General features: G+C 48.3%; 40 protein-coding genes and 2 riboswitches (1 of these 42 running past the window's edge). Of the genes, 11 read left to right on the top strand and 29 right to left on the bottom strand.

The window, feature by feature from the left end:
- Window positions 1–424 precede the first annotated feature (424 nt).
- Complete coding sequence (locus A8709_RS13440) at window positions 425–1,951, bottom strand: MDR family MFS transporter (RefSeq protein ID WP_065852904.1); 1,527 nt, start codon at window positions 1,949–1,951, stop codon at window positions 425–427.
- 94 nt (window positions 1,952–2,045) lie between these two features.
- Complete coding sequence (gene uvrA, locus A8709_RS13445; RefSeq protein ID WP_065852905.1) at window positions 2,046–4,535, bottom strand: excinuclease ABC subunit UvrA; 2,490 nt, start codon at window positions 4,533–4,535, stop codon at window positions 2,046–2,048.
- A 139-nt stretch (window positions 4,536–4,674) separates the two neighbouring features.
- Here uvrA and A8709_RS13450 point away from each other — a divergent pair, with 139 nt between their 5' ends.
- On the top strand, window positions 4,675–5,169 hold the full coding sequence (locus tag A8709_RS13450) for a MarR family winged helix-turn-helix transcriptional regulator (protein WP_065852906.1): 495 nt from the start codon (window positions 4,675–4,677) through the stop codon (window positions 5,167–5,169).
- Between the two features lie 407 nt (window positions 5,170–5,576).
- Here the strand turns inward: A8709_RS13450 and atzF are convergent, their stop codons facing one another.
- Genes atzF through A8709_RS13470 form a run of 4 tightly spaced genes read right to left on the bottom strand, consistent with a single transcriptional unit; the run spans window position 5,577 to window position 12,521 of the window.
- Window positions 5,577–7,451 (bottom strand): allophanate hydrolase, encoded by a 1,875-nt coding sequence (gene atzF, locus A8709_RS13455; protein WP_065852907.1) that lies wholly within the window; start codon window positions 7,449–7,451, stop codon window positions 5,577–5,579.
- Window positions 7,452–7,470: 19 nt separating this feature from the next.
- Complete coding sequence (gene uca / locus A8709_RS13460) at window positions 7,471–11,094, bottom strand: urea carboxylase (RefSeq protein WP_065852908.1); 3,624 nt, start codon at window positions 11,092–11,094, stop codon at window positions 7,471–7,473.
- Between the two features lie 27 nt (window positions 11,095–11,121).
- Window positions 11,122–11,772, bottom strand: coding sequence for an urea amidolyase associated protein UAAP2 (locus A8709_RS13465; protein WP_065852909.1), 651 nt, complete (start codon window positions 11,770–11,772; stop codon window positions 11,122–11,124).
- Window positions 11,773–11,801: 29 nt separating this feature from the next.
- Complete coding sequence (locus A8709_RS13470; RefSeq protein ID WP_065852910.1) at window positions 11,802–12,521, bottom strand: urea amidolyase associated protein UAAP1; 720 nt, start codon at window positions 12,519–12,521, stop codon at window positions 11,802–11,804.
- A gap of 69 nt (window positions 12,522–12,590) precedes the next feature.
- Window positions 12,591–12,697, bottom strand: a riboswitch (guanidine-I (ykkC/yxkD leader).
- Between the two features lie 190 nt (window positions 12,698–12,887).
- A riboswitch (guanidine-I (ykkC/yxkD leader) is annotated at window positions 12,888–12,993 on the top strand.
- A gap of 88 nt (window positions 12,994–13,081) precedes the next feature.
- Between A8709_RS13470 and A8709_RS13475 the strand changes: the two genes are divergently transcribed.
- A complete protein-coding gene (locus A8709_RS13475; RefSeq protein ID WP_065852911.1) occupies window positions 13,082–14,437 on the top strand; it encodes an APC family permease in 1,356 nt (451 codons plus the stop codon).
- A 745-nt stretch (window positions 14,438–15,182) separates the two neighbouring features.
- Here A8709_RS13475 and A8709_RS13480 read toward each other — a convergent pair.
- The 4 genes from A8709_RS13480 to A8709_RS13495 all read right to left on the bottom strand — a co-directional run bounded on the left by A8709_RS13480 (window position 15,183) and on the right by A8709_RS13495 (window position 19,975).
- A complete protein-coding gene (locus A8709_RS13480) occupies window positions 15,183–16,169 on the bottom strand; it encodes a Gfo/Idh/MocA family protein (RefSeq protein ID WP_065852912.1) in 987 nt (328 codons plus the stop codon).
- 108 nt (window positions 16,170–16,277) lie between these two features.
- Window positions 16,278–17,384, bottom strand: coding sequence for a Ger(x)C family spore germination protein (locus tag A8709_RS13485; protein ID WP_065852913.1), 1,107 nt, complete (start codon window positions 17,382–17,384; stop codon window positions 16,278–16,280).
- Complete coding sequence (locus A8709_RS13490) at window positions 17,377–18,456, bottom strand: GerAB/ArcD/ProY family transporter (RefSeq protein ID WP_065852914.1); 1,080 nt, start codon at window positions 18,454–18,456, stop codon at window positions 17,377–17,379. Before A8709_RS13490 ends, A8709_RS13485 begins: the two co-directional genes overlap by 8 nt.
- A 13-nt stretch (window positions 18,457–18,469) precedes the next feature.
- Window positions 18,470–19,975: a spore germination protein gene (locus A8709_RS13495; RefSeq protein WP_244163183.1), complete on the bottom strand. Its 1,506-nt coding sequence runs from the start codon at window positions 19,973–19,975 to the stop codon at window positions 18,470–18,472.
- A gap of 191 nt (window positions 19,976–20,166) precedes the next feature.
- On the opposite strand from A8709_RS13495, the gene A8709_RS13500 reads away from it, so the two are divergent.
- From A8709_RS13500 to A8709_RS13520, 5 genes are all read left to right on the top strand, one after another.
- Window positions 20,167–20,580 (top strand): hypothetical protein, encoded by a 414-nt coding sequence (locus A8709_RS13500; RefSeq protein WP_084224908.1) that lies wholly within the window; start codon window positions 20,167–20,169, stop codon window positions 20,578–20,580.
- 50 nt (window positions 20,581–20,630) lie between these two features.
- A complete protein-coding gene (locus A8709_RS13505; protein WP_065852916.1) occupies window positions 20,631–21,053 on the top strand; it encodes an SRPBCC family protein in 423 nt (140 codons plus the stop codon).
- 1 nt (window position 21,054) lies between these two features.
- Window positions 21,055–21,429, top strand: coding sequence for an ArsR/SmtB family transcription factor (locus tag A8709_RS13510; protein WP_065852917.1), 375 nt, complete (start codon window positions 21,055–21,057; stop codon window positions 21,427–21,429).
- A gap of 281 nt (window positions 21,430–21,710) precedes the next feature.
- On the top strand, window positions 21,711–22,478 hold the full coding sequence (locus A8709_RS13515; RefSeq protein ID WP_065852918.1) for a DODA-type extradiol aromatic ring-opening family dioxygenase: 768 nt from the start codon (window positions 21,711–21,713) through the stop codon (window positions 22,476–22,478).
- A 110-nt stretch (window positions 22,479–22,588) separates the two neighbouring features.
- Window positions 22,589–22,972: a DoxX family protein gene (locus tag A8709_RS13520; RefSeq protein ID WP_065852919.1), complete on the top strand. Its 384-nt coding sequence runs from the start codon at window positions 22,589–22,591 to the stop codon at window positions 22,970–22,972.
- 274 nt (window positions 22,973–23,246) lie between these two features.
- Here the strand turns inward: A8709_RS13520 and A8709_RS13525 are convergent, their stop codons facing one another.
- From A8709_RS13525 to A8709_RS13560, 8 genes are all read right to left on the bottom strand, one after another.
- A complete protein-coding gene (locus A8709_RS13525; RefSeq protein WP_065852920.1) occupies window positions 23,247–24,146 on the bottom strand; it encodes an AraC family transcriptional regulator in 900 nt (299 codons plus the stop codon).
- A gap of 73 nt (window positions 24,147–24,219) precedes the next feature.
- Window positions 24,220–24,930 carry a metallophosphoesterase family protein gene (locus tag A8709_RS13530; protein ID WP_065852921.1) on the bottom strand — a complete coding sequence of 237 codons (711 nt, stop codon included), beginning with the start codon at window positions 24,928–24,930 and terminating at the stop codon, window positions 24,220–24,222.
- A 157-nt stretch (window positions 24,931–25,087) separates the two neighbouring features.
- Window positions 25,088–30,259, bottom strand: coding sequence for an S-layer homology domain-containing protein (locus A8709_RS13535; protein ID WP_065852922.1), 5,172 nt, complete (start codon window positions 30,257–30,259; stop codon window positions 25,088–25,090).
- A 293-nt stretch (window positions 30,260–30,552) separates the two neighbouring features.
- The gene (locus tag A8709_RS13540; protein ID WP_065852923.1) at window positions 30,553–31,650 is read right to left on the bottom strand and encodes a glycoside hydrolase family 88/105 protein; all 1,098 of its coding nucleotides are present in this window, start codon (window positions 31,648–31,650) and stop codon (window positions 30,553–30,555) included.
- A gap of 231 nt (window positions 31,651–31,881) precedes the next feature.
- Window positions 31,882–32,757 (bottom strand): carbohydrate ABC transporter permease, encoded by an 876-nt coding sequence (locus A8709_RS13545; RefSeq protein ID WP_065852924.1) that lies wholly within the window; start codon window positions 32,755–32,757, stop codon window positions 31,882–31,884.
- Between the two features lie 36 nt (window positions 32,758–32,793).
- Window positions 32,794–33,744, bottom strand: coding sequence for an ABC transporter permease (locus tag A8709_RS13550; protein WP_065852925.1), 951 nt, complete (start codon window positions 33,742–33,744; stop codon window positions 32,794–32,796).
- 83 nt (window positions 33,745–33,827) lie between these two features.
- Window positions 33,828–35,363 (bottom strand): extracellular solute-binding protein, encoded by a 1,536-nt coding sequence (locus tag A8709_RS13555; RefSeq protein ID WP_065852926.1) that lies wholly within the window; start codon window positions 35,361–35,363, stop codon window positions 33,828–33,830.
- 387 nt (window positions 35,364–35,750) lie between these two features.
- Entirely contained in the window at window positions 35,751–37,271 is a 1,521-nt protein-coding gene (locus A8709_RS13560) for an extracellular solute-binding protein (RefSeq protein WP_065852927.1), read from the bottom strand.
- Window positions 37,272–37,444: 173 nt separating this feature from the next.
- Between A8709_RS13560 and A8709_RS13565 the strand changes: the two genes are divergently transcribed.
- A complete protein-coding gene (locus A8709_RS13565; protein WP_244163184.1) occupies window positions 37,445–39,739 on the top strand; it encodes a response regulator transcription factor in 2,295 nt (764 codons plus the stop codon).
- Between the two features lie 236 nt (window positions 39,740–39,975).
- On the opposite strand, the gene A8709_RS13570 is transcribed toward A8709_RS13565, so the two are convergent.
- The 3 genes from A8709_RS13570 to A8709_RS13580 all read right to left on the bottom strand — a co-directional run bounded on the left by A8709_RS13570 (window position 39,976) and on the right by A8709_RS13580 (window position 43,730).
- Window positions 39,976–40,272: a hypothetical protein gene (locus tag A8709_RS13570; protein ID WP_065852929.1), complete on the bottom strand. Its 297-nt coding sequence runs from the start codon at window positions 40,270–40,272 to the stop codon at window positions 39,976–39,978.
- A 1,495-nt stretch (window positions 40,273–41,767) separates the two neighbouring features.
- Complete coding sequence (locus A8709_RS13575; RefSeq protein WP_065852930.1) at window positions 41,768–42,604, bottom strand: sugar phosphate isomerase/epimerase family protein; 837 nt, start codon at window positions 42,602–42,604, stop codon at window positions 41,768–41,770.
- Between the two features lie 52 nt (window positions 42,605–42,656).
- Window positions 42,657–43,730, bottom strand: coding sequence for a Gfo/Idh/MocA family protein (locus A8709_RS13580; protein WP_141692524.1), 1,074 nt, complete (start codon window positions 43,728–43,730; stop codon window positions 42,657–42,659).
- Window positions 43,731–43,850: 120 nt separating this feature from the next.
- Between A8709_RS13580 and A8709_RS13585 the strand changes: the two genes are divergently transcribed.
- The 3 genes from A8709_RS13585 (at window position 43,851) to A8709_RS13595 (ending at window position 46,975) form a co-directional block, all read left to right on the top strand.
- Complete coding sequence (locus A8709_RS13585) at window positions 43,851–44,762, top strand: AraC family transcriptional regulator (protein WP_065852931.1); 912 nt, start codon at window positions 43,851–43,853, stop codon at window positions 44,760–44,762.
- A gap of 279 nt (window positions 44,763–45,041) precedes the next feature.
- A complete protein-coding gene (locus A8709_RS13590; protein WP_065852976.1) occupies window positions 45,042–45,947 on the top strand; it encodes a phosphodiester glycosidase family protein in 906 nt (301 codons plus the stop codon).
- A 17-nt stretch (window positions 45,948–45,964) separates the two neighbouring features.
- Window positions 45,965–46,975, top strand: a complete 1,011-nt coding sequence (locus A8709_RS13595) for a bifunctional glycosyltransferase family 2/GtrA family protein (protein ID WP_065852932.1) — start codon at window positions 45,965–45,967, stop codon at window positions 46,973–46,975.
- 596 nt (window positions 46,976–47,571) lie between these two features.
- Here A8709_RS13595 and trpB read toward each other — a convergent pair.
- The 8 genes from trpB to A8709_RS13635 all read right to left on the bottom strand — a co-directional run.
- Window positions 47,572–48,735: a tryptophan synthase subunit beta gene (gene trpB / locus A8709_RS13600; protein ID WP_065852933.1), complete on the bottom strand. Its 1,164-nt coding sequence runs from the start codon at window positions 48,733–48,735 to the stop codon at window positions 47,572–47,574.
- 194 nt (window positions 48,736–48,929) lie between these two features.
- Window positions 48,930–51,404, bottom strand: a complete 2,475-nt coding sequence (locus A8709_RS13605; protein WP_084224911.1) for a S9 family peptidase — start codon at window positions 51,402–51,404, stop codon at window positions 48,930–48,932.
- Window positions 51,405–51,566: 162 nt separating this feature from the next.
- A complete protein-coding gene (locus A8709_RS13610) occupies window positions 51,567–52,589 on the bottom strand; it encodes an aldo/keto reductase (protein WP_244163185.1) in 1,023 nt (340 codons plus the stop codon).
- Window positions 52,590–52,685: 96 nt separating this feature from the next.
- Window positions 52,686–53,999, bottom strand: a complete 1,314-nt coding sequence (locus A8709_RS13615; RefSeq protein ID WP_065852934.1) for a 6-phospho-beta-glucosidase — start codon at window positions 53,997–53,999, stop codon at window positions 52,686–52,688.
- Window positions 53,996–54,991: an N-acetylglucosamine kinase gene (locus A8709_RS13620; RefSeq protein WP_065852935.1), complete on the bottom strand. Its 996-nt coding sequence runs from the start codon at window positions 54,989–54,991 to the stop codon at window positions 53,996–53,998. Before A8709_RS13620 ends, A8709_RS13615 begins: the two co-directional genes overlap by 4 nt.
- The gene (locus tag A8709_RS13625) at window positions 54,988–55,911 is read right to left on the bottom strand and encodes a carbohydrate ABC transporter permease (protein ID WP_084224912.1); all 924 of its coding nucleotides are present in this window, start codon (window positions 55,909–55,911) and stop codon (window positions 54,988–54,990) included. The genes A8709_RS13620 and A8709_RS13625 overlap by 4 nt, the downstream gene beginning before the upstream one ends.
- A gap of 19 nt (window positions 55,912–55,930) precedes the next feature.
- Window positions 55,931–56,839 (bottom strand): carbohydrate ABC transporter permease, encoded by a 909-nt coding sequence (locus tag A8709_RS13630; RefSeq protein ID WP_084224913.1) that lies wholly within the window; start codon window positions 56,837–56,839, stop codon window positions 55,931–55,933.
- A gap of 67 nt (window positions 56,840–56,906) precedes the next feature.
- Window positions 56,907–57,671, bottom strand: partial view of an ABC transporter substrate-binding protein gene (locus A8709_RS13635; RefSeq protein WP_065852936.1) — the 3' portion only. It continues 603 nt past the right edge of the window; the window shows 765 of its 1,368 coding nt (coding positions 604–1,368); the start codon falls outside the window, past its right edge; its stop codon occupies window positions 56,907–56,909.

Genomic DNA, 57,671 nt, shown 5'->3' on the forward strand with positions numbered 1-57,671 from the left:
AGCGAGATTTTACAATCTCTTTTATAGTCGATTACTCGACTGTGCTTACTCACTCGTTGTTCAGTTTTCAAAGATCAATTCATTGCTTTCAATTCGTTTCGTTCGCCGCCGTGTTTCCGAAGCAGCGAGAGATAATATATCACGTACAGTTTTCAAAAGCAAGTGTTTTTTTAAAATTCTTTTTTCCAAGCCATTCTAGCGGTTGATGTTGATCTGAAAAATTCAGTCCCATACATGATCATACGCTCTGTTTCGAGTGATGATTTATCCCTTAAAGAACGGTGGATCAGTAATATATCACGGATCTCAACGTATTACAACCTTTTGTCCATAAAAAATGAATGGCACGTAAAAGTATGCTTATACAAACAAAAACAAGGCTACCCATCTATAGGGCAGCCTTGTCGCGTGGATCCGTTACTATTTAATGCGCAGCAGCGTACTCTTCCATTTCAGCCGCCGGATCTAGCTTCTCTTTGCTCATGGCAAAGGCCGCAATCAAAGCAATAGCCGACGGGATAATCGCCCAAGCAAATGTATGCGCAATAGAGGAAGATAATGCTGCTGTAATTTTATCTAGAACTGGCGTAGGGATGAGATCACGCGTTTCTGGGGTTAAGATTTTGCGTGGATCACTTAGATCGATGCCTTGCGGCATTTGACCATCACCACCGCCGAACACCGTTGCTAATTTATTCGTGAACATATGGCTTTGGATAATACCGAACACCGTAATCCCCAGTGTCATGCCAAGTGAGCGCATAAAGTTAAGCGTTGAGCTTGCTGAGCCGCGCTGTCTAGCGCTGAAGCCATGAATCGCTGCGTTACTCAAGACTGAGAATGAGGCACCGATACCAAGACCGACCAGAATCATAAAGATCGTAACAATAAATCGTGTAGAATCGGTGGTTAATGTGGTAAGCAATGCAATACCAACCACAAGTAGCGCAAGTGTAGGGATCATGATGGAGCGGTACCTAAACTTAGCCAGCATAGAACCGCCGCCTGCAGCCGTTACAACGGAGCCTAGCATCATCGGCAGCAGGACTAGCCCTGAATTCGTAGCCGAGCCGCCAAGAACACCTTGGATAAAGATCGGAATATAGATCGAAGCGGTAATAAACGCTGCCCCGGCAAACATCGCCATGATATTACTGGTGGCATAGAGACGATTTTTAAACATACCGAACGTGATGATCGGTTCTTGTGCGCGGCGCTCGACGAAAATAAAGCCAACTATAAGTACTGCGAAAGCAATAAACAATCCAATTATCATACTGGAATCCCAAGCATATTGCTTGCCACCAAGCTCAAGAGCAAACATCAAGGCAACAATGGAAGCCACAAGTGCAAAGGCGCCGAGGTAGTCAATTTTTTGCTTAGAATGCTGAACGGACTCTTTATAGAAGAAAGCAATCATGATAAATGCAATAAGTCCAAGTGGTAAGTTAATGTAGAAAATCCAAGACCAATGGATGTAATCGGTAATGTAAGCCCCAAGAAGAGGACCAAAAATACTGGATAAACCGAAGACAGCTCCGAATAGACCGCCCATTTTGCCGCGTTTATCTGCGGGCACTACATCAAACATGATCGTAAACGCGATAGGCATGAGAGCGCCCCCGCCGATACCTTGAATAGCACGGTAAATACTCAATTGAATGATGGAGTCCGCTGTCCCACATAAAGCAGATCCAGCCATGAACACGATAATACCAAAAATAAAGAACCGCTTTCGACCGTACATATCGGATAATTTACCGAAAATCGGCATCCCCGCCATCTCAGCCACCAAATAAGCCGATGTCACCCACATTAATTTATCAAATCCGCCTAGATCGCCAACGATTGTTCCAATTGCTGTTGCTACGATCGTGTTATCCATCGATGCCATTAGAATGGCTAGCAGCAAGCCCGCAACAACAACGCCCATTTTGTTTCCATTTGCCATCTTTTTTAGTTCCCTCCACATTTCTCTAAAATGATATTTCTAGTCTAGTCTTTTCGGTGCGAATACATGCTTAAAGCCCATTTTGTTCACAATCTCACAATCCATCGAGCAAAACTCGTTTCAAGAACATGCCCGTGTAGGATGACTTCACCTCGGCCACTTGCTCAGGAGTTCCTTCGGCTACAAGCTTACCACCTGCTGAACCACCTTCTGGCCCAATATCGATTACCCAGTCTGCTTCACGAATCAACTCTAAACTGTGCTCAACAACTACAACGGTATTTCCCGTATCGACTAGCTTATTAAGTAAATCTTGAAGCTTTTTCGTGTCTGAAGGATGGAGACCTGTCGTTGGTTCGTCCAGAAGATAGAGCGTATGGTTTTTGGAAGGCTTACTTAACTCTTTGGCTAGACGAATGCGCTGTCCCTCTCCGCCAGATAAGGTTTTAACCGATTGCCCCCATTTCAAATAGCCCAGCCCTACCTCACAGAGCATCTGGATTAACCCTGAGATTTTGGTCTCTGATTGAAGGACCGGCAGGCTTTCTTGCACCGACAAGTTCAACAGATCCGATATCGAATAGCCTTCATATTGCACAGCCAAAACCTCGTCTGTAAATCTTCTTCCTTTGCAGTCGTGACACTTTACTTCAAGATCGGGCAAGAAATTCATATCTACGGACAGCATACCTAAACCTTGGCATGTTTCGCATCGGCCTCCAGGCGTATTAAATGAGAAATGCTTCGTTGTCAGCTTTCTCTTCTTGGCTTCTAGCAGCCCTGCAAACAGTTGACGCAGATGAGTAAAAACGTCCGTATACGTCGCGACATTTGAGCGTTGCATTCTCCCCATTGGTGTTTGGTCAAAGATGACGATATTCCCTACGTGTTCCAGGCCTTTTATTTCTTTGCAACCTGCACTTTCTTGACCTTGGGCAAGAATATCAAAAACAAGCGTGGATTTACCTGAGCCTGAAACTCCAGTTACGGAAATTAGCTGACCAAGCGGAAAAGAAACCACTGGGATATCGATGTTACGAACTTGAGCATCTACGATCGTGACGTGCTTGCCGTTCCCTTTTCTGCGTGTAAATGCTGGGGTAGTTAGTCTTTCCTCTCTCAAATAAGCACCTGTAACCGAAAGCTCGCTTGCCATCAAATCCTCCAAGCTGCCTTCACCCACAACAGTCCCGCCATATAGGCCGGCGCCAGGCCCAATGTCGATAAGATGATCAGCAGCCCGCATCATTTCGATGTCGTGCTCGATCACAAGAACTGTATTGCCAAGATCCCTTAACTGCTGGAGTACGCGAATGAGGCCAGCTGTATCCCGAGGATGCAGACCTGTTGTCGGCTCGTCAAGGATGTACAGCACGCCGGTAAGACCAGAACCTAGCAGCGATGCAAGGCGCAGCCTTTGCGCTTCTCCTCCAGACAGTGAAACGGTCTGACGGTTCATAGTCAGATAGCCGAGCCCGACATCCATGATTCTTTTTAGCCGCGTAGGCATGTCATGGAGAATTGGCTCTAGCAGGAGCAGCCCTTCGGGCGGGAGTACTTCTTGCAACTTTTGCGTCCATGCATAGACGTCACCAAGTGACCATGCGGATACCTCTGTAATGGTGGCCCCAGCCACGCTCACCTGGCGAATTTCTTTCTTCAACCAAGCGCCCTGGCATTCAGGGCAAAGCTGCTCACGGAAAAACCCGCCGTCTTTCTCCCCTCCGGACTCCCCTTCTTTCTCCTTATAACGCCGCCATAAACCAGGGATAACACCTTCAAACTTCGCTCCTTGGGCCGGCTTCACATTTGGATAATGACGCTTGAAAGCTTCACTCTCAACACCGTGATACAGCAAATCGCGCTGAATTTCACCTAAATCTTTCAATGGCAGATCAGGGTCAAATTCGAAGCCATAATGCTTACCTGCCGCCACTAAAATACGGATTTGAATATCCCGGTGGACACCGTTCAGAGAAGCAACTCCCCCATCACGCACGCTAAGTTCCGGATTGAATACCGCAGGTTCATGAATGCTTACAACGCGACCAAGCCCACTGCATACTTCGCAAGCCCCCTCTGGTTTGTTAAAAGAAAAGTGTGGCATCCCCAGCTTCTCGAGTTCTGCCTGACAATGGGGACAGGTCATCGTATGACGATCCATATCTTCATCTTCTTCCGCCAAAAGACCCGCGGGCTCAAACGAAGGTGGGATGCTGCCTTGGCAGGATGGGCATATTCGTTCCCCTACTCTGGAAAAGATAAAACGAACAAATGTGTAGATCTCCGTCACGGTTCCGACCGTTGATCGCGGATTGCGATTGGTGACATGCTGACCCACACTGATTGATGGAGATAGTCCGACAATGGAGTCAACTTTGGCTTTGCCAACAGAATCGGATGCCAACCCCATAGAGTCCATGTATTGTCGCTGACACTCCCGCTGCAACGTATCCATAGCGAGCGTGGATTTGCCTGAACCAGACGGCCCGGTTAAAACAACCAACTTATATTTAGGGATCGACAGCGAGATATTCTTCAGGTTGTTCTCTCGAGCACCGTTGATGACGATGAAATCTTGCACAAAAATCCCTCCTTATTTCATATGTGGTAAAATAAATTTGATTAATACTAAGATTATCTAGTATCTTGTAACTATAATATCTCGTTAAAAAAGTATCTTGATTATCGAGATAAATTTATTTTAGAAGGAGGGGTCTCTTTTGTCAACCCATCAACCTGATCAACCCACAGATTTGCAGGAAACATTCACCCTGCGCATGCGGGGGCTCGGAACCCGAACCGTCCTATATCAACAAAGTGTAGCCGCCTCTATTGGGTTATATAATAATGACTTTTTATCCATAGACATCCTGAATGAGAAAGGTCCCATCACCGCAGGTGAGCTTTCCAAACTAACCGGACTTGCCACTGGGAGTGTCACCGCCTTAATAGATCGACTGGAGAAGAACGGGTTCGTTCGCAGGCAAAATGACCCGAATGACCGTCGCAAAGTGATCATTGTCCCTTTATATGAAAATAAAGAAGAAGTCAGCAACACTTATCTTCAGCTTCATGCCGAAATGCTTAAACTCGCTTCCTCCTATTCAGCTGATGAGCTTGCGCTTATTACAGAGTTTCTGGGCAAGGCGAGTACGGTACTTGAGGATCAGATTCAAACGTTGAGTGCAACGATTCGGGGGAAGCAATCGGATTGAGTTTTTTGGGGGAGTGAATGGGTAAGACGTTTGGCTGAAATGATACGAAAGAGTAAGACGTTTAGGCTGAAAGATGTGAAAGAGTAAGACGTAGGGTGAAATTCGTAATTCGAGTGAAAAAAGATGCATCTTTGCAGGCATGTAGCGGTAGGAAGGTAATTTGCGGGCTTAGTGATAGAGGAAGATGCATGGCGAAGGCTGTCGGCTTTCGCGATGAAAAGAGTCAACAAGACCCGTCAGCGAATATATGCTGACGGGTCTTGTTGTGAGGGAAAAGACCTCTCGGCAGCGAAGCTGCCATGAGAGGTCTGGGGATGGCGCAGTCGCCGCGAGCGTGCGACTGCGTGTGTGTTCCGGCCGCCACTTTGCACGGCCGGATATGGTTGATCGGCGCTAACCGCCGCCGATCACAAAGGCACCACGTTGCGCCAGCTGCGCAACGCTGTAACATCTTCCGCGCCTTCGGCCGCGTAAGCTTCACAAACGAAGCCCGGGACTTCCGTGCCGTCCCGGAGCTCCACCTTGCCGATCCCCAGCGGAGCTGGGATCGCTGCCGCAAAGCCGCCGAATGCCTCGAGCGGCATCTCCCAGATCTCCAGCAGGATGGCTGCGCCACCCTGCTGTTGCTTGATCATCCCCGGCTTCGCAGGGGATGTCGGCAGCTTCACAAGGCTGTATTTCGCCGCGGATTCATCCTCCCGGATGAACCGCGCTCCGCAGCCTTGCATTTGCTTCTCCAGCGGGTAGCCACGCATGTGCAGCCCGCAAACCGCAACGAGCGTCGTCGACACAGGGGAGGCGCTCTCTGCACTTGCACTTGCAACCGCACTTGCTGTTCCACTCACCATTGCACTCACACCCGCAGCAACCTCCGCCTCTGCTCCAACACCTTCACTAGCTGCATTCAACAACTCCGCAGCCCCACAAATCAACCCTTCCTCTTCCGCTAACGCGAAGAGTGTAATCCCAAAAGGCGTCTCTGGCGCTGCATCACCCGCAGGCACAGCAACCGCACAGAGATCCAGCAGGTTGCAGTGGTTCGTGTAACGGCCCATGTCGCGATTTGTGCTAATGGGATCCGCAAGTACTTGCTCCCGCGTCCATGTGCCACCGCAGGTCGGCATGACGAGAACCGCGTCCCGAAGCAGCTTACGTGCTTCTAATTTAAACTGTTGGAGCTTATGCATCGCCACGAAAACGGACGCCGCATCATACTCGGCAGCGGAACCGGAGCGGAGGATCTTCTCCGTAACCGGGTATGCAACCCCAGGATTTGCTTCAATAAATGGACCTAGATCCGCCCAGCGTTCAGCTACCCATGGTCCTTCATATAATATCGCCGCTGCTTGCGCGAATAACGTCACATCAACTTCAACTACAGGGATATTCTCGTGAAGACAGACTTCCTTCAAGCGAGCTACTTCTTCTCCCCAAGCAGCACGATACTCGTCTGCGTAAGGTCCGTAGAAGCCCAGCTCACCGTGTGGCAGAAGAACACGCGCAGGCAAGCCCGCCGGTTTGCGCGTAACGTTGCGCGACCACGGGTCTTCCGCGTGGACACCACGGACCACGCTGTCTACTGCGAGCGCATCCGCGAGGGTATGCGCAAAGACCGTGACACAGTCGAGGCTCGCACAGGCAGGCACGACCCCAAGGGTCGGCCACGCGCCTAGGCTCGGCTTGTAGCCGACTAGGCGATTCAGCGCTGCCGGCACACGGCCGGAGCCCGCTGTATCCGTGCCAAGCGAGAATACCGCTTGGCCACGAGCTACACTGACGGCCGAGCCTGAGCTCGAGCCGCCGCTGATCAATTCGGGACGGAGCGCGTTATGCGCGTCACCGTAAGGACTGCGAGCGCCGACTAGGCCCGTTGCGAACTGATCTAGATTCGTTTTGCCAATAGGAATGGCTCCTGCCGCAATTAGTCTTTCTACAACACCCGCATGCTCTCCCGGGGTAAAGGCATATTCGGCGCAGCCCGCCGTTGTCGGAACGCCAGCAAGATCGATGTTATCTTTGATTGCGAAGGGAATCCCCCACAACGGTGCATCCGCTATCGAAAGAGATGACAAACGATCCAAATACGGCTGAATCAGATCCAGCGATGGCGGTGTAATCCAAATGTTCATATCCGCATCTGCGATGGAACGATCGACAATCGTCGCCATAACCTCCTGTGGAGATAAGGTACCCGCTTCATATTTTTCACGCAAGTAAGATAGGGTTAATTCTTTTTCCAACTCATCACTACTAATCCATTCTCCGTCTGTTCGCTTTCCCATGTCCTCTTCACCTCTCCCTTTATGCAGATTGAGCAATCCCTAGAATGAGTTGACCGGCATGCACCTGATCACCCGGCTTCACACCTATCATCGAAACAAAGCCATCACATGGCGCGTGCTGAGGGAACTCCATTTTCATACTCTCAAGAATCGCAAGTTGGTCACCCTTCTTGACTTGTTCACCCTCGGCTACTAGCACCTTCCATACGCTTCCTGGCATAATACCGCGCACCGCTACGGTCCCTGCTGGCAGCTCATCTTCCGGCGCCGCATCACCTGTCTCCTGCTCGGAGACATACTCCGCTAACCCTTTCGCTTTCCAACTTTCGCGCTCTTCTCTAAATGCTTCGCGCTGCCCAGTACGGAACGTATCCGTTGTTTCTTCGATAGAACTGAGGAATTGTAGATATTCACCCAAATCAAAGGTTGTTTCTTGAATGTCAGCCTCATAACGCCCGCGAGGGAAATCCTCACGCAGTTGAAGCAATTCTTCCGCACTCACTTCATAGAATTGGATTTGATCAAAAAATCTCAACAACCAAGGCTTACCTGCTTGAAAGCTCTCCGTTGAGCGCAGGCGATTCCACATTTGAATCGTACGTCCAACGAACTGATAGCCGCCTGGACCTTCCATCCCATACACACACATGTAGGCTCCGCCGATACCGACAGCATTCTCTGGTGTCCATGTACGTGCTGGATTGTATTTCGTTGTAACTAGACGATGGCGCGGATCTACAGGCGTTGCTACTGGTGCTCCTAAATACACATCCCCCAACCCGAGTACGAGATAATTCGCCTCATAAACGATCTTCTTCACTTCATCTATCGTGTCTAAACCATTAATTCGTTGAATGAATTCAAGGTTGCTCGGGCACCATGGCGCATCTGGTCGCACGCCTTGTTGATAACGCTCGATCGCCAGTTGCGTAGCCGGGTCATCCCAAGACAAAGGCAGCCGAACAATCCGTGATGGTACGCGGAACTGCTCTAATGGAGGCAAAGCAGTGTCGATATCGATGACTTTTTGACACGCTTCCGACACCGTAATTTGCGATGGATCAATATGAATTTGCAGCGAGCGAATCCCTGGGGTTAGATCGAGCACAGGAATGGAGCCACTTTCCACGATCGCCTGCATCAACGCCTGCACTTGGAAGCGAAGCAGCAAATCTAGCTCTAGCTCACCATATTCGACGAGTAAGTTTTGATCGCCACAGCAGCGAATGGTGATCGGGAATCGACGATTCTCCACTTCATGGAAAAGCCGCGGATATTCCGGTGTAATCTCCTCATTCACAACAGGCAGCTGCACGTGCACCAATTGGTCAAAATGACCCTCGCCAATCGCACGCAGGTTGTTCTCTTGCAGTTCACGCAGTGCCTCCGCTTCTGGCAGTGTCAGCAGGTGGAAACGGATCGTATCACCCGGGTGCAGTTGACCTAGCTTCCAGAACTCGGCTGATGCCGTCGTTACTGGGCAAACAAAGCCACCAAGACTCGGCCCGTCTGGTCCAAGCAGAATCGGCATATCGCCTGTCAGATCCAGCGTGCCAATCGCATAGGCATTATCGTGAATATTGGAAGGATGAAGCCCCGCTTCCCCGCCATCTTCACGCGTCCATAACGGAGCAGGGCCCTTCAAGCGAACACCAGTTCTGGATGAGTTGAAATGTACTTCCCAGCTCGTTTCTGTCAATTGATCCAGATACTCCGTGCGCAAAAACTCACCTGTACAATGTGGTCCAGGCACGACGCCAATCGTCCACTCCCGTGTCATCCCCGGTCGATGACCTGGCGCAAGCTCAAACACGTCTTGCACGCGGTTCTCGCCGCCTTCGTTCACACCCAACACATCTCCCGTGCGAAGCGCCCGTCCGCCATGCCCCCCGAATCCACCCAGTGTAAACGTGGACGAACTGCCCAGAAGCTTCGGCATATCGAGACCGCCGCCGATCAGCAAATACGTGCGCATGCCTTCTTTGGCTTCGCCAAAGCTTAGCACCTGCCCTTTCGCTGCAAACACCGGACGGTACGTAGCAACCGTCTCTCCATCTAGCTCGGCTTGCATATCCGCACCGGTGACACAGAACCACATGTCACTGCGGAACTTGTAGGATCCGCCACGCAGCGTCATTTCTAGTCCTGGAGCGTCGTCGGCATTGCCAAGCAGCTTATTCCCAATGCGGAACGACAAAGGATCCATAGGCCCGCAAGGCGGTACCCCCACATCCCAATGGCGAATGCGGCCGGGGAAGTCTTGCACCGTCGTTTGGATACCGCCATCGACAACTTCAAGCGCTCGTTCGATAGGCTCAAATGTATTCAGCAATTGCGTATATACATGGCCGCTTAGGCAGGCTTCTTCTTGTAGAAGCGCACGCACATACTGCAAGTTCGTTGTAAGACCATACATGCGCGTTTCAGCCAGCGCATCTACTAATTTATGGATCGCATCTAAGCGGTCCTTGCCGTGAACAATGATTTTAGCCAACATCGGATCATAGAGTGTCGTTACAGTAAGACCATCGCGTACCCAAGTCTCGTTACGTGCTTCGTTAGAGAACACAGCTCGGTCTAGTTGACCCGCACTCGGGCGGAATCCTTGGAGGCAATCCTCCGCGTAAATCCGCGCCTGAATACTGTGCCCTTGCGGCTTACGAATCAAGGATTGTAGGTCATTAAGCTCTAATGCCGCTTCGCGTACCATCCACTCCACAAGGTCAACCCCCAGCACTTCCTCCGTGACACCATGCTCCACTTGAAGGCGCGTGTTCACTTCTAAGAAGTAGAACTCGCACGTCTCTGGATCATAGAGATACTCAACAGTTCCTGCACTGCGGTAACCAACCTCGGCAGCTAAGCGCTTCGCTGAAGCAAACATCGCCTCACGCACCTCATCGGACAGGTTGGGAGCAGGGCTCTCCTCAATCACTTTCTGATTACGGCGTTGGATCGAGCAATCTCGCTCACCTAGCGTTACTACCTCACCTAAGGCGTTGCCGAAAATTTGCACTTCCACGTGACGGGCTCGGGCAATATATTTTTCGAGGAACATGCCTCCGTTTTTGAAATTCGTTTCTGCTAAATGGCGCACGCCATCGTAAGCTGAACGGAGCGTCTCTTCATCTGCGCAAACGCGCATGCCGATTCCGCCGCCACCTGCGGTACTTTTTAGGATGACTGGATAGCCAATACGCGCCGCTTCCATTAAAGCTTCCTCAAGCTCCGTGATTAACGGAGTTCCTGGCAGCATCGGTACGCCGGCACGTTCCGCAATCTCACGGGCGGAATGCTTCAGTCCGAACATTTCCATTTGTTCCGGCGTAGGTCCGATGAATACAAGGCCATGTTCGCGACAAGCGCGGGCAAAATCCGCGTTCTCACTCAAGAAGCCATACCCAGGATGGATCGCCTGCGCGCCGGTTTCAAGCGCTGTTTGTAGGATTAGCTCTGTATTCAAATAACTCGACTTCGCCGGCCCCTCGCCGATCAGAACCGCTTCATCGGCTCCGTCCACATGTAAGCTATCTTGATCTGCGGCTGTATACACAGCAACGGATTGAACTCCCAGCTTGCGCAATGTACGTTCGATACGTACAGCAATCGCTCCACGATTGGCAATTAGCACTTTGGTAAACATCGTAACCACACTCCTTCGCGTTTATCTTTATTTATCCCAGATGAGCACCTGAATCGGTGTCGGGTTATAGGCATTACATGGATTGTTAAGCTGCGGGCAGTTACTGATCAGCGCCATCGTACGGCAGATAGACTGCATTTCGACATAACAGCCTGGTGCGGATACGCCATCATCGAACTTTAGGCCGCCATCCGGCGTCACAGGTACATTCATGAAGAAATTAATATTCGGCGCCAAATCCCGCTTCGTATACACACCGTCTTGCCCTGCCAATTGAAGCATGAACGTATCACGACAGTTGTGCATCGACAGCTTATCGTGCGAGTAACGTACTGTATTGCTTTGCGCTGAGCATGAGCCACCTACCGTATCGTGACGCCCACAGGTGTCAGCTACGATTCGCAGCAATTCCTTGCCTGACTCTGCTCTTAGGGTGGAACCTGTGCTCAAGTAAATGTTGCTTTGACCCGTGATCGTCGCTACCGCACTGTAGTGATCCTCTGGATTCTCTGCATCATAGAACAACGTATCCGCCGCCTGATTGCCTTCCAAATCCACGATTCGCATCACTTGTCCTGGCTTCAGAACGCGCATCCAACCATCTCCTGCTTGAATCACTTCACTATATATCGCATCCTCCACTTGACGAGGGCTCTCTACTCGATTAAAAACAGCCACTTTGCATGCCTCCTCTTCTATTCCTTCTATTAAGAACCTAGTAGTGTGTGATATTCCCATGTATTTTCAAAAGCTCGGCGATTCTCCGGCCGATAATTCAAGCAATAATCGTCTTCGTTCACAGGCGCTGCGGCTAGCACTTCGATTTTGATAGGTACTGAAGGGTAGCTCTCTCTTGGATCGAGCGGGTTCGGCGTGTTGGACAGAACTACTAATGTATCTAACTCCGTCCTGAGCGTAACTGTCGCTCCTGCTGGGCAGTGATCTAGGTTGAGGCGCATATCCCCATTTTCATCCACGACCACTTTGGAAAATACATTCACAACCGGCATCATATCCCGCATGCTCAGGCCATTGCGAACCAGTTCAACGGCAAAATTCTCTTGCCCGCTTCGCAACCAATCATTACGCAGCTCCTGATAGTTCGTCTTACCGTACTTGGCATCCGTCGTTGCACGACTCGTGTATCCGCTAAGTGGATCGTGCCAGCCGAGACTGTCTTCGACGATACTCACCATCGCCCGACCATTATCGCTCATGAGCACATGGCCTCGGGTCAAATGAGCGGTATGTTGTGCCTTCAATGTATCCGGCATATTGTAGCGCTCCGTTAGATCCTTCGCGTGGTACAGCTGGATCGATACATTCGCACCTGCTTCCAACGCGGTCAACCGAATCAATTTCCCCTGACCAATAACCCCTGACCATTTGCCTCCCGGCCCTATTTCCTTGCTCCATATCTTCCCCATGCTATCGCTCTCCTTCGCTTTTTGCTTAAACAAAAAGGGAGACATCACAAGACCCATTGTCTTGGTGATATCTCCCAGGTTTTTATCCTTCCGTGTCACTCTTTCACAAGAGTGGTTTACTCTCGGACCAGCCCGATCATCCATATCGTATCGGCGGAACCCTAGTAAACAATCGTATTCGTTTGTGTTACTAAACATAACATCGTCAATGGTAAGTGTCAATAACTTCTGATTATTTTAGTTAATTCGCTTAAAATACTTCTCACATCACCAATAATGTGTTATATTAACTTACACAAACAACAAATATCTAACATCATTAATGAAATGGTTAACCATCTTATATATAAGTGACGAAACATCACATACAAAGTTTTCTAGGGTTCCGCAGGGAGGTTTTCAACTCTGGCTGGTCCAAGAGAAGACGCACAGCTAACCCCTGTGTCCACGGAGGGATAAAAGCCCGGGAGATATCTGTTACCTAGATATCGCCTTGGCTTTTTTGCATACAACCTGCTCCTGTGTTCACAGACATCTACCGATAAGGGAGTGTTACCACTATGGCCAATGAAGTCACACTGCGCAAATCCCTAAGCCTTTACCAAGTCGTTTATATGGGTCTTGCTTGGATGACCCCGATGATTTATTTCTCCATCTATGGGATTGCCTATGAGAACGCCCATGGCATGCTGACGCAAGCCTACTTGCTCGCCTTCATTGCGATCTTCTTCACTGCGTATAGCTACGGTGTGATGTCTAAGGTTTTTCCTACTTCAGGATCTGCCTACACTTATACCAAAAAAAGCATCCATCCCTACCTAGGCTTTCTCGTCGGCTGGGCGCTGCTTCTAGACTACTTCTTCTCCCCCATCATCGCGTGCCTAACCTTCGGCATTTACCTGCATGCACAGTTTCCGTCCATTCCAGCCTATGTATGGATCATCGGACTGAACATCGTCCTCGGTATCATCAACATCATTGGGATCAAATTCTCTGCGAATATCAGTAAATTGTTCGTTTGGATTCAGATCATCTTCATCGCCGTGTTCTGCTTTTTCCTGTTCCGCAACTTATCCGGTGTTGGTGAAATCCACCCGCTTCAGCCTTTTCTGCAAACGGATGTGCCTTTCTCGACCATTTTAGCTGGCGCTTCTATTATCTGCTTCTCCTTCTTAGGTTTTGACACGGTCACAACGATGGCAGAGGAAACGGTTAACTCCGAGAAAACCATTCCGCGCGCCATCATGATTATCATCATTGCCGCAAGCATTCTCTATTTAGTGCCATCTTTTCTGACACAACTCGTATATCCACATCTGACTTTCGTCAATATCGATTCTGCCGGCTTTGAAATTGTGAAAATGGTAGGCGGCGCAGCGCTGAGCTCTGTCTTCCTCACCGTTTTGATTCTTGCGATCTTCACCCAGGGGCTTTCTTCCGTGACCAGCGTTTCCCGTCTGCTCTTCGTGCTAGGGCGAGATAATGTCCTGCCTAAGCGCGTGTTTGCTTTCCTTCATCCGAAGTTTAATACACCTGTCATCAACATCGTGATCGTTAGTGTCGTGTCTTTGCTCGCTCTCGTCATCTCGTTAGATAACGCTGTGAAATTCGTCAATTTCGGCGCTTTAACCGCCTTCTTCTTCGTTAACGTCTCGGTTATCGCGCAAAAGTATATGAAAGAACGCCAACGCTCGCCAAAGCAAACATTGTTGTACTTCGTGCTTCCGTTGCTTGGTGCCGGATTCATCGGGTATCTACTCTCTTTGTTAGATAAGGATGCGTTATGGATGGGGGTAACGTGGCTCATTATTGGCATTCTCTATCATCTCATTCAAAAGCGCTTCGCGCAGGCCAAAGGTGCCGCAGTTTCGTTGCGAGCAAACGTTAGTGCACGCCCTGCGGGCACGTCAAAATAGATAACAGGGAGCAGACTCATTCAAATAAAGAAGAACCTGCGGATATGGTGATATCCTCAGGTTCTTCTTTATTTCCTTATTCACGCCAGAAGGCGGCGAATAGTACGTGCTCGTCGCAGCAGACATTGCGCAACTACCAACGAAACCTCAAATCAAACTCCTATCGCCAACTAGCTAGTTACTTTCTTGGTGTCTGTTCCGGTCTTGGCACGCAAGCGCTACCTAGTTATAAGAAACTGGTTAGGGACTGCGCTGCAGTCACGCCGGCTTGCACTGCAGTAACCCGCGCGGTTAACCCGTGTAGTGGGCCGAAATAACTGGAGAAACTCCAGTTATTTTCCGTCATATTCACCTCCAGCCATGACTAACAGGAAAACCTCCAGCTATTTCCCGCTATTTCCCGCTATTTCCTACGGGATGGAGCAAAACAGTGAAATTACCTACCTGTTTTCCATCTAATTTCAATTTTTCGTTGAAAATCAAGAGAATAGATGTACTTTTTCCAGTTAGCCGTTGCCTTGGTGAGGAGGATGAGGGGTCAGGTTCAGCCTACCCTGGATTCGACTTCGGACTTCCATCTTAGACTTTTAGTCCGATTTCCGATCTTCAAGTTCAGCTTCTGTCTTAGGCTTCCCGTCCTTCTTCAGCTCTTCGACTTTCAGTCCCAATTTCGATTTCAGTCCCCTGCCTCAAGCCCGAGCTTTCAGGGTTTCCCTACAAACTACGAAAAATTGTCTACCCTCGACTACTTCCGGTCCGCCGGGAACACCAACCCGATCTGCCGCCGCGCCTCATCCATGATCGCCATGGCGGCGCTGGAATTCGCGTGCGAATTCGTTGCAGACTCCGTCGTACCTTCCTCAATCAGGCGGATAAATTCCTCCGCCTCATAACGCATCGTGCGCGCACTCTGCGGCACGGTCAAATCCTCCACAGAGCCGTCGCGGTAACGGATCTGTACGTTTTCCGGTTGATTGATACGATCAATCACCATGGTTGCCAACTCACCCTGAATCTCTGTGGGGAGGTACGAACTGGCGATTTTCGAATGCTGAATGACCGCATCCATACCTTCATAACTCAGCAGCAAGCTGCCTTCGCCATCGACGCCAGATTCCAGCATCACCGCATTCGCTTGCACGCGTTCCGGTGCACCGAACAGCACCACACATGGATAAATACAGTACACACCCAGATCCATCATCGAACCATTTGAAAAGATAGGGTTGAACGCATTCAGTACAGTTCCTTGCTTATAAGCATCATATCTTGAAGAATACTGGCAATAGCTTGCAAAATAACGACGAATGGGACCCAGCTTATGTAAATGGTTTTGGATTTCTTTGAAGTTCGGCATCAGCGTTGACTTCAACGCCTCCATGAACACAACGTTGTTGCTGCGCGCAGCGTCAATCATAGCTGCCAGTTCCGCGCTATTGGAAGCCGCAGGCTTTTCGCATAGGACATGCTTACCATGGTTCATGCAATGAATCGCATACTCCGCATGCAGCGAGTTCGGACTCGCGATATACACCGCATCAAAAGTGTCACTTTCTGCAAATGCGTTCAAATCTGTGAAGCGGTGGGCAACATCAAACTTCGCTGCGAATTCCGCTGCCTTCTCTTCCGTGCGGGAATAAACAGCGGTCAATTCGAACGCTCCTGTTTCACGTGCCGCATGTATGAATTCCTCGGTGATCCAGTTCGTACCAATAACAGCAAATCGTATCATTTTTCCCCATGACTCCTTCGCTCTAGCATCTCAAGACTTACCCTATCAAATCTCATCTCTGAATTCAATGTTCACAGCACAATCCTTATATCTATCTCTAGCCTACGATTACTGAAACTTCCCATAATGTTTAATATGTACGTTCGTTGTACAATGAATTTGGATATGAGGGTATACCTCTCGCCAATCCATTGCTTTCCACTCTTGATAAGGAACGATATCCTTGATCATGCTGCCTAGCCCGATACTATCGACTCCCTGTGCTTGCATCTCCTTCATCATGGTTTCGATTTCCGCGTTAAATTTATCAGCAATTTCCCCCTCCAGCTTGTGCTTATCTGCTTCCTTACTGATCTTCAGATCCCCAATATATTCCAAAATCGAACCGCTAACCGAAATCTGAAAATCGACATTAAATTCGCCAGAATCTCCACGTGTCGCTTTGGCATGCCGTTTACTGACGAGTGCATCGAATAGAACAAGCTCCTTATGGTCCTTTTCTTTATTGAGAACAATTGATAACGAACCCATCTTGAAATTCTCTCGCAGCGCGGCAAAATAAATAGCCTCCTTCGCTGGGATCTTCATTTTATACCGATCATCCTGAAACAATGCAATCCCTTCCACAATAACGTGGTCTCCAATATCTTTAATAATAGGAGCGACAGGATCAATACCATCATCATAATAATCCCTTGTAAAATCATAAAGCGTAATGTTCGGCGCAGTTTGAAACTTCGTCTCCGAATCCAGCAACCGATCAATATACGGTCCTGTTCGTAAGTAACTGCTGTAATTTTTGTTTAAAATGCTACTCGCCTCACCGTTCACAATCGTTACCCTGACACGCGGAGAAATCGAAGGATCCCGAATCAAGGTATCGATGTCATCCCAGAATCCTCTCCGTGCTAGACTCATGCCGAATAACGCATTTCGCAACTGTCCACTGACCAGAATGAGTTGTGTTTGCCTGGAAAGATCCACCTTCGCACCTTTGCTGCTATCTGAAATCGTCGTAAGCACTTCGTTCGTTCCATTCGCTTCCCCCCTCGATAGCGGGATCGAATTCGTAACTTTCAGCATGCCACTCGGCATTAAATCAAGGCCTGTCGAATGTGTTGCTCCTACCTTTTCCAGAATCCGTTGGTCTCTTCCGCAGCCCGACAATAAGAGCACGATACATACGAATAACCATCCATTTCGCCTCTTAAGCAAGTTGTTTCTGCCTCCTTTGTATAAGAAGAAGTAGAATTAAGCTAAGCGGCAAGCAAAAGGTAATCAGAACATCAGCATATCCCATTAAAAATAGCCAATGCCCCACCTCATCCAACACACTGGGTATGAAGGAAATGAGATAAGTAACAGCCATTGTGTATAGCGTAATACGTTTAGCCTTCGTGTTTTTAAATATCTGCTGCAAGCTCAAACTAGCCGCCCAGTGATACATGACAATCGTAATGAGGACTCTTAAAATAAGAAAGCTGAATAGCACATTCTCCACTCTCTCCAAAAAAGGAAATTTGATATACGCAAGGAGATCGATGAAAGGGAACATGATTAACTTCAACTGTTGTAGGCTATAAAAACCAAAGCAGATCAGCGTAATGCTCAAGTAAGTGAGAAATGTTAATCCATTGGCTAGCTGCACGCCCGTGAAAAATCTTGTTTTGGGCTGAATATAAGGGAACAACAGCAGGCAAAACTCATACCCCAAGAAAGATCCATAGAGATTCAACCCGCCTTTCCAATATTCTTTGCCCTCTTTTAACACATAATGCGTAAATCTGGATATTTTCAATTCATGAATGAAAGTAAACTCCAAGAGCATCATCCATATGATTAAAAAGAAAAATACGGTACTCGCCTTCGCAATGGTATAGATGCCTTTAACAATCAGCAGATATGCCAGAACACTTATCGCGAGCATGAATACCATCGGATTCGCTGTCGGAAACGAGTTTACTTGGAAGATGAGCACATATTCTTTGGCTACCAAACTACCCGAAAATGACCAAATAAACGCCAGAATGACATATAAGGGGTACACCATCCACTTCGGAAGACTCCTCTCAAGAATAACAAAGATGCTCGCTCCCTTGCCAAGCTTCCAGACGATATACATCAAATAGATATTCAACGCTACGACACCAGCAATGACAATCAACATGACCCAACCGTTATAACCAAAATAGTCCGCAGCAACACGAGGTAAGGAAAAGATCCCCACCCCAACTTGGATCATATGGATCAAAATGAAAATATGGAAACCATTCAGCTTCTCTTTCACGCATGGATCATCCTTATTTTCTCATTTTATTTCGTTTGGAATTCGCTGTCCGATTTTGATCAGGCCGTCTCATTAGTGTAGCAAACGGTCCTCGAAGAAAGACATCCTTCCAATCCCCCCATTTGGCAGGTGCAACAGGTGTGATATAGGAAGTGCCCAAGCTCGTTAAACCGCTAAGGTGAATCACAATCGCCGCAATCCCGAGCATCAGACCGAAGTTCCCCCATATGCCTGCCAGTAAAATTAAACCAAAGCGGATGAGACGAATCGAAGCGCTCATGACATAACTCGGGATGACGAAGGAAGAGATGGCCGAGGAAGCGACGGCAATGATGAGAATATTACTCGTCAATCCCGCTTGAACCGCCGCTTGACCGATGACAATACCGCCTACGATACCGATGGTTTGTCCGACTTTGGTCGGCAGACGCGCTCCTGCTTCCCGCAGCAGCTCAATAGTGACTTCCATCAGCATAGCTTCATACACAGGAGGGAACGGCACTTTGCTCCGCGACTCCCTGAGCGTCAGAATCAATGCTTCGGGAATCATTTCATAGTGATAGGTCGTCACCGAGACATAAAAGGCTGTGAAGGTAATGGTTATCACGAAGGCGATAAACCGAAGCAATCTCGTGGCAGTCCCGATGGACCACCGCTGATAGTAGTCATCTGCCGAGGCAAAAAAATCAAAGAAGGCCGTCGGTGCACTCACCACAGCTGGGCTGCCATCCACAATGGCCAGAATGCGTCCTGCCACTAATTTGGAAACCGCGGTATCCGGGCGCTCTGTAATTAAGAACTGCGGAAATAACGAGTTCGGGAAATCGTCGATATACTGTGAAAACATGTTACCATCGTAGACCGCATCAATCTCTATGCCCTCAATGCGACGAACAAATTCATTGACCAATTCCATGTTCACGATGTCTTTGATATATAAAACAAACACAAGGGTCTTCGTAACTTCACCGACTTCAAATTTCAGTACTTTCAAGTGTGAGCTTTTCACACGTCTTCGAACTAAGGAGAGATTGGTGCCTGCTGATTCGGTAAACGAATCGTGAGGCCCGGTGATGACCGTTTCGGTCTCGGACTGTTCAACCGCTCTAAATTCAGGCCCATATACGAAGACTAAGTACGCTTTATCCTCATGGAAAACAGCTGCTTGTCCGGAAAGAATGCCTTTGACAACTTCTTTAGCATCTCTTTCTAAGCTAAAATTGGACTGATCCAGAATGTCGCTAATATCATCCGTCTGCCCATTCGTTAGCGGCTCAATGACTTCACGTGAAAACTGCGTATGATCAATGAGATGGGTAATATACAGAATATCAATGCCTAAACTAGGTATATTCCGATGGAAGACATCGATGCAATCCTCAAATTGATGAAGAATATGGGCAAATGTTAACGTCTCGTCGGCATCGCTCGTCTCTGCGGGCAATGGTAGTTCGAACCGTTTCATTCTGTTATCCGTCTTCTTTGAAAAAGAGAACAATACACGATTCCATATCGACATAGTTGGTCCCTTCTCCCCTTGAGCTTTGCTTTTATTCTGAGCAATTGCGCTTAAAATATTCCAAATCGCCCAAATGATTCAGGCCGCACTTGCACTTGACATGAAACTAATTGGTTTCATATAATGAATTATGTAACCAAAAGGTTTCACTTCGAAACCGTGGTGGTAGTGTGACTTTACGGGGAAACTACATGATACTAAAGCATGCAGGAGGAGATGATCTGGTGCAGGAAGAGTTGCTGAAAAAGCTGCGCTATAAAGAAGGCCGAGCGCTCATTATGCAAGCACCCGAAGGGTATGTACTTGGCATCGAGGATGCTGGCGAGCCTAGTGGGACATATGATTTTATTCAACTTTTTGTGAATCATGCGGCTGACGTAAATGCTTGGATTCATAAAGCGCTCGCTTATTTGAATGAAGATGCTATGTTCTGGATCACGTATCCTAAGCAAAGCTCCAAGGTAAAAACGGATATTAACCGCGATAGCTTATTTACTTTGATAAATGATGCCACAGATTATCGAGTGGTCAGCAATGTCGCGGTGAATGATACATGGTCTGCCTTGCGTTTGAGACATAAGAGTAAGGTGAAGAGCAAAACTTAAGGATGAATCGAGAAATGAAATAAAAGACACCGTCATAGGAGGACGTTATTATGGAAAATCAACTACAATCACTGCCCGATATTAAACAAACACTCTTACTCAATGCCCCTATTCAAAAGGTTTGGAATGCTGTCGCGACTTCCGAGGGTATCGCTGTTTGGTTCATGCCAAACAATTTCATGCCGGAAATCGGCTATGAATTTCATTTGGAAGCTGGCCCTTTCGGTAATTCACCATGTAAAGTAACTGAGCTTGATCCGCCAAACCGTCTTTCTTTCTCCTGGGGCAAGGATTGGTTCCTGTCCTTTGAGTTAACGGATTTAGATGGCAAAACCGAATTCACCCTCACCCACGGCGGCTGGGATATTGACAAGGTTACGGAATTCGGTCAACCGCATGGCGCTATTCGCGAGAACATGGCACAAGGCTGGGCTGGCATGGTGCAGAAGCTCCGCGCTTACATCGAGGCTTAGGATGGCTATACCCGCGCAGAAGCATGATGTCTTTCAGGCCATTGCCGATCCAACGCGCCGCCATTTGCTTCAACTGCTCGGTGACCAGGAAATGCCTGTCACGGTCATCTCAGGCCATTTCCCTATGAGCCGCACCGCGGTATCCAAGCATCTTCGCATTCTCGCCGAGGCAGGACTTGTGAAGGAACGCAAGGTCGGCCGCGAAACCCGTTACCGATTGGAGGCCGAGCCCCTGATGGAACTGAAACGTTGGCTCTCGTATTACGAGCGTTATTGGGAAAATAAACTCAATGTACTCAAACGATTCGTTGAGCAGGACGATGAGAGCGGTGGGCTTACCTTTGCACCGTTGGGCATTGTGGAGCCAGAGAAATAGGTAGATAAGTTAGATAGATACATGATGAGTTTGTTTTGTGAATAGATTAGCGACTTAGATAAGCGACTTCGTTTAGTGAGATAATAAGTGAGAAATCGAGAGCTGTGGGCCTCCCTTTCGGGGAGGCTCATTTTGGTATTTCCTCGTGGTACAAGAGTCTAAACTTAAACTTACAAAATGTAACTAACTTACTTGACGATAAGTTGAATGAGGCGTATAATCAGTTACATTAAGTAATTAAGTATATTTAAGTAAACCAAATATAGAGGGAGATGTTCTTTATGATTTCACCTATTTTCGTAGGACACGGCTCACCCATGATGGCGATCCAAGATACGGCTTGCACGCAATTTTTGCTCGATTACGGTAAAAAGGTAGCACCAAAAGCGATCGTCATTTTCACAGCCCATTGGGAAACAGACGTGCTGACAATCTCCTCTACCAATGAGGTATATGACACGATTTATGATTTCCGCGGCTTTCCGGATGAGCTGTTTCAAATTAAATATCCTGCCAAAGGCGATGTGGCTCTAGCGCAATCTATCGCTGAGCGATTTCAAGCAAAGGGCATCCCTGTGCAATTGGACAGTACACGCGGCCTAGATCACGGCTCTTGGGTTCCCCTTTCTCGGATGTTCCCAACCCCATCCTGCCCGGTTATTCAAATCTCCGTGAATCCGTACTTGCCTCCTGCGCAGCAATACCGAATCGGCCAAGCCCTTCGTGGACTTGATCAGGAGGATATCCTGATCGTCGGCAGCGGCGCAACCGTGCATAACTTGCGCGCGCTGAATTGGAATGCGACCGAGCCGGATGCGTGGGCGCTTGAGTTTGACGATTGGCTGGCGGCGAATATGCAAGCCCAAAACCTAGAGGCGTTGTTCGACTACGCCGCGTCGGCTCCAAATGCGAAGATGGCGGTGCCTCGCCCTGAGCATTTCATCCCGCTCTTCATCGCGATGGGCAGCGGCGATCCGCAGCGGCCAGTCGAGATCATCCACCGCAGCTACGAAGTGGGCTCGCTGAGCTATTTGTCGGTCGGATTTTAAGAGGCGCAAATGAAGGAGTATATCTGGGTTGCATCGTGCGAGCCCGAATGAAATTGGTCTATTAGCACACACTAAGATCACCAATTTCAACAAACAGAGGTGCTCTGACATTGGCATGGACATGGACGACTCGTATCATTCAAACCTTGTTGGCGGCAGCGTATATCTTGTTCGGGATTTTGATATTATCGACTCACAACCTGCAGATGGAACATTTCACCTCGACGTATGGGTACAGTGTCAGCTTCATGTATCTCGTAGGCATCGTTGAACTCGCCGCGGGCATCGGACTCCTTATTGGACTGCGCCACCCACGGACTGCCCTTCTATCCGCGGGTGTCATCGCCATGATCATGGCCAGTGCAATGCTCACCCATATCCAATCCCATGAGGGGATGCGCAGCTCTGTGCTGCCCCTCATTTTCCTCCTTATGGCGATATTCGTCGTGGTGAGAAGCTCGGTTCGTATAGAGAAGAAACGAGTAGCCGTTTAAGCGCGGGGTTTGCGGTTACGAATTTCCATATAAATTAAGAATGCCTGCGAATAAGCATCTTTTCTACAGAAATTTCCGTTTCCATAGCTTTTTACCATAGAAGCCGGCTTTGCATCAATTCCACCAAACTATTAAACAAAAAGAGACCCACAGCAACGGGCTGCGGGTCTTAAGTATATATATTTAAAAGGGGGTCGAATTTCATTATAGGGGACGAACCTTAAAGCAAGATGAATCCCAGATTTCATTTCCATGACAAAAAAGTCCAAGTATATTACTTGATCGGAATGTAAATATCCATCTGAACCAGCTCATGCAAATGAGGGTCGCAGCGCTCATCATACAGCTCAAACTCCGCGTTGCCCGCATGCTCAAAGCCAGAATGAGGGAACCATTCCGAGAAAATCGACTTCCATGTACTTTGAATTGAAGCCGAGAACTGATCGATCGTCACTTTCGGTGTCGTGAACACTGCATAGCGCGCCTCCGGGAATTCGCGGCATACAAGATCCTCAGGCACGTTCTCGAAGTCCGTCGCTTCCATCCCGATGATGTAGGAGAAATTTCCACTCGTCAAATCAAAATCCGTACAGATCCCGATCTCCACCCACGATTCCGTATGAACGCGATTGGGGATACGTTTCCCCATTCCTTCTTTGAGATATTTTTGCCAAAAGACAGGAATATCCTGCAGATTTCTGCCTTCTTTAGAGGAGGTCCTCAATTCATAACCGATCAGTTTAAAGCCAGGTTTCGTTTGTATTGCGTAGTCCATACGTATTCCTCCTAGATAGGGATTAAACTTCCGATCCAGCACATTCACTCGGGGATAGATTGGCGTCCGGATACCCTGCTTGCGATAGGCAAGAGGTGTACGTTCGAACACCTTTTTGAAAGCCCGTGTGAAATTCTCTGGGGATTGGAAGCCATTGTCGAAGGCGATATCGATGACCTTCTGATCCGTGTGTGCGATTTGGTAAGCGGCTCGGGCTAGTCTTCTCTTGCGCACATACTCCATCACTGCGTCTCCCACGAGGGTCTGAAAGACCCGATGAAAATGGAAGGGAGAGAAGCACGCTACCTCAGCTAAGCACTCTACGGACAAGGGTCCAGATAGATGTTCCTCAATATGATCCAGCGTCTTCTGAATCCGCACCTCATACTCGGTGTCCATCGTGTGCCCCCTTCAGCTTCGTAACCTCAGTTTACGTCATATAGAACTACGCTTCTTGATATTTCTTGCTGTCCTATTTCCAACTTCCTTTGGAAGCGACCGAGTAGGTCTTATACTGATTCTTCCCCTTAATTTCAAGAAGATTCAGCTGCATCCCGTAAGCACAACCGCCGTCGATCCCGATTTTATCCGTATCAAACCACACATCGGCTTTGCCATGAATATCCTTCGTCGTCGTATGCCCGAACACCACAGGCTTCTTCACAACCGTTTTCTGTTGCACGAATGGCGCACGAATCCAAATAAAGTCCCGCTCCGGCTGTGTTTTCCAATCTGCATAGGCAGGGTTCAGGCCGGCATGTACAAAAATATGGGTATCCGTTTCATAATACAACGGCAACTGCTGTAAAAACGTCAAATGCTCACTGCAGTTCGCGCGGATACGTTCCTTGGCCAATCGTAAATCAAAGTCCCGAACGCCACTGAAGCTTTGAAACGTTTGAATACCGCCATGTTCAAAAAATTTCATTTCCGTCAAAGAATCCGTCTCGCCCATCACTTCAATGAAGCGTTGATCATGGTTGCCTTTGAGCGCTATCGCACCCTTTTCACGTACCAAAAACATCACATGCTCCACAGCCTCCCGGCTCGCTGGTCCCCGATCTACATAATCCCCAAGCAAAATAAGCTGATCCTCTTCCGCATTGAACTTCACTTTATCGAGTAATTCCTTAAATTCATCTGCACAGCCGTGGATATCACTGACCGCTAGTAGTCGTTTCATAGACCGTTCCCCCTGATGTTATCTTCAAACTCCCATGTATATGTAGCTTATTTTAGCATACATATATGGCTTCAAGCTTCCTTAATTACGTTAACCATCGCGCTAACAGCGAAAAAGGCGCCCTAAGCGGACGCCCTCTTCCTCACCAATCCTTATGTTATTCATTGATAAAATGTACAGCCTTCAGGAATCGTTTCAGCATAGCTGCTGCTTCCGCCCTTGTTGCATCTGCCCTAGGGTAGAGGGACGTATCTGTCACACCTCTCATAATGCCAGCATGAACAGCTTGAGCAAGCGCTTCTCGTGACCAAGCACCTGCTTGGTCGGCATCTGCAAATGCAGCCAAGTTTTGCAAATCAACAGGCACCTGCGCACCAGCAAACGCCATAGCACGCGTCATCAACACAGCCATCTGTTCACGCGTAATGCGCTCATTCGGCCTGAACGTAGCATCTTCAAAACCGTTGATGAGACCAGCTTGAACAGCCGCACTTACACTGCCTGCATACCAGCTGCCAGCAGATACATCATTGAATGTATCCGAAGCGCCAGCTTCTTTCAATCCCAACGTTCTGACTAATAGCGCAGCAAATTCAGCACGCGTAATCGAAGCGTCAGGCGAATACGTGCCCGCTGCAGTGCCTTGAATGACGCCTTTGGATGCGAGCAGCTCTACGTCGGATTGGGCCCAATGCGCTTTCATATCGTCAAAAGATTGAACAGATTGCACAACCGCGTATAGACTGTTGCCCGGACGCTTCATCGTCACAGTTGTTTGCCCAATAAGCGTGGTGAAAATGGCAGGGACAAAGGTAGCTTCCCCTGTTTCTGGATGAATCCACACGGCTGTTGACTGGTTAGGATCAAGCGCTCCATCCATGATAACACTGCGTGTTACATACGTACTTCCAAAATCCTCTACCACAACTTGCTTGCCATTAGCCTCCGCAACAACCGTAAAGGTGACTGCATGGCCCAGCAAAGTCATGCCACGCCCCTCCAAATTCGCACGAAGGGATGCCTCACTCTCCCCAGATCCTTGTTCAATCACGATGCGAAGTGTTATACCTGGGACATTTGCACCTAAGGTTTTGGCCAGATCATGCAAATCGATAGCCTTGAGCGGCAAGTTATAGGTGACCCTATTGGCTCTCATGGATAATATAGTATCTGTGGATAACTCTGCACCCTCCGTTTGTAAAACGCCAGCAGGGATTACTAGCTGTGCTACAGTAGACGCTGGGTCACTCACCTCAACAACAAGCGACTTCGCATCACCGGTCTGTTGCTTGAGCAGACTTAACGCCTGCGCCAGATCCTTGTCTGCAATCGTGACCGAAGCCATTGTCTTCCCATCTACGACTACACTTGTCGGATTACCGGTAATTTGCACACCATCCGGAACTGTTTTAACACGTTCTGCCGGAATGATGACCGCTCCGCTACCCGATGTTTCAGTTACAGACGGGATGTATCGAAGGAAACTGCCCTTGATAATTGCCCCCGTCTCATCCCGTTCATAAGGTAATACGGGCACCAAGCTGGCAAAGTTTGCAGCTGTCAGCTGCGCACCGGATTGATTAACCGATTTCGTACCGTTCCACATATAGTTCGTTGCGGAATTTAGAGCCGCTGGGTAGTTATCTTTAGCTGTGTAATCCTTCTGATAGGAGATAAATCCATCGATTCTAAAATCCGTTGTAATCCCCGTATACGTGGTGAAATTCAGATTTCCTTTGGCATTGTTGTACGCAATGTTCGTACTCTCTGCCCTTACACCCGGATTGCTATTGCTTGCGAAACCATAAGCACCATTCTCAAAAGCAAGGCTATTGCGAATAACATGTGGAACATGAATGCCTTCACCGCCGAGCTTGAAACCGTTTTTGTCGCCGGCCCCAACGCTGCCGTTGGTCAATGTTCCATTGTGATAGGCGATGCTATCTTCAATCAGAACCGAGCCAATCGCCCCCGTGCCTGCTTTCGTGTAGAGATCCCAGCCATCATCAATGTTGTTGTGCGCGATATCACCACGGAACACATTCCCCGTTCCTGCCGTCAATTTGGCCGCAAACCCATCCGCATTATTGTTCGAAGGATCGGCATTATCATAGGATTCACAATTAAGAATCAAATTGTTGGACGGCCATAGCTCCCGAGCATCGGACTCATCGGTACGGCTAATTTGCAGCCCCGTGTCACCATTGGCATAGAATCGGCTGCTCTCTACAATATTGTTGCTGCCGCCAATGGTAAAGCCCTTCGTATTGCCTGCCGTCCGTGTAAAATCAATACCGATTACATGCCAATAACTGCCGCTAAACACAACACCCTCGGTCTTTTTATCAAAATCGATGATCGGCTTGGCGCCCGGTGCCGCAACCAAGTACTTGTTGGCCGTTGATGTACCATCATTGCCTCTTGGTATGTCGATTTTGGCATTGCGTACATATCGGCCATCAAGTAATAGGACTTTCTGGCCCGGCCTTACGTAAGCCACTGCCGTATCTAGATCTAAAGGATGAGCGATGGTGCCATCTCCGCCATCGTTCTTCAGCGCCGTCGGCGAGACATAGATATCGCCCTCATCCACGTAGGTTTTCATATCTACGGTCACATTTTTGACAATCTGATCATACGAAGTTAGGTACTGCTTATCGTCAGGCACGAATGCTGCGCTGAAATTGGTGTACGTATTCGCCGTCACCGTTGTGTTCAACGTAAAGGTTGTTCCCGCTGATAAAGCCAGATTACTGGCTAACACAGTCTCCCCTTGCTTAATCGTCACCGTTCCATTCACATTGGCGTTCAGTCCTAAGGCATATGCCGTATTTGACGTTTGGGTAAGCCCCTTAAAGTTTACGTCTGGCGTTACAGGCAGTGGAGCCGGAACCTCCATCGGTTGATCCGTTTCCGCTGCGCTCACCTTCAAGTTGATATCACTGACTTCAATTGTCGCAAGGCGTGCCACATAGAAGCCCACATACATCTTATCTTGGTCTTGGACCTTCATGATATCCGGTACGAAAAAGCTTTCCGTCGTTCCGTTATTCAAGCGGCCCGAGAAGCCATTATTCGTTTTGATCAGCGTAAGCTTGTAATCCATCGCTGGGTACGTCGTGCTGACTGTCGGCTTCACCGCGTTCAGCATTTTGCTTTGAACCCCTAAGCTGCCCGCCCCGTTCGGCGTAGTCACGCCTGTTCTAACGAATAATTGCGTACCGTTCTGTTTCGTTGTTGCACCGCTATACCCGCCGATGGCCGCAATATTGGAAGCAAATACACTGGAATCACCAGGCGTCCCGATCGCATCACGAGCCATGATACCGAAAGATTCCTGGCCATCCTGCGGTTCCTTGGCGTAGGCCGACACTTTGATATTAGCCGATAGTTCAAAGTTATCCTTCGTCGGATCCAGCTCCGTATAGTAGAACGAGATGCCGTCATGATCACCCGTGATCTTGCCGCCGCCCTCTAACGCGATTAACTGAACCGTATGCGCCGCATCATTTACGATCACTTTATTCGTGCTCTCTGCCGAAGACTGCCCAAATCGAATGGACTTCCATTCGTAAGTTTTCAGTTCCCTGACCGTGACAGGCAGGGAAATAGGCGGGATCGAGATATCGACCGGCTTAATTTGAAGCGCATAGACACCTGGCTTCGTTTTATCAAATGCGGTATCGATGACTTCATATTGATTCGATGGCATGGCCACTTTATCGCCGTTATCATATTGCTTCACAATCGCCAAACTCGTCAGATCTAGATCTTGGTCTACTTCATACGTGGTTTGTGGATACTGTGCGACATGAATGCCTGTCACAACAGGCTGTTTGACCTCAATCGTGAATGATTTCGTCGCTGTGCCTTTATAGGAAGAGACCGTCAGCGTTTTGGTACCGGCTGTGCTCATATCGGAAACAGTGACACCACTGATCGTATATTCGCTTCTCAGCAACCTTTCTTCCGTGCCATCACTATATTGCGCGTACAGAACTAGCCCCGCAGGAGTGAATGTGTCCCCTACAAAATAATTCCTCTTCACTGGCATTTCTCGAATAACCAAATCCGTCATTTGCGCATCTCTGACCGTGATAGGGAAGGTTGTATAGGTAGCGTCAGTGACTGTGGAGCGTACCGTCACTACCGTCGTTCCTGGTGTGGTCAGCTTATAGGTTGCACCCGTTACCGTAGCATTCCCTGCAGGCACGGAGATCGTATACTGGTTGCTTGCCAGTTCAGCCCAGTCGCCAGCACCATTGTACTGCCCGCGCACGCTCAGCCCCTGTGGATCCAAGTACTCGCCCACATAATATTCCGTCTTCGCAGGTAGATAGGTAATGCCCATCCCTGTGACAACCAGTGGCTTGAAGTGCAGTGGAATCGAAGCCGTTTGCCCGTTAAAATGAATCGTGACCGCTCGATCACCCGCTGTACGGTTATCAAATCCTGTGACAAGGTAGTCACTGGCTGTAAGCTCGTCTTCGTGGAGATCCGGGTACACGGCCGTCACTTTTAAACCAGTAAGATCTAGCGTATCGCTAACAAAATAATCCGTTTTGACAGTTGATGTGTCCAATCTCAGCTGGCTAGGCGCCCGCGTATCCTTTTGGAAGGAGATATTGGAGAAGGTCACGGCAGTGTTTCTAGCGGCATAGAGCCCCGCATAGGCAAGGGAGCCGGTGAAGTTATCGATAATCGTCGTCTCATCCCCGATTCTAACCCTATACACATCGCCGACTTTCTTGATACTCAATATGTATTCGTTATCTTTGCTAGGTGCAGGGGAGGTGAAGGTTGTGATCTTCTTTACTGGATTGGTCGTGGCGTTAAATGCCCCTTGTTTATAAAAGGCCTCCATCTTCTGATCCAGTGCGCCTACGGCCACATAATCACCTGTATATGCACTTACATTGTCATTATCCAGTTTATTCTGGCGCAGCATAATTCCGAATGAAACTTGACTATTGGCTGTCCATTTATTTACCTTTACTTTCGCGGAAAATTCGAAATTATCCATTGGTTGAATGGTACGGAAATAGTAGGCCATCCCTTCTGAGGCACTCGTTGAAGATGAGATTTTCCCACGATCGTTCTCTGCTCGCAGGTCCACATTGCCGTTTGCGTTCTCGGTAATTCCGAAGTTCGTTGAAGTAATTTTATCTAATCCACCTACATCTCCAAATACACTTCCTTGCCAAGCACTCGTATTTGGAATGTTGATCATCCCCGCGGGTGGGTCTGCTGCCAGTGCGGCAGTCGGTAACATAGCTATCACTAAACAGACAGCCATCCATAATGCGATGAAACGTTTGTTTGTTCTCAAGTCACATATCTCCTTTAAGTTGGAATGAGCGTAGTGCTGATATGGGATAAAGTCCTGATGCTGGATCTTGGGAGGTACGTCTTGGTGTCATTTAAAGTAATGGCAGCCAGGCATTGGGAGGCTCTTCTGGGGATAACTTCAAGGATGGTTAGGCCAACCTGGCGTGTGCCGATTTTGGGCGAAGCTTGCGTGGGCAATGATATATTGTATGCGTTTACATTTAGAAGGAAGCCTTACGACTTCCCGCATCGGGATAGAAGGACGCCGAGCGGCGCCCTTTTTCTCCTAATGCCCTACTTCACTAACGGCGCCACTTCGACGCACGCCATCACGAAAGCTCCCACACCATGCAGATCATTCTCACTCGTGGGGCGCGTGACATAATTCTCATAATCCCCAGCAGAAGTTCCAATGCAGATGAGTGGCAAAATAACGCGCCCCTGCTCGTCGAATTGCAACGTGCGCAGCAAACCTTCGTAGCCTTTCACGGCTGCATCCGCGCATTCCGGACCGACCACGCCGAGGTTCAAGGCTTTGGCAATCGTGTACACGAACAGGCTTGTACACGAGCTTTCGAGCCAGTTATCTGGCTGATCGCCCTTGTCGATCACCTGATACCACAAGCCGCTTTCCGCGTCCTGATAGCGGATAATTGCATGCACGAAGTCGCGCAGCGAGCTGACCAACGCTTCCCTACCTGGCTCTTCCGCCGGCAATTCATCAAGGAATTGCGAGACGGCGAGGCCGTACCAGCCCAGCGAACGGCCCCAGAATTCCGGCGAGCAGCCGGTTTCGGGGTTCGCCCACGGCATGCGGCGGCTTTCGTCCCACGCATGGTACAACAGACCCGTGCGCTCGTCTTTCATATGTTTGCGCATAAGCTGCTCTTGCAGCAGCACGAGTTGGCGCAAGCCGGTTTCGCCGAAGGCGTTCGCGTATTTCAGCGAGAATACGCCGGCCATGTAGAGACCATCCAACCACATTTGGTTGGGGTATTTGTCTTTATGCCAGAACCCTCCTTCGGAGGTGCGGTTCAAGGTTCGGAGCAGGCCCCGCAGCTTATCCGCTGCGATGCGGTACTTGGGCTGGCCCGTGCGCTGTTCCAAGCCGAACAGCAGCAGCCCGGCCTGCATCGCGTCGAGCTCGTCGCGCGCGAAGTAGAGATTGCCGTTGTCGTCGATCAGACCATCGACATAGGCCTGGATGTAAGCATCGTAGCGATCATCTTGACCCGCTTCTTCCACGAGCATTTCCATGCCGCAGAGAAATACACCTTGATGGTAATGCCAACGCCCTGCGGGTGGAAGCTCCATCGGCGTATGTGTCGCCATGATGGAGTCGCAGGCTGCTTTCGCCCACTCTAGCGGTGTTTTGATCGTTGTTGAAGCCATTGTGTTTCCCCTTTCGAGTTGGTCATGGTTTAACTGGAAAAACACCATCTAATTTCCTCGCTTTCAGCTTGTACGACCAATCACCTGTATTTTCTACAGGTAATTCCCCTCATTTCAGCGAGCAACATTCGAGATGACCGAAATAGCTGGAGCTTTTCTATCTAATTAGCGATAACAGACTTTTTGGCCACAAATAGCTGTATGTTTTCCATTTAGCCGATATCCCGCCTCTTATCCTTTGATCGACCCAATCATGGCACCCTTCGCAAAATGCTTCTGCAAGAACGGATACACACACAGAATCGGCAGCGTAGCTACAACGATAACGGCCATTTTGATCGACTGAGCCGGTGGCGGTGCCACGCTGTCCAAGTTCGAGCTCACGTCCATGCCGCTGGCGAGGACGACGATTTGGCGGAGCAACACCTGAATCGGCCATTTGGCACTCTCATTGATATAGAGAATCGCGCTCAAATACGTGTTCCAATACGTCACCGCGTAGAATAACGAGATCGTCGCGATCGCGGGCATCGACAACGGCAAAACGATACGGAACAAGATGCCGAAGTCACTGCAGCCATCAATTTTGGCCGACTCTTCTAGGCCTTCGGGGATGTTTTGGAAGAAATTTTTCAGAATAATTAAGTTAAATGCACTGATCGCTGTCGGAAGAATTAACGCTGCATAGCTGTCGATCATCCCCAACTCCTTCACTACAAGGAACGTGGGAATGAGACCACCGTGAAACAGCATCGTAAATACAACCATGAACATGATGACTTTACGTCCATCGACGTCCCTTCGCGACAAGCCGTAGGCCATCAACGCTGTGATAAACATACTGATTATCGTACCGACAAGTGTCGTTCCAATAGAGACCCCCATGGCCTTGAATATCGTGTTCGTCGAAAAAATAAACCGATACGCCTCGATACTCCAATCCGTCGGTATAAGGACGAACTTCTTCGTCGCCATCTCCGCACTGGTCGTGAAGGAGCCCGCCACCACGTGCACAAAAGGGATAATCGTGATCAACCCTATAATCGTCAGCAATACATAGTTAATCACGCTAAACATTCGGCCTGCTAATGTTTTATCTTCTACCACGATTACAACCTCCTAGCTGCTAAGACGCTTACCCATTTAGTAAACGCCCTCTTCACCCATTTTCTTCGCAATCCGGTTCACAATCATCACCAGAAATAACCCAATGAAGGATTTGAACAAACCAATGGCTGCGCTGTAGCTGAATTGCCCTTGTTTCAGACCTGCTGTATATACGTAAGTATCAATGATCTCAGCAACTTCTCGGTTCATGGAGTTAAGAAGCAAGTACACATGTTCAAAACCGAGCTCGAGAACCGCACCTATTTTCAAAATTAATAGAACAATAATGACACTTCGGATCGCGGGCAGCGTAATATGCCACATCTGTCTCATCCGTCCTGCTCCGTCCATACGTGCCGCTTCATACAAACCAGGATCGATGGAAGCAATCGCTGCCAAATAAATGATCGTCCCCCAACCGGCCTCCCGCCAAATCACTTGCAAAATATAAATCGGCCTGAACCACTCTGGGGCCAGTAGGAAGTTAATCTTTTCGAAGCCAAAGTACGAAATCATTTCATTAATCACACCGCCATCCATGGTCAGCATGACGAAGCTGATGGAGACGATAATGACCCATGACATAAAGTGAGGTAAGTACACAATCGTTTGGAACACTTTCTTGAACATATCCCCTTTGACCTCATTCAACATCAGCGCGAGAAGGATCGGTACAGGGAAATAGAAGAGCAAATTCATGACGAATAAGATTAACGTGTTGCTTAAAATGTTCAGGAAATCCGGCTCCGTAAACAGCCGCCGAAAATGCTCCAAACCGACCCATTCACTCCCTGTCACGCCTTTGAACGGCTTGTAATCCTGAAAGGAAATGATCAGTCCATACATCGGGATATATTTGAATACGATAAAATACAAGATTCCCGGGAGCAGCATGACATAAATCCATTTGTTTTTCCAAAGACGTCTGGAGAGCTCACTGCTTTGCTTTCTAGTGGTCACGCTTTGTGCAACATTCACTTCTTGCATAGGACTTCTTCCTTTCCTTAAAAGGAGAAGACTGCCGCAGTTCCAGCAGCCTCCTCACCTTACATGTGTGAGACGCGAATGTCTTATTTTTTGTATTGCGCGTTGTATTCTTCCATAATTTTGCTGCCGCCACGAGATTTCCAATCTTCAATCGCTTTGTCGAAGCCTGCTTTATCGATTGTGCCGTAAATGTATTTGTTCGTTGCATCGACGATAACAGCTTGCAGTTGTACACCTTTTTCAAGGTTTGTTTTGGAATCCAATGCCGCTGTTGGATCTTGCACGGCGAACTTCAGGTTGGCGATTTTCAATTCATCCGCTTTGCCTTGAGCAGGAATGGATGGAATACCCAAGTAACGTCCTGAGGTATCTTCATCACCGATAGCTAGATCTGTGAATGGCTTCACTTCACGTGTCCATTTCTCATCATCGAGTTTCTTCGCTTTGTTGTCTGTTACGCTGTAGTTCACATCTTTGATACCCCAGTTTGCCATGTTCGCTACTTCTGGTGTCATCATTTTGTCGAAGAAAGCTAACACTTTGCGAAGATCTGCTTCAGTTTTGATCGCAGATTTCGGGAATAGTACGACGTTTGCGAAGCCAGGCAGTGCCCATGCAGCGAATTTGCCGTCAGGTCCCGCTACCATGCTGTGTACATCGACAACAGCGGTTGGCACGTTTTTAACCAAATCCTTATTGAGTGTCGGAACGTCCGTCATAGCTCCGATGTACATACCTGCTGTGCCGCTGGTAAACAGCTTTTGTTGATCCGTTTTACTCGTAGCTGCGAAATCTTTATTCATATAACCGCCATCACGCATCTTTTTGAAATAATCCATCGTCGTGACATATTGCGGGAACATGAATTCCGGTTGAAGCTTGCCGTCCTTCTCACCCCAGTTATTCGGTGTGCCTTCCCAAGCAGCTATCGTTTTGAATGCACCATAGATCAAATCGTTACGATCCGTAAGGCCGATGGTGTCTTTTTTGCCATTTCCGTCAGGGTCATTCTCCGTGAACGCTTTCGCCATAGCGAGCAATTCATCTAGATTGGTTGGTGCTTTCAAGCCCAGCTTATCCGCCCAATCCTTCCGGTAGATGAGACCTTGGCGAGCGATATCTACGCCTCGGTACAACGTGTACAGCTTGCCGTCGACTTTCGTATTATCATTCGTGGTTGATTTGAGCTTGCTCAAGTTCGGGAAGTCTTTCAACAACGGTCCGATTTCCCAGAACTGTCCATCGCGGATTGCTGATTTCATTTGAATGAAGGTTGCTTGGTTTTTCAAATACGTCGCTTGTGGCAGAGCGCCTGTTGCGAATGTCGTATTTAGTTTCTCTTCATACGTGTCTGCCGGGAAGAACTGATACGTCAGCTTCGTGTTGGTCAACTTCTCCAGTTCTTTAATAATGGTATCTGGTGGCGTCTGTGCCGTATTCAGCGGTGCCATGATTGTAATCGGTGTCGGTGTGTTGTCTGTCGGTTTCGGAGTTGCTGCTGCCGTCGTCTCTGTTGCCGCTGATGACGATGCAGGCGTTTCTTTATCTCCGCATGCTGCTAACGCAAAGCTGGAAACGAGTAGAACGCTAAGTGGGATCGTAACTAATTTTCTCTTCATATCGGTTTGACCTCCGCGAAAATGTGGTGTGCTACAACTCACACATTACACGGCATGGCAGAGGTACCGAAACAATCATTTGCTCATATAAGCCTTATCTGGCGCGGGATGTGAGATGATGATTATCGGGGGAGGAGATGATTATGAGGGGGAAGTTTATGCTGCGTCTCGGTGAGCAAAATGCAAAAAAGACCGCCCGCGTGCGTAGTGCACTTAGACAGTCTTATCTATTAAACGAAAGTACCCACTCAGGCTGACTACCTAACCAGTGGGTTACACCTTGCAACTACCTTGGAGGTTGCCCACCAAATGATTGTGCAGGAGACCTGTTGGTAGCACGTCTCTTTTATATTTATAATCTTATCACGCCTGATTTATACACGCAACTCACTTCTTCTTCCCATACGCCTCATTATACTCGCTAATCATCTGATTCCCACCGCCGCGCCGCCAACGCTCGATCTCTTGCCCGAATGCCGCTTTATCCAGCTTGCCCAGCATGTAATTGTACGTGGCGTCGGAGACAATTTTGTACATTTCGACGCCGCGCTCATCGTATGTCTTTGATTCAAGGCCCAATGTCGGGTCCTTGATGACGTACTTCTCATTGTCCAAGCTGAGCGTATCTGCAAGCTGGGACAGTGATTCGCTCTCCACAACGGGCATGACGTTGGGATTGTTCAGATCAGCGATCATGAGCGCATAAAGCGCATTCACTTCATTGACGCGAATCTTCGAGGTATCCTCGGATAGCTGGACCTGCCCATTTTTAGTCGTAAAATGCCGCCCTTCTAAGCCATACTTCATCAGATTCGCGACATCTTTATCCATCGATCGATCAAAAAACTGCAGCACCTGCTTTAATTCCGCCTCGGTGCGAATCGCCTTTTTAGAAAAAAGATATAAGGCACTATAATTCGGAATCGACCAAATGTGGAACCCTTGCGGCCCTTCAATACGATTGACGAGCGTAAATCGAGCATCGGGATTCACTAACTGTGCTTCATCTGAAAGCCGCTGCACATCCTGCATACTGCCAATATAGACGCCGGCATTTCCGCGGATCAGTTTATCCCGCTGCACTTCTTTGCTCGTCACTGCGAAATCCGAATTAATCAGCTTCTCATCATACAGCTTTTTCATGAAGTTCATTGTGTCCACATACGCCTGCGTATCAAATTCCGGCACGAAATTCCCAGCGGAAACCGCCCAATTATTCGGCACACCGAAGTAGGAACCAATCGTTTTAAAAGCCCCGAACACCAGATCATTGCGGTCCGTTAATCCAATGGTATCGTCTTTCCCGTTACGATCGGGATCTCCGTAGGTGAAAGCCTTGAGCACAGCATACAGCTCATCCAGGTTCGTAGGCTTGTTTAACTTGAGATTATTCAGCCAGTCCTCCCGAATAATTATTCCCTGGCGCGAGGACGGGCGCTCGGTGTATAAGCCATAGATTTTGCCATCGACAGCCGCCTGTCCCAAAATCTCTTGATTCAACTTCTTCAAATTTGGAAACGCCGACAGGTACGGCCCAATATCCCAGAACGCGCCGGAGCGGATTGAGTTTTTCATCAGCATGTAGTCGGTATATTTTACGTAGGTCGCTTTTTTGAGCGAATTCGTCGTTAAGGCTGTATTCATTTTATCCGTATAAATGCCGTCCGGTACCCAGTTTAACTCCAGCTTCGTTTGCGTCAGCTTCTCAATTTCTTGGACGAGCTCTGGAATCGGTGGGTGTGGAAAATGCAGCGGTGCCATGATAGAAATAACGGGTCGGGCATTACTTTCTTCTGCCGCTTTCGGCGAATTGCTACTCTGACAAGCACTCATCACTAAGAGACCTATCAGCCCCATGATCAGATGCCCCATCCCTATAAACCTTCGGCCATGCCTACTACTTCCCATGCTAACTCCTCCTTGCAACAGCAGTGTTTTAAGCGCCAATCTGAGATAATGATTATCCCATTTGCAGATGATTATTGATATAAAGCGCTCTCTTGACTACAATACATAGATAGTCTGACAAATGATTCTTAGATAAGGTGTTGGATGCGATGCGTTTAAGTTTTCTTAGCAAAATGACGATATTCAGCTTCGTGCTCAGCACACTGCCGGTGATCTTGATCGGCGCGTTCGCTTTCGTGACGTCCTCAAGTGAGATCCAGAAAAATGTCAACGAAGGAAAAATGCAGTTAATCACCCAAATCAATTCCAATGTAGAGCAGAAATTAACGACTGTCAACCATACACTTAATCAAGTCATCAACTCCACGGTACTCAAAAAAGCTATGGATATGCCACTTGCTGTAACCGATTTCATGATGTACGACGATCTGCGAAGCGAGATTCGGTATATGCAATCTTTTGATACGAGGCTGGAAGACGTCCTCTTGATTAATGCGAAACAGAATTGGATGATCAAAAATTCAGGTCTTTATCGTTTTGACAGTTACCCTTATGTCGATAAATTGACCGCACTGATGAACGCACAAGATAACAGCACATGGACCCTCAATCCATCCGAGTGGTTCTACACCGAAGAGAATGCGCGGAGCGTGACCTGTGATTACAGTATTTCGCTTGTCAAAAAGCTGCCAACCACCGGGCTGGACAAATTCGGTATGGCCCTAGCTAATATTCCCGCCTGTTCACTGCAGGATATGATTCAAAGTGATTCCGAACATCCGGATGATATTCTCATCATCGATGAGGGGCAGCGGATTCTGATGAATAGCGATCCTAGCTTGATCGGGAAATCGATTACGGAGGCTGGCCTTACGGATTTGGCTCCGCTTGAGGCGGCTAGCGGCCAGTTCCGTGCCAGCATTCATGACAAGCCGTATTCCGTCACATTCCTGCGTTCGCACCTGAACAACTGGACGTATTTATCCTTGACCTCGATCGATAGCTTAACCAAAGAATCCAGTAAAATTGGGACCTATACGATCTATATTTGTGTCTTTATGCTGCTTCTTTCCATGTTCCTAGCTTGGCTAGGCTCGCGCAAAATGTACTCACCGATCCAACTTCTCCTGAATCAAATCGGAGGACTGGTAACCGTGAATCAGAAGCGCAAAGCCAACGAATTCCAGATGATCAGCGAGCATGTGCATACGTTGTTTCAGTCGAAGTCTCAGCTCGAAAAAGAGGTCCATCAGCACATCGGCCAGGTTCGGACGTTCTTCCTGATTAAAGCTTTTCAGGGGCATATTAAACCTGGTGATCTACTCGAAAAGCTTGCACAATTCGGCTACACCGATCATATTGCCGCTTGGAAAACGATGTCCGTCATTACGATTCAAATCGATGCCATCGACCATACCCGTTATGACAAAAAGGATATGGAGCTGCTGCTTTTTGCCGTGCACAACATGTTGGAGGAACTCATCCCTTCCGAGCAGCGCTTAGCGCCCGTCTTAATTGATCAGACCATCGTCACTTTAATCGGCAGCACGAACGCTGTTGATAGCGACTTCCGCACGATGGTGTATGGCCTCACCGAGCAGGTACAGCAGCATATTTACAGCTTCCTGAAGCTGCATATTTCCATCGGGATTTCTCTGCCGATCCATGCTTTCACCCAGATGTCACTGGCGTACAAGGAAGGGCTTGAGGCCCTGAAGCACCGTATTAAGCTCGGTGAAGGCATCATTATTCAATATGAGAATATTAACTCAGGCAAGCATTACTTGAATCTGAACTATCCAAAGCCTTTGGAGAACGAGCTGATCGACAGCATTAAGTTGGCTGAAAAGGATAAGTCTCGCGACCTGCTCAAGCAGCTGCTGCAGGCTGTGTTTGCGGCTCCGCTCTCTCCGCAGGAGTACCAGATCCCGCTCGCGCGGCTGCTGAATAACCTGCTGATGATGATGCAGGAGTCAGGCATCGCCTTGAATCAGATTCATCCGAATAAAGGCTCCCTGTTCGAAGAAGTTCTAGGTCTGCATATGACCGTCGAAATCGAAGATTGGTTCTGGACGGAGGTCGTCTATCCGCTAATCCGCATTTACCGCGATCGCCAGGATGCGCAGTACCACAACATCTCGGAGAAAATCATCGATCTCGTGCAGCATTACTACGACACCGACTTAACACTTGAGGAATGTGCGTCTCGCTTGCACTATAATGCGAATTATTTGAGCAGCATTTTCCGCAAAGAAACGAACTGCTCCTTCAGCGATTATTTATCAAACTACCGCTTCAATATGGCGAAAAAATGGCTCTCCGAGACCGATATGCCGATCAAGGATATCTCCTCAAAGCTGCGCTACAACAACTCGCAGAATTTCATCCGCTCGTTCCGCAAGCAGGAAGGGCTCACACCCGGTCAGTACCGGGATAAACAGAAGGAGGGCTTGCCGCCGGGGTCTTAGGGGGGCCTGAGATCTCAGCGGCAAGCCCGAAATATAGGGGCGGATAGGGATGCGGCGGTTGATCGAGACGTCGGGCAGTTAGGCAATTGGAGCCGGCCGACTGGTAAGTCGATACCTTTACACAGCAAACAGCCTGTGAAGCCACCACATGATTGGTGGTGGTTTCGCAGGCTGTTGTTTATAGGGACAGCACTTAGGAGGCTTGTCCATACGTTGAGTGCTTGTTGTCAGCTGACCTAGGCGGAAACGACTCGACTGGCTTCAACGGCTGCTTTCAACGCAGCACGGTTGTCCCACAAGAAGGAGAGCAACAGGTTGCGCTCTTCGAAAAACAACTCTTCCGCGTCTTCGTACTCTTGCCCAACGCCATGTATACTAAAGCGATCATCTTCATAAGCCATTAACGTCCATTGTCCCCCACGTTTCTTATCGGCGAACACGAGGTAAAACTTCTTCCCTGCTGCATCCCACTCTGCGAAGTTAGAAAAGTTGTCCAAAATCAAGCTGATATCCTGTTTATTCTTCATTTGCATGATCTTATCTCCTTTTCGCTTTTTTTAAAATCGTACCCGAGATTCCATGAAAAGTTTGTCACACTCTAGGGACGAATTGTAGGAGTTTTTGTCGAAGGGGATGGTGGGTTGTAGGCTTAATGGTGGCTGATGTGTGCTTTATAGCGGGAAGTTAGGTAGCTCAGGTGGTTAGGCAGCTGTTGAAAATAGATGGAAATCATACAGCTGTTTTCGGCGTATTCGGCGGCAAACAAAGTCTAGATGTATTTCATGTCGTTAATTTCGTGTAATTAGGTCAAGGGATAGAAAAACGGCGAAATCAACTGTAGGAAATCCAGTTATTCGGAAAAATATGCTGTTTTCGCCTGATTTAGCGGGAGGAAATCCAGTTATTTCTGGACGCCACCAAGGATGGTCAACTATTTGTTCTGTGGTGGTTATGGTTATGGTTATGGGTATAGTTCTAGTTCTAGTTCTAGTTCTTGCCACTCTCGCCATCGTACTACTCCACCTCGCACCGTAGAACATGACTAGTGGCTCATCATGCGCTGATCAATCTAAATTATCCCAAGGTAAATAAATTAGTGACAGGCTGCAAATCGTATTTTACACAAATTAATTCGCATAATCCCCCTCCATTGGATAAATACAGTGTATTCGTCTTGAAAAGGCTCAAATTCCATCCCTCCATTGGATTTATCCAACTAAATTAAAAAATCAGCTTTTTTTCAGGGACTTTCATTGGATATATCCAATGGAGCATAGTTATGACTAGTTTTGGGGCTAGGGTGTAGCATTCATGTGGCGGGCGGTTATTATAGGCTGGTGGGAGGAGTCTGAGTTTAAGGTTAAGTTAGAACTGGTGTTGGGGTCGGTACTGGTGTTGGAGATAGTGTTAGAGCTGGGGTTGGGGTATGGTTCTAGCTCTTACCACTCTCGCCCTCGCACTACTCCACCTTGCACCATAGAACATGGCTTGAGGCTCATCACGCGCTGATCAATCTAAATTATCCCAAGGTAAATAAATTAGTGGCATGCTGCGAATCGTATTTTACACAAATTAGTTCGCATAATCCCCCTCCATTGGATAAGTACAGTGTATTCATCTTGAAAAGGCTAAAAACCCTTCTCTCATTGGATTTTTCCAATCAGATGTCCCGAAATCAATCTAAAATGACCCTATTTCTTTGATTTGAATGGATTTATCCAATTAAATTAAAAAATCAGCTCTTTTTAAGGGACTTTCATTGGATATATCCAATGGAGCATAGTTCTAACTAGTTTAGGTCTAAGAGTTAGCGTTCATGGGGTAGCCATCGGTTGTTAGAGGTGGATGGGAGGAGTCTGAGTTTAAGTTAGAGCTGGGGCTGGGAGTTCCCTCCCCCTTCTCCAATATAACCAAAAAGAGCGAGTTCCCACCAAGGGGTACTCGCTCCACTCAATCAATCACTCACTCAATCAATCACTCAATCAATCAATCATTCAATTTTCAATTATTCAATTTCACTAGCTACCGCTAAATCTCCGCCGCGGCGTATACCTTGTCGAAGCCCGCTTTGGAGCGCTCGACGAGGCTCTCCGGCGAATCCGTCGGCGGCGTCGCTGTCAAAATCTCCTGCGCCACCGCGCCGGTGTAGCCAATCCGATGCAGGCCTTGCAGGAAGCCTGCCAGATCAATGACGCCTTCCCCTGGGTACAGGCGTCCGTTATCTAGCACATCTGCCACCGGCACGTCCGGTGCGTCGTTGATGTGCACATGCACGATCTGATCGACGCGAAGCTTCTCGATGTCCGCGACCGTACCGCCATTCGTGTACCAGTGGTACGAATCGAACAGCAAGCCCACGCCCGGCTCACCGATCGCATCGATCCAATCCAACGTTTCATCGATGGTCCAGATGAACGGGTTCTGCCACCGTGTCCGCAAATGATGCGGACCCACGAACTCCAGCCCTAGGCGGATGCCGTAGGCGCCTAGGATTTGGGCGCACGTGCGCAATCTGCGCGTCGCGAGCGCCATGAAGTGCGCTGCCCCGAAGTCCGTCGAGGGCAGCACATACGTGCAGCAGCTCGTGCAGCCGAGCGCTGCCGCTGCTTCCGCGGCCTGCGCCAGCTTCGGCAGGCCTTCGCGGAACGCCTCTTCCGTGGTCCGCCACTCCACGGGCAACCCAATGGATCCGACGACGAGTCCATTCTTCTCTAATAACTCACGAGCACCCGCGACGGTGTGAGCTTCTACAAGGCTCAAAGCGTCGAGATCGACCGCTTGGAAGCCATATTTTGCCGCCAACTCTATGAATTGCTCATCACTCTCGATCTGACCAAGCCCTGCTCTTGTTAACCCTCTAAGCATATCGGATTTCCCTCCAAATGATGTTTCTGTTAGCAATTCCGTTCGTTCTCGACTACTCCCAGTTCAACTTCACTTCATTGCCTGTGCGTGAAGACTCGTAGATTGCATCAAGAATCAAATTGTTCGTATATCCGGATAGCGCCGAAGTAATCGGCTGTTTGCCTTCTCGAATGCAGGACAAGAAATGCGCGCTTAGACGTTGGCGTTCGCCTTCATCGTTCTCGGGCTTCGACAGCTCTGTTTCGATCGGACGGTTGAATTTCTCAGTCAGTAATTTACCCTTAGCTCCCTTGTAGCTGGCCCCACCATCAGAGCCCATCAGATGTACAAAAGGCGTATTATCTGTGTCCATATGCACCGCCCAGCTTACTTCCAGCGTCAACGTGCTGCCATCTTCCATTCGAATCAAGGCTGTAGCCAAATCCTCTACATCATACGTACCGTTCCAGTTCGGCTTGCCCCATGTGCCAATCCCTTTGCGGCGAGGACCGAATTCCGCATACGTTGCTCCCACAACGGAAACAGGTTTCGGGTTGCCCATCAAATAAAGTGCCAAATCCAGCATGTGAACGCCGATATCGATCAACGGACCGCCGCCGGATTCATCCATTTTTGTAAACCAAGTTCCCCAGCCCGGAATGCCTTTGCGGCGGAACCAGCCGGTTTTGGCTGTATAAATTTTGCCTAGCTCACCCGCTTCAACCTGCTCCTTAATTTGCATCGGAATGGATTCCCAGCGCATTTGGTGACCGATCATCACGATCGTGTTCGCCTTCTGACTCGCCTCATATATTTGTTTAGCCGCTGCAGCATTGATGCCCATTGGCTTCTCAAGTAGCACGTGTTTGCCCGCTTCAATCGCCTGTACAGCAAGCGCGGCATGGTATTGGTTGGGTACACCAATGATGACAGCATCGACATTCGCACTTTGAATAAGCTCCTCAGGGGTAGCTGCGATGTGAGCAATACCGAATTCCTTCGCTTTCGCTTCAGCCAATGGTAAATACGCATCTGTCACCGCAGTAATTTCGCAGAGATCCCCTAATTTTGAAAACTCGTTCATATGTACGCCGCCAATATTGCCTGCACCAATAATACCAATTCTAATTTTGTTAACGCTTTCCACAGTTCGTTCCTCCTCATATATACACCTGTTGACCATGCTTTTATGATAAAATATAGCGAGTAAGAAGTCGTACCGTATATTCGGAAAACGTCCCATTTTTTCGAAGGAGCCTGAGTACTCATGACGTATTTTCCAGATTATTTGAAAACGTACCCCAATATGCATTCTTCCTTCCCTTTTCACCTCAGTAGAAACACCTTAGCGCATGGTTTCCGAGCTCACCGCCATGATTTCTTGGAGTTCTCTTATGTCGTGGAGGGACGGGGTGCAGAAACGATAAATGATGTAAAGCATGTGATGGCGCCAGGTACGTTTACCTTTGTGCTTCCTTATCAGGTGCATGAAATTTTTACGGACCCGGGTCAAAAGTTAGTACTCTTCAATTGCATGTTCAGCATGGATCTGCTCATGGAGCCTGGCAATGATCAGGGATTGTCTGATTTATTTAATGATGCTAATGATTTGCCTGCGTATGTGCAGTTCGAAGGGGCAGAACAACAGCAGATCGCTGCTCTTATCGAAGATATGTTTCGTGAATATCGGGGAGACGAACGCTACAGACAAACGCTGCTGAAGGCCAAATTGAAGGAGCTGCTCATTCGCTTTGATCGGCATCGATTTGATCGGCGTCAGTTTGGGCACGCTGGTCAATCTGATGCGGTGATGATATCGAAATCTTCTTCTAGGTCCAGCCATGCTGTGTGGCCGATCATTCATTATATCCATCGGAATTATCAAGAGGATCTGGCTTTGTCCGATCTTGCTTCGCGCTTCACCATGAGCGTTTCACGCATCAGCGAAGTGATTAAGCAAACGACAGGCCAAACCTTTGTCCATTTCCTCCACGATTTACGCTTGCGTCATGCTTGCAGTCTGTTGGTATCCACCGACATGAGTGTCACCGAAATCGCATTGGAGGTTGGCTACGGCTCGTACAAAACCTTTTCGCGGATTTTCCGCGAGAGCAAAGGGATCGTGCCGAAGGAGTATCGGAAGGTGGAGCATGGTCGGGATGTGACGTTGCAACCCTGAGTCTCAAAGAACATTTTTAACAAATATAGCTTCATGCAAAAATGGAGGATCCGTTATCGGATCCTCCATTTTTTGCTTTATCGACATTAAGGCGCAGTCAAGGCTACGGATAGTTAAGTTTCATTAAAGGTTCCCGCTCTAAAATAGATGTATGGACCAGCGAGGCAGTCAAAGGCATACAGATTCATCATTCGAAGCCGTGCTCGCTATCAGAATCCACACCATCCACACGAAGGAGTGATCACTATCATTTTCCGTCACCGAAAAAAAACCAAAATCATGACCATGATAGCTATATTTCTGATGATCATTGCTGCCATTCTATATGGGCTCGCTGATCGTTATTTATTCGAACACGTCGCGGTCATCGTCACACCCAACAGTGTCGCAACTCAAGAGCAACCTGCCAAACAAGCAACGACGCAAGCACAATCGGATGACTGGAATTATAAGGACAGCAACGAGACCGTTAGCATTAAAAAGGTGCAAACCGGCTCCGGCTCCGATGCAATCACCTATTTCGTGGCCGACGTGACTTTCAACAATACCACAAACCTGCTTACGGCTTTCGCCAAAAACGCGTTCGGTACAAATATCATCGAAAACACGTCGACAATCGCGGCCAACAATAACGCGGTATTCGCCATTAACGGAGATTACTATGGCTTTCGGAACGATGGCGTCATCATTCGAGGCGGCACCGTGTACCGCGATGAACCTGCTCGTGACGGCTTAGCTCTGCTAGCAAATGGCACCTTGCAATCTTATAACGAAAAAGAGCTTTCTTCGGCTGATTTACTCGCTGAGGGAACAACGAACACCTTCTCCTTCGGCCCTACCCTCGTGACTGGCGGCGAGGTCGCCGGCGATTTCAGCAGCGTAGCCATCGACAAAAACTTCGGCAATCGCTCCATTCAAGATGCCAATCCAAGAACCGGCATTGGGATGATTTCGCCGAATCACTTTCTGTTCGTCGTGGTAGACGGACGAAGTACCAACTATAGCCGAGGCATGACATTAACCGAATTCGCGAATCTATTCCACGAGCTCGGCGCAACCGAAGCCTATAATCTCGATGGCGGTGGCTCATCAACCATGTATTTCATGGGCAGAGTTGTGAACAATCCGCTTGGCAAAGGCAGTGAACGAGGCGTAAGTGACATTATCTATGTTCCTAAATCCTAATAAGGAGGACTGTTACCATGACCATACTCATCCCCTCCTACGAGCCCGATAGCCGTTTAATCGCCCTTATTCACAAGCTACACGAAGTTAGCGACGCTTCCATCCTTGTCGTAGATGACGGCAGTGGTGAAGAGTACCGCGCGATTTTTGATTCGGCAAAGGAAGCCGGATGTACCGTGCTGACGCACTCCATCAACCAAGGTAAAGGCAGCGCTTTGAAAACGGGCTTTGACTATATAAGACAGTACGGCAACGACGACGGAGTCGTCTGTGCTGACAGTGATGGGCAGCATTTGCCTGGAGATATTCTCAGACTAACGAAAGCCGTTCGCGAACATCGTAATCATATCGTGCTGGGCAGCAGACAGTTCACGGGCAAGGTCCCCTTGCGCAGCCGCATTGGAAATTCAGCGACGCGGATGGTATACACTTTAGCAACGGGCATGCCCATTCAAGATACACAAACTGGCCTTCGGGGCTATTCTTCCGACATGCTGGATTGGTTATGCCAGATTCCAGGTGATCGCTTTGAATATGAAATGAACATGCTTCTCGAGGCTCCAAGTGTCGGATACGACTTGATAGAGGTGCCGATCGACACCATTTATTTGGACGACAATAAATCTTCGCACTTTCGTCCACTTGCCGATTCCGCCAGAGTTTATTTTCCTTTTCTAAAATTCTGTGCGTCTTCGGGATTTGCTGCGATCTTGGATTTCATGCTGCTGCTCTTGCTGCAATGGATGACCTCGAATTTGCTCGTATCCGTCATCGGATCACGGTTATGCAGTTCCATTTTCAATTACGTGATGAATCGGAAATTTGTTTTTGCCAAAAGGAACGGGACAGTCATCCGCAAATCGGTGCTCCGATATTTCTCTCTCGTTACCGTTATCCTTCTGTTGAATTACGGTCTCCTACACCTATTTCATGACAACATTGGCATACCACTCATCGCGGCAAAACTCCTGACGGAAGCTTTGTTATTTTCGTTCAGCTATTGGGCGCAGCGAAAATTTGTCTATTGAAATTTCAGTTAGCAAAAGAGCCCTAATTCCTAAGTAGGAGTAACACAACGGCCACGATGCTTCACATACACCGCGGTCCCGCTTCTCTACCCATGTTGTATTTTTTACAACAACATATTTGCTTTCAACTGCTTCTCACCAAGCTTGTTGCACTTTGTGCAAGCTAATCGCCTCATAACTTACAAATTCGCTGATTTCTTCAACTTATGTTGCACAAAATACAACATAGATGCGAAATGTTCGGTTAAATCTGATTTATGTTGCATATTTTACAACATCAAGCCCCTCTTACTTCTGTATTTATTCTAACGGCCGAATCGAGTTCAGTCGGTGAGCAAAGATGAGGGGCGACCCATTGGATAGGGATCACATTTGGGTAGCTTTTATCGTAGTGATGGAAGAGAAGGCCGAGGTCTCGGTGTGGGTCTCTCCATTGTGATGGGAGTTGTTGATCCGCCTAGGTACACCCCTTTATCAATTGTTAAAGAGTAATCCCACATCACAGTGACTGAGAACACTCAACCTCATAAATAGCAAATGAAAAGGCACCCGCTGGGTGCCTTTTCATCGCCAAAGCGACGAGGTTATAAGTTCATTTATTTCTCAAGCATGTGGAACACTTGTTCGACATCCTTGTCTCCGCGACCAGAGAGGTTGATGATGATGATTTGATCCTTACTCATCGTAGGAGCAAGCTTCTTCGCATAAGCGACAGCATGCGCGCTCTCGAGTGCAGGGATGATCCCTTCTGCGCGAGACAGCTCCTGAAATGCCGCTAAAACTTCATTATTGCTGACCGTCGCATACTCCGCTCTTTCGGTTACTTTCAAATGGCTATGCTCCGGCCCGATGCCAGGATAATCTAGACCTGCTGCAATCGAATAAGTCTTCCGTGGGTTGCCTTCCTCGTCCAGCAGCACCAGGCACTTGAAGCCGTGAATTACGCTCGGAACACCTTCAGTCAACGTAGGCGCTTGATCCGGCTCGACTCCGATTAAGCGAACCGATGGTTCGTCTAGGTAGTGGGCAAACGCGCCGATCGCGTTGCTTCCTCCACCGACGCAGGCAATAACCGCGTCTGGCAAACGCCCCTCTTTTTCGATAATCTGACGCTTAGATTCCTCACTGATGATGGATTGGAAATGTTTCACCATCGACGGGAACGGATGTGGACCTACAGCAGAACCAAGTAAGTAGAACGTGTTCTTGTAATTCTGAACAAGATCGCCCAGGGCTTCGTCAACGGCATCCTTCAGGCGACCTTGTCCTTTGTGAACCGGTACAACGGTAGCGCCAAGCAGCTCCATCCGGAACACATTCAAGGATTGACGTCGCGTATCTTCTGCGCCCATATAGATGATACATTCCATGTCGAACATGGCACAGGCTGTCGCCGTTGCGACACCATGCTGTCCAGCACCCGTCTCAGCGATAATCCGCTTGGCGCCCATCCGCTTGGCAAGCAGAATTTGACCAATTACGTTGTTAATTTTGTGCGCACCTGTGTGGTTCAGGTCCTCACGCTTGAGATAGATTTTCGCACCGCCCCAAGTCTCAGACAATCTCTTCACATAGGTAAGTGGATTCTCGCGACCCACATATTCACGTAAATAATAATTATATTCTTCATTAAATTCCGGATCGTCTTTGTACTTATAGAATTGCTCACTCAGATAATTTAGCACTTCCTGTAATTCTGGCGGCACGAAGCTGCCTCCGAACTCCCCAAAATACCCTTCCTGCACGTGTTCCTGATTCATACTGTAAGCGCCTCCAATATCAATGGTAGTAGTCTGTCCGACCTAGTTACCATCGTACCATAAATAACCAGTTTGTGGTGTTGCGCATTTTACAAATTCATGATGGAAGTTAGTCTGTACAACGATAAAAAAGAGGCCCTAGGGCCTCTCATTCATGCGAGGCTCCCCGTCTAGGACAGTCCCTCTGATTTAATCTATGCCGCTTTCTTCTTGTTCTTCACATTCTTATTCAAAAAATGGATAAGTGCCTGGTAGAAATCACGTTCATTTTCTAACTTGGAATAACCATGTCCTTCGAACATTTTGAGCATATAAGGTACGTCAACATCTAGCTTGCGTAGCGCTGTTACCATCTGATCCGATTCCGTTCGCTTCACCCTCGGGTCGTTCACGCCTTGTGCGATCATGAGAGGGGCTTTGATTTGGTCCGCATGCAGCACGGGTGAATAGGCTTGGAGCATCTTCTTATCTTTGACAGGGTCACCTACTTGTTGATACATCTGAGAACGACCAATTTCCCAATAGGGTGGCAGCGAGTTCAAAAACGTTAATAGACTGGACGGGCCTACATAATCCACACCTGCTGCGTACAAATCTGGCGTAAACGTCATACCTGCCAACGTCGCATAGCCACCGTAGGAGGCTCCATATATCGCCACACGTTCAGGGTCTGCCGTGCCCCGCTCAATCAGCCAATTCACACCATCGGTGATATCATTCTGCATCGCTTGGCCCCATTGCTTATCTCCAGCGTGCACGAAGGCTTTCCCATAACCTGTTGAGCCTCGGTAATTCAATTGCAGCACAGCATATCCTTGGCTAGCCAACAGTTGAACTTCCGAGCTATAGCCCCAGGAATCGCGAGCCCTCGGCCCGCCATGCGGATTGACAACAACAGGTAGTTTCGTTGCTGCTGCACCTTTAGGTAACGTCAAATATCCGTGAATTGTCAATCCATCTCTGCTTTTAAAAGATATCGGCTTCATGTCGGCCAGCTTCTTCTCATCCAGATTCGGATTGCTGTCTGCAATCTTGTCCAGCTTATCCATCTTGCGATCATACAAATAATAGCTGCCGTATGACTTATCGCCTCCGGTATGCAGCAGCAGCACATCTTTATCCGGTGAACCAATAATACCCCAATGCGTGTTTTGCAGTTTGGCATCGAGTTGGTTCGACATCTCTTCAAACTCTTTATCCAAATACTTCACATGTACATTATCCGTTTCATAGGAAACTGCTAGAACGGACCTCTTCTTGAAGGAATAGATGAAATTGCTAATATCGGCTTCGTCATTCACGTAGATGACTTCCGTCTCTTTCCTCGTCTTTAAATCATAGGTAACGAGTGCTTCTTTATCGCGTCCAACGTTGGAAACCGCATAGAGTTGATCAATGGCAGTAGCACCAGGATTGTAAGTGAACATTACAGGAATAAAGGTATCATTTGCAGCAAAGCTCGCAATTTTCTCAAAAGCTTTGTCCTCATCCTCCCTATAAAGGAGGCTTGTTTCTTCGCCATCTACAGCGATCGCTGCACGAACTCGGCCCCAATTATCGGTCTGCCAATAATCGACGTTTCCTGGATTTTGCACATGGAGGAATGTATCGCCCGTTCCCAGCTTAACTCGGTAAACATCCATCGCCTTGGGATCCCGCTTATTCATTGTAATTAAAAGTTCAAAATCATCTTCCTTCTGAGCAGGCAGCACATCCAACAGGTCTGCCTTTACATTCGTATAGGGAGTCAGGTCTCTATCGCCCGTACCGTCTACATGAACAACATGAATATGCGTATTTTCGGTACCGCCGTTATCAACGGAATAGACAAGCACTTTGTCTGTAATCCAATATAGGCTTTGAATGTTTTCGTCTTTGGAGCTCGTGATCCGCGTGCTTTGTGTCTCTCCAACCTTTTGAATATAGAGATTCATGCGGTTTTCCCACGGTTGCAATAAAGCTAGTGTCGTACTGTCAGGTGATAAACGAAAAGCAACCTTATCCGGTAACCGCAGCAGATCATCCAAGGAAACGGTACCTTGCGACGTCTCTTCTTGCGCAGAAATCGTCCGATATAGAAATAAGACAAGCTGTGCACGCGTCACATGGTCCTGTGGCATAAACGTCAATTGCTCGGTAATAAAATTTTGCTTCAGTCTTATCACATCGTCGTGATGCGGCTTTGCGATGCTGCCCTCATCCTTGAGCCAGGCCTGAATGCCATTATCTTTGAGCTGAAAAGCACGTACGAGCAAGCTCGCCATCTGTTCACGTGTCAGGAAAGATGCTGGTTGATACATCCCGCCATCCCCCTGAACGATATTCCGTTCCTTCAAAGCGTTGACCGATTCCGCGTAAGGACTGGCTTCTGCCACATCCGTGAATCCATTCAGTGACTTCGGCTTCTGCACCTTGAGCGCTTTGCTTAGCCATACCGCAGCATCTCCGCGTGTAACGGCATCATCCGGATGAAAGTTACCGTCCTCTTCAGCTTGGATGATCCCTCTTTGCTTCAGCCATGTAATTTCTTGACTCGCATAGTAATCGGCTGGCACGTCCTCATAGGCGACGTCATCACTGCTTGCCTGCGCACTGATTGGCACCGCAACGGCCGCAATCCAAACAGCAGCCAGTAGCGAGGCTATCCCTTTTCGAAAAAAAACCTTCATGTTATTCCCCCTGTAAACTAAATACAACGAATATCGTACATCCCATTATATGACAGGACAACCTATATTCATAGACTTATAGGATAGATTTGTATAACATTTATATTTCCTTCTAAAAAGCTAAAAGCCCCCAACTCACCATAAAGTGATTGGAGGCTTCTTTTATCTGTTCAGCACCTGATTGGATACATCGCTGATCTGCTGTAATTCTTCATCGGTCAGTGTGAATTGCATCGCCTTCACATTCTCCTCGGCATGATGCGTCTTCGATGCGCCCGGGATCGCAAAAACGGTCTCGCCATGTGCATGTATTAACCAATTCAGCGCGATTTGTGTGGGCGAGGCATCATAGAGAATCGCAAGCTCATCCAGCTTATCGATCAGTGGCTTCGACTTCTGGAGCCCCGCCTTGCGGAAGGCCGAAGTGAATTTACGCGGACCTTTGATCGCCTTCACAAGCGCCGGATTCTTGTGAAACTTGCCGCTGAGAATCCCTTGCTCTAGCGGTGAATATGCGATTATGGCGATTCCCAGCTCTTGCGCGGCTGCCATAATGCCATTGTGTTCAATGCGGCGATCCAGCAAGCTGTATTTCACTTGGTTGGAAATGAGCCGGAGTCCGTGCTCTCGCAGGACTTTGTCCGCTTCACGCATTTTGGCGGCAGAGAAGTTGCTGACCCCTACGTTCTGGATCTTGCCCTGCTTCACGAGTTCAGCCATCGCGTTCATCTCCGCCCGAACCGACGAGAAGGAGAACGGCTGATGCACCTGATGCAGCTCAATGGTCCGATTCTCCAGCAGTCGGATGCGCTCGTCGATGGTGCTCGTAATGCTGCCCGCCGTGCGGAGCAGCGGCCACCATTTCGTCGCAATATGCGCGCCCTCCGCCAAAGGACCCGCTTCGCGCAGCGCCTCGGCTAGCATTTGCTCGGATTGTCCTTTGCCATACACCTCTGCTGTATCAAACCAATTGATCCCGCCCTTGAGACTGGTTTGAACAATGCTGCGCACATCTTCTTTCTTCAACACCGGCCAAAACTTGCCGACCATCCCTTGCCCATTGCTGAATTGCCAGCAACCAAGCCCAAGTGGCGACAGGGACAATGACGAGCTGCCCATCTGCCTGCGTACCGCTTTCCCCACCATACTTTTCACCCAATCCTCGCTATGATGTGATTCTTCCATTATTATACACGATATGGCGGAGAATCACCCGATTTGAGATTGGGGACGCCTAGCAAGGGGATGGCCTCTATTTCCCTTTTATTACTAGCATTATGTTTATTGGAATTGTGGCAAATAAGCTTTGTTTTCTGCAAGGATATCATCTAACAACGGCTTCGCGATATCTACAGATCCTACCAACGGGTGAATCGTGAGGGCTTGCAGTGCAGCATCATAATCGCCTTTCACAGCGGCCTCTACGGCAAGCTCCTCATACGCTTTCACGACCTGCAGTAGCCCGCGAATCTTCGCATTCATAGGCGTTGTGATCTGCACCGGTTTCGGTCCATCCGAGCCTATCACACAGTTCACTTCGATGGACGCATCGTCAGGCAGACTAGGAATCGTGCCGTTATTTTTCACGTTGACAATCTGAATGTCCTTCTTGTTATTGTATATCGACGAGACCAAATTAAGCGCGGCATCCGAATAATACGCGCCTCCCCGCTGCTCCAATTGCTTCGGCTTAATGGCAAGGTTCGGATCTTTATACAGCTCGAACAGCTCCTGTTCCACCTTTTTAACAATCTCGGCCCTAGTTCCCACTTTATCGACTTCTTCTAACTGCTTCTTCAACATCTTCTCCTTCATATAGAAGTATCGGTGGTACGCACAAGGAAGGGCGCCCATAGAACGGATAAAATCTTGACTCCAAGCGAAGCCAGGAATATTTTGCATCGTAAATTTGCTCTCACCAGAAGCTTGAAATAGAAGGTCGTCTGTGCGATCAACGCCATCCACCCAAATTTTGGTCGTCCAGTTCAGATGGTTGATACCCACCATTTCAATATCAATTTTGGATACATCGACTTCCATTACGTCCGCAATTTGCATTTTCGTTTCTATAGGCAGGTTGCATAAGCCGACTGTGCGAACTTTGGAGTACTTTAAGACCGCTTCAGTCACCATACCTGCGGGATTCGTGAAATTGACTAAGAAAGCGTTAGGAGCCAACTCTTCGATATCTTTACAAATATCCAATATGACAGGAATCGTACGCAATCCCTTAGCAAACCCACCCGCGCCTGTTGTTTCCTGACCGATACAGTGATATTTCAGCGGTATCCGCTCATCGCGGCCACGCGCGTCCAGCAAGCCAATCCGCATTTGTGTCATGACAAAATCGGCATCCCGAATAGCTTCGCGTCGGTCATACGTCAAGTGAATCGTGATGGGAACATTCGCTTTTTCCAGCATTCTTTTAGCTAAACTTCCTATGATCTCTAGTTTCTCCCGACCCGCTTCAATATCAACTAAGTAGAGATCCTTAACAGGCAGTTCTTCATACCGTTTGATAAAACCCTCGATCAATTCCGGGGTATAGGAAGATCCGCCGCCGATAACTGCTACTTTTAAGTATGTTTTTCTCATTGTTGTTCATATCCTCCATATTCACTGAATCGCCGATGCGTCCCTTCTGACGTTGGGATTTGCAAATGATCGAATGCCAGCAAAATGGCACCGTACACCGGCGCCATTTCCGGTATCATCAATTCGACGTTCGGATTCTCTGTTTCTAAAGTGTTGCGTAGTTCCTCAAGCAGATGAGGATTGCGCCCTTTTTGAAGGACGCTGCCAATGAGTACGACAGGGACTGTGTCCCCTTTGAAGCCGCCAAGCTTGCGAATCACGGCATTACCTGTGACCCCTAGCTCCTTACCTGCTTCTTTCAGCAGCCGGATCGCCAGCTCATCGCCTGCATCTGCCGCAGCATGTAAGCTTATCGTTAATGCACCTTCGCGAATTTGCTGAATATTACGTTCAAGGAAATGATCGACCAACGCTTCCATCGTCGAATAGCCGAAATAAGCCAGTAGCTTATCAGGCAGACTGGAGGCTATTTCGCGCCCCTCCCAAGATCTGACGGCCGTCCGAAACATCGTCGTCGCCATGTAATTGGCCCCTAGGCTGTCACCGTACAGATAGCCGACACCCCCGACCTGAACAGTTGCTCCAGCCTCATTCCTGCCTGCTGCATTCGTACCGCTGCCACAGATCAGGACAATGCCTACATTGCGCAAACTACCCGTTCGAAGTCCCGCCATTGTATCTGGCGCCATATCCCAGCGCGCGAATGGAAGTTGAGAGAGTGCCTTGCGTACGATCTCATGATCATGAGGGCGATCAAGTCCAGCCAAGGCATATTGAGCAAAGGCCATATCCGAATACGAAAGACTCGCAGCATGCAGAGCTTGTTCTATCGATTCCTTGATAGCAGCATAGGCTTGATCGATCCCTACAACTTGATGGTTGCTGGACCCGGATATGCCACTGCTGATTTTGTGACCATCTCGATCTACAATGACCGCATACGTCTTAGAGCCGCCGCCATCAACACCAAGAATATAGGTTTCCGTACTCATTCTTTGACTCCTCCCGCTGTTACGCCTCCAATAATGTACTTATATAGGAACAGCGAAATGACGACAGGAGGCAGCGATGCCAGGAATCCGCCTGCGGTCATAGAACCCCAATCGATACTGTGCTTGCCCACAAATTCTGCAATCATGATTGGCAGTGTTTTGGACGCGTACGTTTGAGTGAAGGCATTCGCAAAAAGGAATTCATCCCACGCATTTAAAAAGACAAAAATCGCTGTAGCCGCAATCCCAGGCATGGAGAGTGGAAGAATGATGCGAAACATGGTGCGCAGACGACTGCAGCCATCCACATAGGACGCTTCTTCCAGTTCCTTGGGAATGGATTGGAAATATCCAGCCAAGAGCCAAACAACATAGGGCAAGCTGAATGATGTATAAGCGAAGATCAACGCCCATACTGAATCGAGCAAAGGCGGCGTTTGAAATAACACGATGCCTGTAAATGGGATATCTAACTTGATGCCATCCCGAATCATGATATACAGCGGTGTAATAATACTGATCGAAGGCATGATTTGCATAGCTAATACGACGAACAACCCCGTTTTACGAAACGGAAAATTAATTCGTGAAAACGCATATGCCGCAAATACACCGACAAATATCGAAATCACCGTGACCATCACGGACACGACGACACTATTTTTCAAAGCGCTGGCGAACATGACCGCATTGCTTCCCGTGAGAAGGCCGATGTAATTTTGGAATGTCGGCGAATGCGGAATGATATGTCCGTTGATAAGCTCGACTTCCCGAGATATCGAAGATAGAAACAAATAGACAAAAGGGGCTAACGTAAAAATCGTCAATCCGATCAAGCCGAGCCACAAATAAAACGGTGGAAATAAATCCGTGCTGGACGCCTTAAATAGCTGGCCCCATCTATTCTTTTTGGTGTGCATGCTTTCACCTCCCTAACAGCTAATCTTCTTTTTTATTCAACATACGTATATAAATGATAGCCAGAAGAAGAATGACGATTGCTGTCATACAGGCCATGGCTGATGCCTTCCCGAGAAAGAAATAACGAAATGCATTATTAAAGGTTAGGTAAGAAACAGAGGTTGTCGCATCTCCGGTGAAAACGGTCAGCACGTCGTAAACCTTGAACGCACCCATTGTCCGTAGAACGAGCGCCATCATGACCGAAGGTGCAATCTGCGGAATGGTAATATAACGAATTTTCTTCCAAAACCCGGCCCCATCCAGCATCGCCGCTTCATATAAATCAGATGAAATAGACTGCAGTCCAGCTAGCAAAATAATGGTGATGAAAGGCGTCATCTTCCATACGTCAGCAAGGATGACGAAATAAATTAAGTGGCTGGAATCCGCCAGCCATACAGGATTCACATCTGGCGCAAGCAAATGAAGCTGATGTAAAACAACCGTGATCCCGCCGTATCCAGGCGTCAAAAGCCATTGCCAGGTCAAACCGTTAACCAAGGTTAGCAGCGCCCAAGGAATAATAATGATCGCTCGGAAGAACGATCTCCCCTTAAAGGTCTGGTTCAGCAGCAGCGCGCTGATGAAACCAAAGAACAACTCCAATACGACGGATAACACAGTAAAGACTAACGTTCTGTTCATCGAAAGTTGGAAATCCGCACTTTTCAGCACGTCCAGATAATTCTTAAACCCGACATAAAAGGAGCCTGAGCCTTCCATTAAGTTGTACTGGTAAAAGCTCCAAACGATCGTTTGGTATACGGGATAGACAAACGTTTTTACGAGTAAATAAGCTGTAGGCAAGATGAATAAAAGAGCCATTAGCACGTTTTTCTGTTCATGGTTCAGCGTCTTTTTTTTGCTATTGAAGGTTTTATTCATAGATCCTCCCTAGGAAGAGTTTTGCGGGCTGTATGCCGGAAAAGAGCAGCCCGCAAGTTCCCGCCTATCATTTTGATGTAGAATCGGCAATGGCTTTCTCAATTTTTTGCGCGGCTTCATTCAAAGCATCTTCTGGCGTTTTTTGTCCAAGCAGTGCCTGATGCAGGTCAGCGGCCAGAATATCAGACCAGTTCACATAACCTGGCGCATTCGGACGATCGTGACCATAGTTGTATTGCTCGGAAATTTTACCAACTGTTTTTGTTGTGTCCGCCGCAAGAAGCTCGGGGTCTTTATATAAACTTTGAAGAACCGGGTATTGACCTTCCATTTTAAACTCATCCAGTTGATAATCTCTTTCTCCAATCCATTTCAGGAAGGCAAGAGCCGCTTGTTTATGCTTGCTGCTCTTCATAAGAGCCAGGCCTTCAGAACCTGTAACCGCTGAGGATACAACATTACCTTGACCAGGCATTAAGCCGACATCGGTTTTATCTACTACATTAGATTTCGTGGGATCGTTCAAATCGGGATAATGCCCTTCCCACGCGCTGATCATAGCCAATTTGCCCGCAGAGAACGCACGCGTAACATCTTCTTCTGACCACTGCAAGCTTGCAGGATCCACCGTTTTATCTTTGTTAAGAATATCCACCATGTACTTAAGCGCTTCCAATGCACCACCCTTATTAAAGGATGGCTTGCCGTTCGCATCGAAGAATTGTCCGCCGAACCCGTAGACTAAGCTTACGTAATCCGTAATTAGCGCCTCGGATTGCTTCCAGGACCAACCAGACGCGTAAATGCCGTTACCCGTGAGTTTCTTGGAAGC

The organism is Paenibacillus pectinilyticus (assembly GCF_001700435.1).
GTDB classification, from domain to species: Bacteria; Bacillota; Bacilli; order Paenibacillales; family NBRC-103111; genus Paenibacillus_E; species Paenibacillus_E pectinilyticus.

What these genes read in the sequence shown, in the direction of transcription:
- A8709_RS13440 (WP_065852904.1), bottom strand. Translation starts at nt 1,951, where the DNA reads ATGGCAAATGGAAACAAAATGGGCGTTGTTGTTGCGGGCTTGCTGCTA.
- atzF (WP_065852907.1), bottom strand. Translation starts at nt 7,451, where the DNA reads ATGGGAAAGCGAACAGACGGAGAATGGATTAGTAGTGATGAGTTGGAA.
- uca (WP_065852908.1), bottom strand. Translation starts at nt 11,094, where the DNA reads ATGTTTACCAAAGTGCTAATTGCCAATCGTGGAGCGATTGCTGTACGT.
- A8709_RS13470 (WP_065852910.1), bottom strand. Translation starts at nt 12,521, where the DNA reads ATGGGGAAGATATGGAGCAAGGAAATAGGGCCGGGAGGCAAATGGTCA.
- A8709_RS13475 (WP_065852911.1), top strand. Translation starts at nt 13,082, where the DNA reads ATGGCCAATGAAGTCACACTGCGCAAATCCCTAAGCCTTTACCAAGTC.
- A8709_RS13480 (WP_065852912.1), bottom strand. Translation starts at nt 16,169, where the DNA reads ATGATACGATTTGCTGTTATTGGTACGAACTGGATCACCGAGGAATTC.
- A8709_RS13495 (WP_244163183.1), bottom strand. Translation starts at nt 19,975, where the DNA reads ATGTCGATATGGAATCGTGTATTGTTCTCTTTTTCAAAGAAGACGGAT.
- A8709_RS13500 (WP_084224908.1), top strand. Translation starts at nt 20,167, where the DNA reads ATGATACTAAAGCATGCAGGAGGAGATGATCTGGTGCAGGAAGAGTTG.
- A8709_RS13505 (WP_065852916.1), top strand. Translation starts at nt 20,631, where the DNA reads ATGGAAAATCAACTACAATCACTGCCCGATATTAAACAAACACTCTTA.
- A8709_RS13510 (WP_065852917.1), top strand. Translation starts at nt 21,055, where the DNA reads ATGGCTATACCCGCGCAGAAGCATGATGTCTTTCAGGCCATTGCCGAT.
- A8709_RS13515 (WP_065852918.1), top strand. Translation starts at nt 21,711, where the DNA reads ATGATTTCACCTATTTTCGTAGGACACGGCTCACCCATGATGGCGATC.
- A8709_RS13525 (WP_065852920.1), bottom strand. Translation starts at nt 24,146, where the DNA reads ATGGACACCGAGTATGAGGTGCGGATTCAGAAGACGCTGGATCATATT.
- A8709_RS13530 (WP_065852921.1), bottom strand. Translation starts at nt 24,930, where the DNA reads ATGAAACGACTACTAGCGGTCAGTGATATCCACGGCTGTGCAGATGAA.
- A8709_RS13540 (WP_065852923.1), bottom strand. Translation starts at nt 31,650, where the DNA reads ATGGCTTCAACAACGATCAAAACACCGCTAGAGTGGGCGAAAGCAGCC.
- A8709_RS13550 (WP_065852925.1), bottom strand. Translation starts at nt 33,744, where the DNA reads ATGCAAGAAGTGAATGTTGCACAAAGCGTGACCACTAGAAAGCAAAGC.
- A8709_RS13555 (WP_065852926.1), bottom strand. Translation starts at nt 35,363, where the DNA reads ATGAAGAGAAAATTAGTTACGATCCCACTTAGCGTTCTACTCGTTTCC.
- A8709_RS13560 (WP_065852927.1), bottom strand. Translation starts at nt 37,271, where the DNA reads ATGGGAAGTAGTAGGCATGGCCGAAGGTTTATAGGGATGGGGCATCTG.
- A8709_RS13565 (WP_244163184.1), top strand. Translation starts at nt 37,445, where the DNA reads ATGACGATATTCAGCTTCGTGCTCAGCACACTGCCGGTGATCTTGATC.
- A8709_RS13570 (WP_065852929.1), bottom strand. Translation starts at nt 40,272, where the DNA reads ATGCAAATGAAGAATAAACAGGATATCAGCTTGATTTTGGACAACTTT.
- A8709_RS13575 (WP_065852930.1), bottom strand. Translation starts at nt 42,604, where the DNA reads ATGCTTAGAGGGTTAACAAGAGCAGGGCTTGGTCAGATCGAGAGTGAT.
- A8709_RS13585 (WP_065852931.1), top strand. Translation starts at nt 43,851, where the DNA reads ATGACGTATTTTCCAGATTATTTGAAAACGTACCCCAATATGCATTCT.
- A8709_RS13590 (WP_065852976.1), top strand. Translation starts at nt 45,042, where the DNA reads ATGACCATGATAGCTATATTTCTGATGATCATTGCTGCCATTCTATAT.
- A8709_RS13595 (WP_065852932.1), top strand. Translation starts at nt 45,965, where the DNA reads ATGACCATACTCATCCCCTCCTACGAGCCCGATAGCCGTTTAATCGCC.
- trpB (WP_065852933.1), bottom strand. Translation starts at nt 48,735, where the DNA reads ATGAATCAGGAACACGTGCAGGAAGGGTATTTTGGGGAGTTCGGAGGC.
- A8709_RS13605 (WP_084224911.1), bottom strand. Translation starts at nt 51,404, where the DNA reads ATGAAGGTTTTTTTTCGAAAAGGGATAGCCTCGCTACTGGCTGCTGTT.
- A8709_RS13610 (WP_244163185.1), bottom strand. Translation starts at nt 52,589, where the DNA reads ATGGAAGAATCACATCATAGCGAGGATTGGGTGAAAAGTATGGTGGGG.
- A8709_RS13615 (WP_065852934.1), bottom strand. Translation starts at nt 53,999, where the DNA reads ATGAGAAAAACATACTTAAAAGTAGCAGTTATCGGCGGCGGATCTTCC.
- A8709_RS13620 (WP_065852935.1), bottom strand. Translation starts at nt 54,991, where the DNA reads ATGAGTACGGAAACCTATATTCTTGGTGTTGATGGCGGCGGCTCTAAG.
- A8709_RS13625 (WP_084224912.1), bottom strand. Translation starts at nt 55,911, where the DNA reads ATGCACACCAAAAAGAATAGATGGGGCCAGCTATTTAAGGCGTCCAGC.
- A8709_RS13630 (WP_084224913.1), bottom strand. Translation starts at nt 56,839, where the DNA reads ATGAATAAAACCTTCAATAGCAAAAAAAAGACGCTGAACCATGAACAG.